This is a genomic window from Collinsella sp. TF05-9AC, from assembly GCF_003438495.1.
GTDB lineage: Bacteria > Actinomycetota > Coriobacteriia > Coriobacteriales > Coriobacteriaceae > Collinsella.
This window is the reverse complement of record NZ_QSSH01000010.1, coordinates 1-57671: the sequence shown is the minus strand read 5'-3', so window position 1 is coordinate 57671 and position 57671 is coordinate 1. Positions and strand designations below refer to the sequence as shown.

The 57671-nt window shown below is 58.9% G+C and carries 46 protein-coding genes, 1 tRNA gene and 2 pseudogenes (1 of these 49 running past the window's edge); 35 read left to right on the top strand and 14 right to left on the bottom strand.

The window, feature by feature from the left end:
* The 10 genes in view from DXC52_RS04545 to cobK are tightly spaced (each overlapping or abutting the next) and all read left to right on the top strand, a layout consistent with a single transcriptional unit that may run on beyond the window.
* Window positions 1-842 carry the 3' portion of a nicotinate-nucleotide--dimethylbenzimidazole phosphoribosyltransferase gene (locus DXC52_RS04545; RefSeq protein WP_117746321.1) on the top strand. 301 nt of this gene lie to the left of the window's left edge, so 842 of the gene's 1143 nt are visible here — the last part of the coding sequence; the start codon falls outside the window, past its left edge; it ends in the stop codon at window positions 840-842.
* A complete protein-coding gene (locus DXC52_RS04540; RefSeq protein WP_199409453.1) occupies window positions 839-1387 on the top strand; it encodes a bifunctional adenosylcobinamide kinase/adenosylcobinamide-phosphate guanylyltransferase in 549 nt (182 codons plus the stop codon). The genes DXC52_RS04545 and DXC52_RS04540 overlap by 4 nt, the downstream gene beginning before the upstream one ends.
* A complete protein-coding gene (locus DXC52_RS04535; protein WP_117746320.1) occupies window positions 1273-2151 on the top strand; it encodes an adenosylcobinamide-GDP ribazoletransferase in 879 nt (292 codons plus the stop codon). The genes DXC52_RS04540 and DXC52_RS04535 overlap by 115 nt, the downstream gene beginning before the upstream one ends.
* A complete protein-coding gene (locus DXC52_RS04530; protein WP_117746319.1) occupies window positions 2148-3149 on the top strand; it encodes a histidine phosphatase family protein in 1002 nt (333 codons plus the stop codon). Before DXC52_RS04535 ends, DXC52_RS04530 begins: the two co-directional genes overlap by 4 nt.
* Window positions 3149-4123 carry an adenosylcobinamide-phosphate synthase CbiB gene (cbiB, locus tag DXC52_RS04525; protein ID WP_117746318.1) on the top strand — a complete coding sequence of 325 codons (975 nt, stop codon included), beginning with the start codon at window positions 3149-3151 and terminating at the stop codon, window positions 4121-4123. The genes DXC52_RS04530 and cbiB overlap by 1 nt, the downstream gene beginning before the upstream one ends.
* Window positions 4120-5343: a histidinol-phosphate transaminase gene (locus DXC52_RS04520; RefSeq protein ID WP_158554590.1), complete on the top strand. Its 1224-nt coding sequence runs from the start codon at window positions 4120-4122 to the stop codon at window positions 5341-5343. The genes cbiB and DXC52_RS04520 overlap by 4 nt, the downstream gene beginning before the upstream one ends.
* The gene (locus DXC52_RS04515; protein WP_233504826.1) at window positions 5336-6835 is read left to right on the top strand and encodes a cobyric acid synthase; all 1500 of its coding nucleotides are present in this window, start codon (window positions 5336-5338) and stop codon (window positions 6833-6835) included. Before DXC52_RS04520 ends, DXC52_RS04515 begins: the two co-directional genes overlap by 8 nt.
* Window positions 6832-7347, top strand: a complete 516-nt coding sequence (locus tag DXC52_RS10100; RefSeq protein WP_199409452.1) for a cob(I)yrinic acid a,c-diamide adenosyltransferase — start codon at window positions 6832-6834, stop codon at window positions 7345-7347. The genes DXC52_RS04515 and DXC52_RS10100 overlap by 4 nt, the downstream gene beginning before the upstream one ends.
* Entirely contained in the window at window positions 7348-7989 is a 642-nt protein-coding gene (locus tag DXC52_RS10095; RefSeq protein WP_161115670.1) for a precorrin-8X methylmutase, read from the top strand.
* On the top strand, window positions 7986-8759 hold the full coding sequence (gene cobK, locus DXC52_RS04505) for a precorrin-6A reductase (RefSeq protein WP_117746315.1): 774 nt from the start codon (window positions 7986-7988) through the stop codon (window positions 8757-8759). Before DXC52_RS10095 ends, cobK begins: the two co-directional genes overlap by 4 nt.
* A gap of 211 nt (window positions 8760-8970) precedes the next feature.
* On the opposite strand, the gene DXC52_RS04500 is transcribed toward cobK, so the two are convergent.
* From DXC52_RS04500 to metK, 6 genes are all read right to left on the bottom strand, one after another.
* On the bottom strand, window positions 8971-10185 hold the full coding sequence (locus tag DXC52_RS04500) for an ABC transporter permease (protein WP_117746314.1): 1215 nt from the start codon (window positions 10183-10185) through the stop codon (window positions 8971-8973).
* Window positions 10182-10955: an ABC transporter ATP-binding protein gene (locus DXC52_RS04495; RefSeq protein ID WP_117746313.1), complete on the bottom strand. Its 774-nt coding sequence runs from the start codon at window positions 10953-10955 to the stop codon at window positions 10182-10184. The genes DXC52_RS04500 and DXC52_RS04495 overlap by 4 nt, the downstream gene beginning before the upstream one ends.
* Window positions 10955-12388 (bottom strand): efflux RND transporter periplasmic adaptor subunit, encoded by a 1434-nt coding sequence (locus tag DXC52_RS04490; protein ID WP_158554589.1) that lies wholly within the window; start codon window positions 12386-12388, stop codon window positions 10955-10957. Before DXC52_RS04490 ends, DXC52_RS04495 begins: the two co-directional genes overlap by 1 nt.
* Window positions 12389-12520: 132 nt before the next feature.
* On the bottom strand, window positions 12521-14254 hold the full coding sequence (locus tag DXC52_RS04485) for a L,D-transpeptidase (protein ID WP_158554588.1): 1734 nt from the start codon (window positions 14252-14254) through the stop codon (window positions 12521-12523).
* Between the two features lie 149 nt (window positions 14255-14403).
* Complete coding sequence (sdaAA, locus tag DXC52_RS04480) at window positions 14404-16011, bottom strand: L-serine ammonia-lyase, iron-sulfur-dependent, subunit alpha (RefSeq protein WP_117746310.1); 1608 nt, start codon at window positions 16009-16011, stop codon at window positions 14404-14406.
* Between the two features lie 343 nt (window positions 16012-16354).
* Window positions 16355-17635: a methionine adenosyltransferase gene (gene metK / locus DXC52_RS04475; protein ID WP_117746309.1), complete on the bottom strand. Its 1281-nt coding sequence runs from the start codon at window positions 17633-17635 to the stop codon at window positions 16355-16357.
* A gap of 283 nt (window positions 17636-17918) precedes the next feature.
* On the opposite strand from metK, the gene gltX reads away from it, so the two are divergent.
* From gltX to DXC52_RS04450, 5 genes are all read left to right on the top strand, one after another.
* Window positions 17919-19394, top strand: coding sequence for a glutamate--tRNA ligase (gltX, locus tag DXC52_RS04470; protein ID WP_117746308.1), 1476 nt, complete (start codon window positions 17919-17921; stop codon window positions 19392-19394).
* A gap of 89 nt (window positions 19395-19483) precedes the next feature.
* Window positions 19484-21937 carry a primosomal protein N' gene (gene priA, locus DXC52_RS04465; protein ID WP_233504818.1) on the top strand — a complete coding sequence of 818 codons (2454 nt, stop codon included), beginning with the start codon at window positions 19484-19486 and terminating at the stop codon, window positions 21935-21937.
* An 18-nt stretch (window positions 21938-21955) separates the two neighbouring features.
* Window positions 21956-22492 (top strand): peptide deformylase, encoded by a 537-nt coding sequence (gene def / locus DXC52_RS04460; RefSeq protein WP_117746306.1) that lies wholly within the window; start codon window positions 21956-21958, stop codon window positions 22490-22492.
* A 358-nt stretch (window positions 22493-22850) separates the two neighbouring features.
* Window positions 22851-23771 carry a methionyl-tRNA formyltransferase gene (gene fmt / locus DXC52_RS04455; protein ID WP_117746305.1) on the top strand — a complete coding sequence of 307 codons (921 nt, stop codon included), beginning with the start codon at window positions 22851-22853 and terminating at the stop codon, window positions 23769-23771.
* Window positions 23768-25168 (top strand): RsmB/NOP family class I SAM-dependent RNA methyltransferase, encoded by a 1401-nt coding sequence (locus DXC52_RS04450; RefSeq protein ID WP_117746304.1) that lies wholly within the window; start codon window positions 23768-23770, stop codon window positions 25166-25168. Before fmt ends, DXC52_RS04450 begins: the two co-directional genes overlap by 4 nt.
* Before the next feature lie 161 nt (window positions 25169-25329).
* On the opposite strand, the gene DXC52_RS04445 is transcribed toward DXC52_RS04450, so the two are convergent.
* The 7 genes from DXC52_RS04445 to glgB form a co-directional block, all read right to left on the bottom strand.
* Window positions 25330-25566, bottom strand: coding sequence for an FmdB family zinc ribbon protein (locus DXC52_RS04445; RefSeq protein WP_117746303.1), 237 nt, complete (start codon window positions 25564-25566; stop codon window positions 25330-25332).
* Between the two features lie 88 nt (window positions 25567-25654).
* Window positions 25655-28951 (bottom strand): 4-alpha-glucanotransferase, encoded by a 3297-nt coding sequence (locus DXC52_RS04440; protein WP_117746302.1) that lies wholly within the window; start codon window positions 28949-28951, stop codon window positions 25655-25657.
* Between the two features lie 217 nt (window positions 28952-29168).
* Window positions 29169-31424: a glycogen synthase GlgA gene (gene glgA / locus DXC52_RS04435; protein WP_117746301.1), complete on the bottom strand. Its 2256-nt coding sequence runs from the start codon at window positions 31422-31424 to the stop codon at window positions 29169-29171.
* A gap of 89 nt (window positions 31425-31513) precedes the next feature.
* Window positions 31514-32641, bottom strand: coding sequence for a glucose-1-phosphate adenylyltransferase subunit GlgD (gene glgD / locus DXC52_RS04430; RefSeq protein WP_117735092.1), 1128 nt, complete (start codon window positions 32639-32641; stop codon window positions 31514-31516).
* A 4-nt stretch (window positions 32642-32645) separates the two neighbouring features.
* Window positions 32646-33794: a glucose-1-phosphate adenylyltransferase gene (locus DXC52_RS04425; RefSeq protein ID WP_117746300.1), complete on the bottom strand. Its 1149-nt coding sequence runs from the start codon at window positions 33792-33794 to the stop codon at window positions 32646-32648.
* 107 nt (window positions 33795-33901) lie between these two features.
* Window positions 33902-36328 (bottom strand): glycogen/starch/alpha-glucan phosphorylase, encoded by a 2427-nt coding sequence (locus DXC52_RS04420; protein ID WP_117746299.1) that lies wholly within the window; start codon window positions 36326-36328, stop codon window positions 33902-33904.
* A 91-nt stretch (window positions 36329-36419) separates the two neighbouring features.
* Window positions 36420-38678, bottom strand: coding sequence for a 1,4-alpha-glucan branching protein GlgB (gene glgB, locus DXC52_RS04415; RefSeq protein ID WP_117746298.1), 2259 nt, complete (start codon window positions 38676-38678; stop codon window positions 36420-36422).
* 331 nt (window positions 38679-39009) lie between these two features.
* Here glgB and DXC52_RS04410 point away from each other — a divergent pair, with 331 nt between their 5' ends.
* The 19 genes and pseudogenes from DXC52_RS04410 to DXC52_RS04315 all read left to right on the top strand — a co-directional run bounded on the left by DXC52_RS04410 (window position 39010) and on the right by DXC52_RS04315 (window position 56564).
* Window positions 39010-39699 (top strand): HAD family phosphatase, encoded by a 690-nt coding sequence (locus DXC52_RS04410; protein WP_117746297.1) that lies wholly within the window; start codon window positions 39010-39012, stop codon window positions 39697-39699.
* Window positions 39700-39708: 9 nt separating this feature from the next.
* A complete protein-coding gene (locus tag DXC52_RS04405) occupies window positions 39709-40380 on the top strand; it encodes a thiamine diphosphokinase (RefSeq protein ID WP_117746296.1) in 672 nt (223 codons plus the stop codon).
* A gap of 111 nt (window positions 40381-40491) precedes the next feature.
* Window positions 40492-40567: transfer RNA gene (locus tag DXC52_RS04400), tRNA-Ala, on the top strand.
* Between the two features lie 769 nt (window positions 40568-41336).
* Window positions 41337-41888, top strand: a complete 552-nt coding sequence (gene loaP / locus DXC52_RS04395; protein WP_233504817.1) for an antiterminator LoaP — start codon at window positions 41337-41339, stop codon at window positions 41886-41888.
* Between the two features lie 66 nt (window positions 41889-41954).
* Window positions 41955-42704, top strand: coding sequence for a sugar transferase (locus DXC52_RS04390; protein WP_233504815.1), 750 nt, complete (start codon window positions 41955-41957; stop codon window positions 42702-42704).
* Window positions 42691-43497 (top strand): WecB/TagA/CpsF family glycosyltransferase, encoded by an 807-nt coding sequence (locus DXC52_RS04385; protein WP_117746294.1) that lies wholly within the window; start codon window positions 42691-42693, stop codon window positions 43495-43497. The genes DXC52_RS04390 and DXC52_RS04385 overlap by 14 nt, the downstream gene beginning before the upstream one ends.
* Window positions 43490-44590 carry a non-hydrolyzing UDP-N-acetylglucosamine 2-epimerase gene (wecB, locus tag DXC52_RS04380; protein ID WP_117746293.1) on the top strand — a complete coding sequence of 367 codons (1101 nt, stop codon included), beginning with the start codon at window positions 43490-43492 and terminating at the stop codon, window positions 44588-44590. Before DXC52_RS04385 ends, wecB begins: the two co-directional genes overlap by 8 nt.
* A 4-nt stretch (window positions 44591-44594) precedes the next feature.
* The gene (locus DXC52_RS04375; protein ID WP_117746332.1) at window positions 44595-45023 is read left to right on the top strand and encodes a serine O-acetyltransferase; all 429 of its coding nucleotides are present in this window, start codon (window positions 44595-44597) and stop codon (window positions 45021-45023) included.
* Between the two features lie 20 nt (window positions 45024-45043).
* The gene (locus DXC52_RS04370; protein ID WP_117746292.1) at window positions 45044-46090 is read left to right on the top strand and encodes a glycosyltransferase family A protein; all 1047 of its coding nucleotides are present in this window, start codon (window positions 45044-45046) and stop codon (window positions 46088-46090) included.
* On the top strand, window positions 46087-47343 hold the full coding sequence (locus DXC52_RS04365) for a hypothetical protein (RefSeq protein WP_117746291.1): 1257 nt from the start codon (window positions 46087-46089) through the stop codon (window positions 47341-47343). Before DXC52_RS04370 ends, DXC52_RS04365 begins: the two co-directional genes overlap by 4 nt.
* Window positions 47340-48563, top strand: a complete 1224-nt coding sequence (locus DXC52_RS04360; RefSeq protein ID WP_117746290.1) for an oligosaccharide flippase family protein — start codon at window positions 47340-47342, stop codon at window positions 48561-48563. The genes DXC52_RS04365 and DXC52_RS04360 overlap by 4 nt, the downstream gene beginning before the upstream one ends.
* A 13-nt stretch (window positions 48564-48576) precedes the next feature.
* Window positions 48577-49398, top strand: a pseudogene (locus tag DXC52_RS10245) (phosphorylcholine transferase LicD).
* 41 nt (window positions 49399-49439) lie between these two features.
* Window positions 49440-50546 carry an alanine--glyoxylate aminotransferase family protein gene (locus DXC52_RS04345; protein WP_117746287.1) on the top strand — a complete coding sequence of 369 codons (1107 nt, stop codon included), beginning with the start codon at window positions 49440-49442 and terminating at the stop codon, window positions 50544-50546.
* Window positions 50543-51925: a Gfo/Idh/MocA family oxidoreductase gene (locus tag DXC52_RS04340; RefSeq protein WP_117746286.1), complete on the top strand. Its 1383-nt coding sequence runs from the start codon at window positions 50543-50545 to the stop codon at window positions 51923-51925. The genes DXC52_RS04345 and DXC52_RS04340 overlap by 4 nt, the downstream gene beginning before the upstream one ends.
* Window positions 51922-53109 (top strand): ATP-grasp domain-containing protein, encoded by a 1188-nt coding sequence (locus DXC52_RS04335; protein ID WP_117746285.1) that lies wholly within the window; start codon window positions 51922-51924, stop codon window positions 53107-53109. The genes DXC52_RS04340 and DXC52_RS04335 overlap by 4 nt, the downstream gene beginning before the upstream one ends.
* Window positions 53110-53375: 266 nt before the next feature.
* On the top strand, window positions 53376-54017 hold the full coding sequence (locus tag DXC52_RS04330; protein ID WP_117746284.1) for a hypothetical protein: 642 nt from the start codon (window positions 53376-53378) through the stop codon (window positions 54015-54017).
* Window positions 54018-54200: 183 nt separating this feature from the next.
* On the top strand, window positions 54201-55520 hold the full coding sequence (locus tag DXC52_RS04325) for a hypothetical protein (protein ID WP_147330596.1): 1320 nt from the start codon (window positions 54201-54203) through the stop codon (window positions 55518-55520).
* Between the two features lie 38 nt (window positions 55521-55558).
* Window positions 55559-55789: a hypothetical protein gene (locus DXC52_RS04320; RefSeq protein WP_199409451.1), complete on the top strand. Its 231-nt coding sequence runs from the start codon at window positions 55559-55561 to the stop codon at window positions 55787-55789.
* 457 nt (window positions 55790-56246) lie between these two features.
* On the top strand, window positions 56247-56564 hold the full coding sequence (locus tag DXC52_RS04315; RefSeq protein ID WP_370446173.1) for a sugar nucleotide-binding protein: 318 nt from the start codon (window positions 56247-56249) through the stop codon (window positions 56562-56564).
* 234 nt (window positions 56565-56798) lie between these two features.
* On the opposite strand, the gene DXC52_RS04310 is transcribed toward DXC52_RS04315, so the two are convergent.
* Window positions 56799-57002 (bottom strand): hypothetical protein, encoded by a 204-nt coding sequence (locus DXC52_RS04310; protein ID WP_138340942.1) that lies wholly within the window; start codon window positions 57000-57002, stop codon window positions 56799-56801.
* Between the two features lie 457 nt (window positions 57003-57459).
* Between DXC52_RS04310 and DXC52_RS10240 the strand changes: the two are divergent.
* A pseudogene (locus DXC52_RS10240) lies at window positions 57460-57671 on the top strand (IS21 family transposase); the annotation flags it as partial.

The following is a 57671-nucleotide window of genomic DNA, read 5'->3' as shown; positions in this document are numbered from 1 at the left end:
CGCAAAGCGGGCAAGACGTGACGCGAGCCGTCGCGCGCAACATGTGCGAGGGGGCCACGAGCGCCTGCCGCATGGCGACGTTCGCGGGTGCCGAGGTCGTGCCCGTCGACGTGGGTATGGCCCGGGGCATAGAAGACGCGCGCATGGTGCGCGCGAACTTGCGACGGGGGAGCGGCAACATCGCGCACGGCTCCGCTATGTCTCGCGATGGGGCCGTGCGCGCGATCGAGGTCGGAATCGCCGTCGCGTACGGGCTCGCCCGCGCCGGCGTGCGCCTTCTCGCCGCGGGCGAGATGGGCATCGGCAACACGACCACCTCGGCGGCGGTGGCCGCAGTGCTCATCCGGGCGGACGCGCGGAGCCTCGTCGGGCGCGGCGCGGGGCTCTCGGACGCCTCGCTCGGGCGCAAGCGTGACGTGGTCGAGCGTGCTATCGACGCGAACTCGCCCGATCCCGCCGACCCGATTGACGTGCTCTCGAAGGTGGGCGGCTTCGACATCGCGGCGATGTGCGGCTTCTACCTGGGGGCCGCGGCCTCGAAGGCGCCGGCGCTCCTCGACGGGGTCATATCCTGCACGGCGGCCCTGTGCGCGGCGCGCCTGTGCCCCAATGTCTTGGGCTACCTCGTGGGCACCCACGCATCAAGTGAACCCGCAAGCCAGGAGCTTCTTCGCGAGCTCGGCATAAAGGCACCCCTCGACGCAGGCATGCACTTGGGCGAGGGCGCGGGCGCCATGGCGTATCTGCCCCTTCTGGATTCGGCGCTGCGCGTGTACCGGGATGGGAAGACGTTCACGGCGACTGGCATGGCTGCTTACGAGCATTTCGAGGCTGGGAAATGATGGTGACGTTCGTTATCGGCGCCGCAGCGAGTGGCAAGAGCGCCTATGCCGAGTCCCTGTGCCTCGGGCACGACGGCCCCCGCGTGTACCTGGCAACGATGGAGCCCTTCGGGGAAGAGGGCGCCCGCCGCATCGCGCGCCATCGGGCGCTGCGCGAGGGCAAGGGGTTTTCCACCCTCGAGCGCACGCGTGACGTGGGCGCCGCAGCGTCCGGGCTTCCGTGCGGCTGCACGCTTCTTTTGGAGGACGTGGGCAACCTGGTTGCGAACGAGCTCTTCGCGGAAGGCGGCTTGTCCCCACGTGACCCCGATGCTGCGGCGCGCGAGGTGCTCGGAGGCATCGAACGGCTCGCTCAGGCCGCTGCGCATACGGTGGTGGTCACCGTCGACGTGTTCGCCGATGGGATGCGCTACGATGAGGGGACCGAGGCATGGAGGCGCGCGCTCGCGCGCGTGAACGCGGGCGTGGCGGCGCTGGCCGACCGCGCAGTCGAAGTGGTATTCGGGATTCCCGTGTGGATGAAAGGCGAAGGACCTACAAGGTGAAGATAGCAGAGGCAATCGGCGCGGCGTTCGGAACGTTCTCGCGCATCCCCGTCCCGAAATCGGCCTGGACCGATTTCGGATCAACCCATGCGCTTGCCGCGTTTCCCCTGGTGGGCCTTGCGGAAGGCTTCCTCATGACGGCGTGGGGGTACGTGGCGAACCTGCTCGGCGTACCCGCGACCATCGTCGCGGCCGTGCTCGCGGCGCTGCCTGTGGCGGTGACGGGAGGCATCCACCTAGACGGGCTCTGCGACACCTCCGATGCGCTTGCAAGTTGGGCCCCGCGCGAGCGAAAGCTCGAGATCATGCACGACCCGCGGGCGGGCGCCTTCGGGGTCATCGGTGTTGTCGTGTACCTTATTCTGCAGTTTTCCCTGTTCACCGCGCTGCCGCTTACGGCGGGGGCGTTCCTCGCGCTTCTGTGCTCGCTCGTGTTCTCCCGTGCGCTTTCGGGGCTCGCCGTAGAATGCTGGCCTGCTGCGCGGGCGGACGGCATGGCCGCGGGACTCTCGCCTGCTAAGAAGCGCGCGGCGATCGTCGTGCCGCTTTGCGCTTTCGCTGCGGCTTCGGCTGCAGGGATGGTCGCGTGCGCTCAGGCCGTCGGCGCCCTTATGGCGGTGGCGGGGCTTTTGGCGCTCGCGTGGTACCGTCATGTTGCCCTGTCCCGCTTCGGCGGGGTGACGGGGGATTTGGCCGGATGGTTTCTGCAATGGGCCGAGCTCGCGATGCTTGCCATGCTGGTGGCGGGGGGTATGCTCCTATGATTCTCGTGGTAGGCGGCGCGCATTCGGGGAAGAGGACCTTCGTGCGCGAAAAGCTCGGGTTCGCGGCGGACGATTTCGTCGACGCGGCGCAGCTTGCGGAGGGCGGCGTGCCCGCGGCTTTTGCCGGCCGTGTCGCGTACCGTGCTGAGGAACTCGTACGCGCGCTCGACGCTGACCGGGCGCTCGAGCGGCTGATTGGCTTCGACGCAGTGATTCTGCCCTTGGTCGGCTCGGGGGTCGTCCCCATGCGTGCGGAAGACGCCCAATGGCGCGAGCGCGCGGGGCGCTTGGGATGCGCGCTTGCTGCGCGCGCCGACGTCGTCGTGCGCATGACGTGCGGGATTCCCCAGGTCATCAAAGGAAACCTTGCCGATGCGCCTCGAGGGACGCAGGACGCGGGCGCGCCTTTGGAAGTCGTCTTCGTGCGCCATGGTGCCACGGCGGGCACGGAAGACCATCGCTACAGCGGGGCGGGCACCGACGAGCCCCTGTCGAGCGCGGGGGAGCGCGCTTTGCGCGAGCTCGCGTTCGATCGTGACGTGTTCCGTGTTATCACGAGCGGCATGGCCCGCACCGACCAGACGGCACGCATCCTCTTCCCGAATGCGGAGCTTATGGCATGCCCCGGTCTGCGCGAGATGGATTTCGGTGACTTCGAGGGGCGAAGCGCCGCCGAGCTTAAAGAGGATGCGCGCTACCGCGCCTGGGTAGACTCCTGGTGCGAGATGCGCTGCCCGCATGGCGAGGGCAAGAGCGATTTCACCCGCCGCGTCGTCGCGGCGTTTCGGGAGGCGTGCGAATCGGAGCTCGCCCAGGGGAGTGGGCGCGCCGTCTTCGTCGTTCACGCGGGTACCGTGAAAGCGCTGCTTTCCGAGCTTGCTGTCCCGAAAATGGAATACTTCGACGTGCATACCGAGCCGGGCGGCGCATGGGCCGCCACCTGGGATGGGCGCTGCCTTCTCGACGTTCGCCCCGCTTCGGGGGGCGATGTCCTGTGATGACGATTCTTGCCGTCGCCGCCGGGTTCGCGGCCGACCTTGCCTTCGGCGACCCGCGCTGGCTTCCCCATCCCGTCGTCGCCATGGGGCGCGCGATCACGTGGGCCGAAGGCCGCCTGCGGGGCGCATTCCCGCAAACGTCCGCGGGCACGCGCGCCGCAGGGCTTGTGCTCGCCGTGGCGCTTCCGCTTGCGTGTGGGCTTTTGACCTGGGGAATCCTGCATCTTTGCGGCATGGTTCACCCCGGCTTGCGCTTCGTGGCCGAGGCATGGGCGAGCTATCAGATTCTCGCGACATGCGAGCTGCGCCGCCAGAGCCTGGCCGTGGCCCGCGCGTTCTCGAAGGGCGGCCTTGTCGCGGCGCGCGAAACCGTCGGGCTCATCGTGGGACGCGACACGTCTGTTCTCGACGAGCAGGGCGTCGCGCGCGCCGCTGTGGAAACGGTGGCGGAGAACGCGAGCGACGGCGTCATCGCGCCGCTTTTCTACCTTATGATCGGGGGTGCGCCCTTGGGTATGGCGTACAAGGCGGTGAACACGCTCGACAGCATGGTGGGCTACAAAAACGAGCGCTACATCGACTTCGGCTGCGCCTCGGCGCGCCTCGACGATGCGGTGAACTGGATTCCCTCGCGCTTATCGGCCCTGCTCATGATCGCCGTGTGCCCGATCGTCGGGCTCGACGCGCGCGGGGCGGCGCGCATCTGGCGCCGCGACAGGCGTCGCCATGCGAGCCCGAACGCGGCGCAGACCGAGTCGGCGTGCGCGGGCGCGCTCGGGCTGCGCCTGGCAGGACCCGCGGTGTATTTCGGCAAGCTCGTTGATAAACCGACGATAGGCGACGCGTCCCGTGAAATCGAGTGGGACGACATCGCCCGGGCGACGAGGCTCATGCTCGCCGCGTCCGTATGCGCGCTCGTCGTCTTCGGCGCCGCGCGCGCGGCGGTCGTGCTCGCCGTGGGGGCGATGGCATGAGGGAAGACCACGCCGCGCCCCGGGCTGCCGGGGGAATCCTGCGCGCCCGTACGCATGGGGGCAGCTCGCAATCGCTCGGCATCGCTTGCGAAGGGGGCGTCTCCGACCTCATTGACTTCTCGGTGAACGTGAATCCGGCAGGCCCCTCGCCGCGCGCCGTCGCCGCAGCTTGCAAGGCGCTTTCTCGAATCGACGCCTACCCCGATAGGGAAAGCCTCGCCCTCGTTCGCGCCCTAGCGCGCGCCCAGGGCATTCCCGAAGATACTATTGTTTGCGGCGCGGGCGCGTCCGACATCATCTGGCGGCTCGCCGCGGCGGTGCGCCCGAAACGCATCGTCGTGTGCGCGCCGACGTTCTCTGAATATGCGGAGGCGGCATCGTACTACGGCGCATGCGTGCAGGAGTTCCCGCTCTCCGAAGCGGATGACTTCGACGTGCCCGCCTCCTTCGCCCGCGCGATCGAGGGGCCGGGAGACGTGGCGTACCTCTGCAATCCGAACAACCCGACGGGGCGCCTCGTCGACCCCCGCGTGATCGACGAGGCGGCTTGCCGCTGCGAGCAGGTGGGCGCGCTGCTCGTCGTGGACGAGTGCTTCCTCGGATTTGCGCCCGACGCCCGCGAAAGGAGCGTGGCCGCACGCGCCGCGTGTTCGCACCATGTGGCCGTGCTCTCCGCGTTCACCAAGCTCTACGGAATGGCAGGGTTGCGGTTGGGGTATCTGATCAGCGGAAACGCCCAACTCATCGAGGGGATTTGCCGGGCGGGGCAGGCGTGGCCCGTCTCCTCGGTCGCCGAGGCCGCGGGCATCGCCGCCCTGGAAGACGTCGAATACGTCTCGCGCACGCGCGATGTATTGGCGGGCGAGCGATCGTGGCTTTCCCACGAGCTCTCCTCGCTCGGGCTTTCCGTCGTGCCGTCGGATGCGAACTTCCTTTTAGTCCGCACGCCGGCGAAAGACATCCCCGAGCGCCTGTATAAACAGGGGGTTTTGGTCCGCACGTGCGACTCGTTTTCGGTACTGTCCCGTTTCTGGTGCCGCGTCGCGGTGCGCACGCGCAAGGAGAACGCCCGGCTTGCGATGGCGTTCAGCCGCGCGCTTCGGGCGGAAGGCGCATCGGGCGAAGGCGAACCCGACGAACGGGGCGGCGCTTCTTGCAGCGACGCTATGGCGGGCGCGGATGGCCGAGGCTCGGCGAAGGAGGTCGATACCCGTGGGTAGGGCGAAGCCCATCATGATCCAGGGCACCATGTCGAACGCGGGGAAGAGCCTGCTTGCGGCGGGGCTGTGCCGTGTGCTTTCGCAGGACGGCCTGCGCGTGGCTCCCTTCAAGAGCCAGAACATGGCGCTCAACAGCGGTGTCACGGCCGATGGGCTCGAGATGGGGCGCGCCCAGATCATGCAGGCCAAGGCGTGCGGCATCGCGCCCGACGTGCGCATGAACCCCATCCTGCTCAAGCCCGAAAGCGACCACCGAAGCCAGCTCATCGTGGCCGGCAAGGCGCAGGGAGCCTTCGCTGCGAGGGACTACTTCGCGCGAAAGAAGGCGCTCATGCCGCAGATTTTGGAGGCGTTCGATTCGCTCGCGGAGGAAAACGACGTCATCGTCATCGAGGGCGCCGGCAGCCCCGTCGAAATCAACCTTGCCGAAAACGACATCGTCAACATGGGGCTCGCGCGCGCCGTGTCCTCCCCCGTGCTGCTCGCGGGCGACATCGACCCAGGTGGGGTGTTTGCCCAGCTCTACGGCACGGTCGCGCTCCTTGCGCCCGAGGACCGCACGCTTTTGCGGGGGCTTGTGGTGAACAAGTTCCGCGGCGATGTGGAAATCCTGCGCCCGGGTTTGGCCCCGCTCGAGAAGATGTGCGGGGTTCCCGTCGTGGGGGTCGTGCCGTATCTTACGCTCGACCTGGACGACGAGGACTCGCTCGCGCCGCGCCTATCTGCCCGCGAGGCGCGCGGCGTCATCGACGTCGCCGTCGTGCGCCTTCCGCATCTGTCGAACTTCACCGACTTCGACCCGCTTTCGCGCGTGCCCGGCGTGGGCGTGCGCTACGTTTCCTCGACGACCGATCTGGGCCGGCCCGACCTGGTGGTGCTCCCCGGCTCGAAGACCACGCTCGACGACGCGCGCTGGCTTGCGGCTAGCGGCATCGGAGCCTGTGTACGCGCGCTTTCGGGCGCGGGCACGCCGGTGCTCGGCATATGTGGAGGCTACCAGCTTTTGGGAGACGAGCTTTCCGACCCGCACGGCAGGGAAGGCGCTGGCACCGCGCGCGGGCTCGGGCTCATCCCTGCAAGTACGGTGTTCAAGGAGGAAAAGCGCCTCGCCCAGTCGGAGCTGCGCATCACGGGCGCCCAAGGCGCGTTCTCGGTGTGGAACGGCATGACGGCGCGCGGGTACGAGATTCACGACGGCGAAACGACCGTCTCTTGCGCCCCTGCGGGCACGATTGGCGGCAAACCAGAAGGCGCGGCCTGCGGAAACGTGTTCGGAACCTATCTCCACGGCCTGTTCGACGAACCGGGGGTGGCGCTCGTCCTCGCACGCTCGCTCGCGCGAATGCGCGGCCTGCCCGAGAGCGTCGTGGGTGCTGCGGGCGCGGCGTCCGCGGCCGATCACCGTGCGCGCGAGTTCGACCGCCTGGCCGACGTCGTGCGCGGGGCGCTCGACATGGAGTATGTCTACCGCATTATCGAGGAGGGCGTATGATCCACGTGTATCATGGCGACGGCAAAGGCAAGACCACGGCGGCGATGGGCCTCGCCCTTCGCATGCTCGCCGCAGGCCGCCGCGTCGTCGTCGTGCAGTTCCTGAAAGACGGCGAAAGCGGGGAGGTGCGCCTGCTCGCCGAGCATTTCGGCGTGCCCGTGTTCGCGGGGAAGGCGTCGGACAAGTTTACCTGGTCCATGACGTCGGAAGAACTTGCCGCGACGCGCGAGCTGCACGATGGGAACCTCGCTTCCGCGCTCGCCGAGCTCGAGGGCGCGCAGGAGGGGCTGCTCGTGCTCGACGAGGCGCTCGACGCGCTTTCGAAGGGGCTTGTCGACGAGGCGCTCGTGGACCGCGCGCTCGATATGTCCGCGCGCGGCGTCGAAGTAGCGCTCACCGGGCGCGCGCCTTCCCGCAAGATCGTGGAGAAGGCCGACTACATAACCGAGATGCGGTGCGAGAAACACCCCTACGAGCAGGGGATAGGTGCAAGGGAAGGAGTGGAGTACTAGATGGATTCCAAGGAGATGGCGCCCGGCGACATCGAGCGGCGCAGCTTCGAGATCATCACCGAAGAGCTCGGCGGCCGCACGTTCCCGCCGCTTGAAGAGCCCGTCGTGAAGCGCGTCATCCACACCACTGCCGACTTCTCGTACGCCGATTCCCTCGTATTCACCCATGACGCCGCGCACTGTGCTCTCGACGCGCTGCGCGCAGGGGCCACGGTGCTCACCGACACGAACATGGCGCTCGCAGGCATAAGCAAGCCTGCGCTCGCAAAGCTCGGCTGCAAGGCCGTGTGCTACATGGCCGACCCTAATGTCGCCGCGGCTGCGCGCGCCGCGGGCACGACTCGCGCCGTTGCGAGCATGGACAAAGCTTGCGGCATCGAGGGTCCGCTCATCGTGGCCGTCGGTAACGCCCCCACGGCACTTCTGCGCCTCGCCGAGCTCATGGACGCGGGGAAGATCGCGCCCGCGCTCGTCGTTGGGGTGCCGGTCGGGTTTGTGAACGTGGTCGAGGCGAAAGAGGAGCTACTCGCGCGACGCGTGCCGGCCATCGTCGCGAGGGGTCGCAAGGGCGGTTCGACCGTGGCGGCCGCCATTATGAACGCGCTGCTCTACCAGATCACGCGCCCAGGCGGCCCGAAGTGACGGCGCCCGCATCCGCGCCGGCGCTGCGCATCTTCGCCGGCACCACCGAGGGCCGCCTTCTGTGCGAATGGGCAAGCGGGGCGGGCATCCCCGCCCGTGCCTACGCGGCAACCGAGTACGGAGGCGAGCTTTTGGGCGAGCTTCCGGGCATCGAGGTGCATGCGAGCAGGCTCGACGAAGCCGACATGGAGCGCGAGCTTTCCGGCGCGCGCATCGTCGTCGACGCCACGCACCCCTTCGCTACGCTCGCAAGCGGCAACATCCGGGCCGCTTCGCTCGCCGTGGGTGCACGATGCCTGCGCCTTGCGCGCCCGGCCGAGGCGCTGCCCAAAGGCGTCGTGTCGGTCGCGTCGATCGCCTGCGCGGCGCGCTTTCTCTCCGAGAACCCGGGTCGCGCGCTTCTCACGACGGGGAGCAAGGAGCTTGCCCCCTACACGCGCGTCTTCGATTTCGCGGAGCGCTTCTTCGTGCGTGTGCTCCCGCTGCCCGGTGCTATAACGAAGTGCATCGACGCGGGGTTTTCGCCGTCGCACGTCATCGGCATGCAGGGGCCCTTCACCCGCGAGCTCAACGAGGCGATGCTTCGGCAGGTGGGCGCCCAGTGGCTTGTGACCAAGGACTCGGGAACCGTAGGCGGCACGGCCGAGAAGCTCGCCGCCGCGCGCGACGTGGGAGCGCGTTGCATCGTGGTCACCCGTCCCGCCGAGGGAAGCGGGGCCCTTTCGCTTCGGGAAGTGGAAGACGCGCTCTTACGGGAGTTCGCGCGCTAGGCGCTCGCCGCGCATGCGTGCCCTCCCGCCTGCGAGGAGGAGCGCCCCGAGCAAGCTCGAACCGTACAAGACCGTCATCCGTCAATAGCTCGAGGACGACGCCCGGAACTGGCGCAAGCAGCCCTTCAATAAGTTGCGGTGAAATAGTGTCTGTTTTTGCTGCTAGATAGCATATTCAGTCCCTAATTCACCGCAACTTGTTGGTGGTGGCTTACTGGTAGCGTAGGCACTCCACCGGGTCGAGCTTTGCTGCGCGGCGAGCGGGGTAGAAGCCAAAGATTACACCGATGCCGACGGAGACGGCGAAGGCCAGCAGCACCGTGGCGATTGAAAAGCTCGGTGTGATTTGCCCGCTGGCTCCGAGCTCGCCAAGAATCCCGGATCCGGAGGCAAACATCGCGAGGCCCCAGGCTAGCAGATAGCCTATCAGGACACCCAACAGTCCGCCGGTGACGCACAGCGCCGAAGACTCGGCCAAAAACTGCGCGGTGATATCGCGACGACTGGCGCCCAGAGCACGGCGAATACCGATCTCGCGGATGCGCTCAGTCACGTTGGTGAGCATCATATTCATAATGCCGATACCGCCGACAAGCAGCGAGATGCTGGCGACAGCGCCCATGATGAGCGAGAATGCGCCCATAAAGGAGTTGAGTGCATCGATGGCGCTTTTCATGGATGTCGCCGATACACTGTCGTACTCATCCTCCTCCTCGATGTCCTTCATCGCGCGCACCTTGGACTCGATGGTCTTACAAAGCTCATCCATGTCCGTGCCCTCGGCGGCAAGTGCCGTCACGCTGGGGAATGAAGGATTCTCGTCGCTAAACAGCCCGGAGATGGTTTCGCGTGGCATATACAGCGTGAGCGAGCCCATGGAGTCGCTGCCGCCATCAATCACGCCTACAATCTGCACCTCGCCGTTGGAAACCTTGATGGTTTTCCCCAGCGCATCCTGTTCGTTGCCGTAAAGCTGATCGGCGCCGTTGCGGCTGATGAGCGCCACGCGCGAGCCTGATTGGGACTCGGCCTGGGAATAGGTGCGCCCCGCAACGAGCTTGCTGGCCCCCACGGCGTCGAGCATGTCGCTATCGACACCTTGTGCCATGACGGTATAGCTTTTATCGCCGGTCTTGTACTCGGTATACGCGCTGTCGACAATGCCGATCTGCTCTATCTGCGGCACCAGTTTTTGAAGCTTCTCGATGTCCGACTCGGTGAGTTCTTGCGACGAATAGATTTGCACCATGCGTGCCGCATTGAGGCCCAGGCTGTTGACCAAGCTGTTTTGGATGCCGCCGATGAGCGAAGTCATGGCGATAACCGAGGCGATGCCGATGACAATGCCCAAGATGGTGAGCAGGCTGCGCCCCTTGTTGGCTTCGAGCGAGTGAAGTGCTTCCTGGATGAGATCGCGGGCGCTCATGCCATCTCTCCTTTCGGCGGGTTGGCGGAGGCGGAAATCATGGGCAGGCTATCTACGGCGCTGCGCAGGGTCCGCGGTGCATGTGGAATATACGCGCCGTCGTGAATGCGACCGTCGCGGATGGTCACGGCACGGTCGGCCTCGGCGGCGATGCCGGGGTCGTGTGTGATAAGCACGATGGTCTTGCCGCGCTTCTGGAGCTTATGGAAGGTCTCCATCACAAGCGCTCCGGTAGCGGAGTCCAGGTTTCCCGTCGGCTCGTCGGCCAGAATGATGGGCGGGTCATTGACGAGGGCGCGCGCGATTGCGACGCGCTGCATCTGGCCGCCCGAGAGCTCGGATATGCGGTGGTCCCAGTGGTCGACCGGTAGCGTGACGGCCTGCAGCGCGTGCACGGCGCGCATTTCGCGCTGGCTACGGGGCACATTGGTGTAGGCCAGCGGCAGCATGACGTTTTCGATAACCGACAGGCGCGGCAGCAGGTTGAAGCTCTGAAAGACAAAGCCAATGCTCAGGGCGCGGACTTCGGTCAGCTCGTCATCATCGAGCTCGGCCACGTTGAGCCCTTGCAGGTAGTAGTCGCCCGCCGTCGGCTTATCCAAGCAGCCGAGGATGTTCATGAGCGTCGACTTGCCCGAGCCCGAGGGGCCGGTAATGGCCACGAACTCACCGGGATTTACCGCCAGGCTCACGTTGTGCAGGATGTGGGCGCAACCTGCCTCGCTCACAAAGATGCGGTGCACGTTGCGGATGTCGATAACGGGACGCATTACATGTCCTCATCGGCAGACATACTGCCCGAATCCGCGCTGTAGCCGCCGTCAGCCGTTGCGTCCGCTCCGGTGTCCATGACGAGCGTATCGCCATCGCGCAGCTTGGTAACCGGCACGTTGGGGTTGATCTCGTTGCCCTGGTCGTCGCGCTTGACCTGTGTCTTGCCGACTACGGCTTCGTTGTCGTTTTGCGTCACGACGGCCACCTTCACGCGATGGGTTTGCTTGCCCTCGTCATCGGTTGCCACGTTGACGTAATAGTGTTCGCCGTCTTCGGTCATGAGCGCCATCGTCGGCACCATCACCACGTCGTCGAGCTGCTCGGTCACCACCGATACCTCGGCCGTCATGCCCGGCTTCAGGCGCGCGTCGGGCGCCTCGATGAGGATGTCGACGTTAAAGGTTACGCTGCCGCCGCCGTTGGCGGCATCGGAGTTTGCCACCGACGCGATAGCCGTGACGGTGCCCTGGCTCACGATATCGGGAAACGCGGGATACGTGACGTTGGCGCTCTGTCCAACGGCGATCTTGGCGATGTCCTTTTCGCCCACCTGCACGGTCACCTTCATCTTAGATAGGTCGGCGATCTGCATGCACTGCTTGCCGCCGCTCGTATCGCTTTCGCCCATGATCATGCCGCCTGTTACCGTGGCGCCCACCTTGGCGTTGAGCTCCACGATGCTACCCGAGCTCGGGGCCGTGACCGTGCGACTGGCGGCCTTGGCGTTCGCCTGATCGAGGTTTGCCTGGGCCGATGCGAGGCTGCGCTGCGCGGCCGATACGGCGTTCGTGTCCGCCGATGCGGCGGAGACGCCAGCCGCTGCGGAAGCTCCATCGGCGTCCGTCGTCGGGGTGGCCTGCGCGGCGGTTGCGGCTTTCTGCGCGTTGGCGAGGTCTTCCTGAGCGGCTGCAACTGCACGCTGCGCCTCGGCAACGTTGCGATCGAGCTCGTCGTTTTTAATGGTCATAAGCACGTCGCCCTCGTTGACGGATTGGCCTGCCTGCACGTTGATCGAATCGACCGTGCCGTCGACAGAAGGGGAGACCACTGAGGACGAAATGGGTTTGAGCTGGCCTTTCGCCTCGACCGTTGAGCTAAACGTGCCCTCGGTCACCATGTCGGTCACAGGCCCGCTAGCGCCTTGTGGCTGCGCATTGATAACCAGGGTTGCGACAATGGCAATGAGCGCGATGGCACCCACGACGCCGGCGGCAATACCGCGTCGAATCAGCTTTTTGCGTCGACGTTCGGCGCGTTTTGCCTTGAGCTTGGCGTAGGCCTCTTCATCGGAAATCTCGGCCGTATCGTTCGCGCGTCCGCTCTGCTTGTCGGCATGTACGTTTGTAATCAGAGGAATCGTTTCGGTGGCACCTTCGGGCGTGCGCTCGGTATCATCTGGGCCCGGGGCGATCGTGGGGACATTCGGCATAGCGTCTCCTTTATAGAAAGAATCTCGATAATTATAAGCGCCCACCGGTTGGGGCGGGCGCATAGAACGGTTTCTTTCGGAACTGTTAGATTGGTCGCAGCGGTTCCACGTTGTAGGAATGCGCGCGTTGCACTACGAGTGGACAACCACGCATAGGCCGACTTTGATGCAGTCGTGAAGTGCCTTGGCGTCGGCCAGGCGCAGGTTGATGCAACCGTGGCTGCCGCACCACTTGTACGACTCGGCATTATCGAAGCTCTTGTCGTTTTGCCAGGTGGCGTCGTGGAAGCCGATCATATTGCCCTCGAACGGCATCCAGTAGCTCACCGGGCTCTCGTATTTGGGCTTACCGGTCTCGGGGTCCTTGGCTCCGATCAGGGTGCTGCCGCCGTCGTTGCTGTTGATCTGCCACACGCCCTCGGGGGTGGCGTCTTCGCCCGGTTTGCCGGAAATAAAGTTGGCCTCCCAAACGATATTACCGTTCTCGTCATAGTAGCGCGCGTGCTGCTCGGATAGGTCGACGTCGATATACGCCTTCCAGTCGGGCTCTCCCTTTGCGGTAAAGGTGTCGGCCTTCTGGGAGTACTTGATCTCGATTTCGCCGGTCTGCTTGTTGTTAATGGCGTCCTCGACCTGCTTGGCGAGCGAGCTGCTGTCGATGGACCAACCAAAGTCACCGCCTTCGACGGCGCACTGCTTGCCATCGGCGCGCGTCCACCAGCGAGTGGAGCCCACGGTATTAAAGCCGTTAGCGAGCTCGGCTGCCCAGCTGCTGATCTGCGACGTATCGAGCGTGGGGTTGGCCGGATCGGCAAAGCTGATCCACTGCAATACGGAGCCGCCATCAACCTTGCCGGCATCCTCGCCGTTGAGCTTAAGGGTCACGTTGACGCCCAGGAAGTTGTTGGCGGCATCGCATGCGGCCTGAATCTGATCATCGGTCAGCGTTCCATTGAGCGGCTCATAGGCATCGTTGCCGAGCTTGGAAAGATCTACGGTCTCGGCCAGCGAGGCAAGCTCGAGCTCGACATACTTAATGACATGCTCGCGGTTGAGTTTTTCGTTGGAGCGCGGCTTCTCGACGGTAAACTTGCCGGCCTGCTCGTCATAGGAGCTATTAGCCTCGAACGTGCCCGAACGCCCCTCGTTAAACTCGTCGATGGCGGCGCCCAGATCCTTCTCAAACTTCTTTTGGTCAAAGGTATCGGAGAGCATGGACAGGTCGACGTCTTGATCAAGATCGACTTCGTTGGAGGTAGCGGTTGTTTTGGTCTTGCCGCTTAAGGATTCCACAAGGCGGACCGGCCAAATAAAGGCTTCGTTGTGGTTGATGATCTCTTTTGCGGCAGCTTCGCCATCGACGATGGGTTCATCGGACTCGGGCTGATAGGTCCAGCTAAAGTCATCGCCTGTCACGGCGAGCTTATAGTGCTTCCATGCCGAATTGACCTTGGTGGCGGCAGACGAAGCGTTGGAGAACGAGACGTCGACGCCGGCGATGGTGGTGTTGGGGTAGGCTACCTGCGAAAATGCTACGACGCCTACGATATAGACAATGACGATTAGACCCAGGACGACAAAGAGCGTCGTCTTTTTGCCCGACTTATTGTTGCCGGCGGACTTGCGCGCGGGGCCGCGATCGCCTCGAGCGTGCGTGGGGGGGTGCTTGGGCGCATTACCGTTTGCCTGGTGCTGCTGACGTTGTTGACGCTGCTGTCGCTGTTGGTTCGGGCGTTGGGAAGCGTTTGCCGCACCACGCTGCTGACCGTGGCTCGGCGCGATAGGACGCGGCGACTGAACGCCGCCGGTGTGCCTGCTCGGCTGCTGCGGATCGGGAATCAGTTGAGTTCGATCGTTTTGCGACATCGTATGCATATCCTTCGATTTTCGCCTTGCGGTTCATCGTGTTTTTACTGGGCTTGCATTATAGCGATTGCCCTACTGTTTGTGGTACGGAAACGGTGGCATTCAAAAGAGGTGGGACATTTGTCCCACCTTTGAGTCATTCTTTGCCGTTATCCGCACACACCGCATTTTGCACAGGCCGAAAGTGCGGCCGGAGCCTGCGCGATGCCGCCCTTTGCCGTCTCGCGCAGCGTGGCCGGCAACGCGTGGCCCACCGAGAGCATGACGTGTGCCATTTGGTCAAACGGCACCAGACTCTTAATGCCGGCGAGGGCGAGTTGTGCCGAGCTAAAGGCCGCTGCCACGCCGATGGCGTTGCGGTTTTGGCAGGGCACCTCCACGAGGCCGCCTACGGGGTCACAAACGAGGCCCAGCAGGTTACTCAGTGCGATGGAGCTGGCATCGAGCGCCTGCTCGGGCGTGCCGCCGAGCATCTGCACCAGCGCGGCGGCTGCCATGGCGGCGGCGCTTCCGACCTCGGCCTGACAGCCGCCCTCGGCGCCGGCAACGCAGGCGCTTGTGGTGAGGTTGAGGCCGATTGCGGCGGCGCAGTAGAGGGCATCCATGACCTGCTCGTCGTCGAGCTGCAGGCGATCGGCGAGTGCCAGCACGCAGCCGGGCACAACACCCGCGGAGCCTGCCGTGGGGGCGGCGACGATCACGCCCATGGTGGCGGAGCGTTCGAGCACGGCCATCGCGCGGGCCACGGCGTCGGTCTGGACGGCGCCCATCAGGCTTATGCTCAGATCGTTTCGGCTGGTGGCATCGACAAGCTTTGCCTCGCCGCCGATGAGGCCGCCGAGCGAGCGCTGTGGATTGGAAATGGGGGCTGTGGTCTCTTCGCGCATGACGTCGAGTACGCGGCGCATGGCGGCGACGGCGTGGGCCTCGCCGGTCAGACGCGCCTCACGAACGGCCATGACGGCGCCGATGCTGAGCCCCATTTCCTCGCACGCATCGAGCAGCTGCTCGCCGTCGTCGAAGATTTCCTTGGCCGAGACGCCGGGAGAGAGCGACGAGGCAGAACCGGGGAGCTCGATAAAGGTCGCGTAATCGACATTGTCGAGCTTGCGCAGCATGGGGACGACGGTGTCGTCGGGCGCGCCGTCGGTCTCAAAGACGGAGTAGGCCTGGCCGCCCACTTCGGTGCGGTAGGTGCGGCAGAAGGCGATGTTTACGTGGGCGTAGGCGAGCAGGTTGGTGAGCGCGGCGAGCACGCCGGGGACGTCCTTGTGCGCCACGAAGAGCGTGGAATACATGCCTGAGATGTCGACGCCGACGCCGTTAATGCGGCTGATGCGCATCTTGCCGCCGCCCAGGCTCTCGCCGCGGACCTGTGCCGTGGCGCCCGTGTCGTCGACCATTTCGATGTCGACGGTGTTGGGGTGGATGGAGGCGTCGTCGCCCTTGATGTCAAAGTGATATTCGAGGCCCTGCTCGCGTGCGAGGTCGAAGGCCTGCTTGATGTTCTCGTCATCGGTGTCGAGGCCCAGAATGCCCGCGACGAGAGCGCGGTCGGTGCCGTGGCCGCGGTAGGTGTGGGCGAAGGAGTTCCACAGGCCAAAGGTGACTTTGGTGATGCGGCCTTCCAGCAGGCTGGCGGCAACTTGTGCGCAGCGCAGGGCGCCGGCGGTGTGCGATGAGCTGGGGCCGACCATGACGGGGCCCAAGATCTCGAATGCCGAGGTCGTAGCTAGTGTTTGTGGCTTGCCTGCCATATGCGCTCCTGTTCTATCCCATCGTCCCGAGGGGCGGGGCATACTCTGTCCCGCCGTTCCGAGGGCTTTAGTATTTGGTCGCCTGCTCGGACAGTCCTGCTCGCACGGAGGCCACATTAAGTGGCCTCCGGCTCGTGCGGAACTCGCGATCGACCAAATACTAAAGCCCTCGGAACTTAGGATACATGGTTGGAGTCGCTCTGCTGCGAAATATATCGGCCTATGACCTATTCCATGTCCCAGGTCGGCTCATCTTCACCATCTTTAAATAAAAAAGAAGTACCGGTTGGAGCCGGTACTTCTTTTGGTGCGTTGTTTCTTGGCTGTAGCTTTTGCCGTTAGCTTACAGGCCGCAGGCTGCTTTGAGTTCTTCGACTCGGTCGGTCTTCTCCCAGGTGAAGTCGGCGTCTTCGCGGCCGAAGTGACCGTAGGCTGCCGTCTTTTCGTAGATGGGGCGGCGCAGGTCCAGGTCGCGGATGATTGCGCCCGGGCGCAGGTCGAAGGTCTTCTCTACGGCCTCAACGATCTTGTCCTCGGCGACCTTAGCGGTACCGAAGGTGTCGACCATGATTGAAAGGGGCTTGGAAACGCCAATGGCATAGGCAAGCTCGACCTCGCAACGGTCGGCCAGGCCGGCGGCGACCACGTTCTTGGCGACCCAGCGCGCGGCGTATGCGGCGGAGCGGTCAACCTTGGTGCAGTCCTTTCCGCTAAAGGCACCTCCGCCGTGACGGCCGTAGCCGCCGTAGGTGTCGACGATGATCTTGCGGCCGGTGAGGCCCGTGTCGCCCATGGGGCCGCCCACGACAAAGCGACCGGTGGGGTTCACGTAGATGTCCGCGTTGTCCCACGGCATGTTCTCGGCGGCCATGACCGGGGTGATGACGTGCTCGATGAGGTCGGCCTTGATCTTGCCCATGTCCTCGATCTCGGCGGCGTGCTGCGTGGAGATGACGATGGTCGTGACCTCGACGGGCTTGCCGTCTTCGTAGCGCACGGTGACCTGGGTCTTGCCGTCGGGACGCAGATAGGCGAGGGTACCGTCGTGACGCACGGCGGCCAGGCGCTCGGCTAGGCGGCTTGCCAGGTAGTGTGGCATGGGCATGAGGGTCTTGGTCTCGTTGGAGGCATAACCGAACATCATGCCCTGGTCGCCGGCACCGATCAGGTCGATCGGGTCGGTGGTAGCGCCGGTCTGGGTCCCGAAGGACTCGTCAACGCCCTGGGCGATATCGGGTGACTGTTCGTGGATGAGGCTCATAACGCCGCAGGTGTCGCAGTCAAAACCGAACTTGGCACGGTTGTAGCCAATGCGGCGGATAACACCGCGGGCGATTTCCTGTACGTCGACGTAGGCCTGGGTGCGAATCTCGCCGGCGACGATGACGGTGCCGGTGGTCACGAGGGTCTCGCAGGCGCAGCGGACGTTCTCCACGTTGGCAGGCACGCCGTTGGGGGCGATGTAACCCTGCTCCTGGAGCTCTATTTCTTTGGCGAGGATTGCGTCGAGGACGGCGTCGCTGATCTGGTCAGCGATCTTATCGGGATGACCTTCGGTCACCGACTCCGACGTAAAAACAAAGGACCCGTGTTGGGGCGGGATGGAACGAAGTTCTTCTGACATGATTGTCCTTTCAAAAACGTGTCCCGGCGACCGTTACCATTCCGCCGGGCTCTCTATGCAAGGGCACATCATAGCGCGTAAATCAAACATTCACACCCTTTCCGCACCTACTCATTGGGGACAGACTTAAATGACCAGCCTTACCTAAGTGCCGACAGGTTGCCCAAAGACTGGTCATTTAAGTCTGTCCCCAATGAGTAGGTCGGTGCCCTTTGTGCGGAGGTTGCTTTGATGCTTTATACTGGTGCGGTTAGACATCCATCCTGCAATCGAGGAGATTTCCATGGCATCAGACGTTCGCGTCCGCTTTGCACCCTCACCGACGGGCAAGCTGCACATCGGCGGCGCCCGCACCGCTATCTATAACTGGGCTTTCGCCCGTGCTAACGGCGGCACGTTCATCCTGCGCATCGACGACACCGACCCCACCCGCTCCACCGACGAGAACACGCAGATCATCCTGCGCGCCATGCGTTGGCTGGGCCTGGACTGGGACGAGGGTCCCGAGGTGGGCGGCGATTTTGGCCCCTACGCCCAGACTGAGCGCTTGGACCTGTACAAGCAGGCCGCCCAGAAGCTTTGGGACGAGGGCAAGGCCTATCCCTGCTTCTGCACCAAGGAGCAGCTCGACGCCGACCGCAAGGCCGCGCAGGAGCGCAAGGACCCCTTCCAGGGTTATCAGCGCCGTTGCCGCGATCTTGATCCCGAGGAGGCCCGCCGCCGCATCGAGGCCGGCGAGTCCTACGTCCTGCGCATCAAGGTGCCCGAGGACCGCGGCGATGTCGTCATCCACGACGCCGTTCACGGCGAGGTGACCTTCGACGCCAAGGAGCTCGACGACTTTGTCATCTTCCGCTCCGATGGCACGCCCACGTACAACTTCGCGACAGTCGTCGACGACGCCATGATGAAGATCACCCATGTCATCCGTGGCGACGACCATCTGTCCAACACCCCGCGTCAGGTCATGGTGTACGAGGCCCTCGGCGCTCCCGTGCCCACGTTCGCCCACATCTCCATGATCCTGGGCGCCGACGGCAAAAAGCTCTCCAAGCGCCACGGCGCCACCTCCGTGGAGGAGTACCGCGACGCCGGCTACCTGTCCGACGCCTTCGTCAACTACTTGGCGCTGCTCGGCTGGTCGCTCGACGGCGAGACCACGATCATCCCGCGCGATGTTCTGGCCAGCAAGTTCTCGCTCGACCGCATCTCCAAGAACCCTGCGACCTTCGATCCCAAAAAGCTCGATTGGGTTAACGCTGAGTACATCAACGGTATGTCCGACGCCCAGTTTGCCGATGAGATCATGGTCCCCGAGCTGCACGAGGCGGGTCTCATCGAGGGTAATGTCGAGTACGGCGAGGACTGGATCGACGCGCTTGCCGCTATCGTCAAGCCGCGCACCAAGATGCCGGCCGACGCCGTGACCGTCGCCGCTCCCATCTTCGCTACGGCCGAGACGCTCGAGTATGACGAGAAGTCCGTTAACAAGGGCCTGGCCAAGGAAGGCATGGGCGCCATTCTGGACGCCGCCAAGGCCGCGCTCGAGGGTGTTACCGAGTGGACGGCCGCGAACATCGACGCTGCGCTTGAGCCGCTGCCCGAGCAGATGGACCTTAAGAAGCGCGTGGTGTTCCAAGCTGTGCGCGTCGCCGTATGCGGCAACATGGTGAGCCCTCCGCTGGGTGAGACCATGGCGCTCGTCGGTCGCGACGACTGCCTGGCGCGCATCGATCGCGCCCGCACAATGGCGCTGTAATCGCTGCGCAAACGTATGTATCCGAGCCCCGTTCACTCAGAGCGGGGCTCTTGTTTCTGTAGACGTATGGGATGGGAGGTACAGGGGCCATGGTCGAACAACTGTCGCTGTTTGGTTCGCCGCAACCGGAGGAGGCTCCGGTGAAGTCTGTGCCTGCCGCTGCCTCGGCTCAGCCTAAGCCTGCACCCGAGCCCGTCACCGCCTATGCGAGCGTGGTCCTCGACATCCCGACGCGTGCGCTGTCTGAGCCGTTTGCTTATGGCATTCCCCGGTCCTTTGCCAACGAGGCGCAGATCGGATCCACGGTCCTGGTCCACTTTGGTAACCGTGCGGCCGCGGGCTATATTGTCGACATTGCGCCTGAGCTGGGCGACCTACAAGGCAACATCGCCCTCGACCCCGCACGCATCAAGCCCATCGAGGCTATCCTCAGCAAACCGCTCTTTACTGTCGAGGCTGCCCGTATCGCACGCTGGATGAGCCGCGAGTATGTCGCGACGCTTTCCGAGTGCCTGCGTTTGTTCTTGCCCCCGGGTGGAAGTCCGCGCGTGGTCAAGGGCGATGACGGCGTGTGGACGGTTGAGCGCCCCGCCGTCAAGCCTATCCAAAATCGCTGGGTCATGCTCACGCCCGAGGGTTTCGACTACACGCCGCCCAAGACCGCTGTTCGCCAGCGTCAGCTCATCGAGGCGCTCCAATGCGGCCCGGTCACGACGCGCGATCTCAACCTGCTCTATAACAGCATGTCGGCTACCATCAAGGCGCTCGAAAAGCGCGGCGTCGTGGTGGTGGAGGAGCGTCGCGCCTGGCGTGGCTGCAGCGAGCAGACCACGCTATCCTCGGCAAGCGGCAAGGCACCAGTCGCGCTCACGAACGGCCAGCAGCAGGCGCTCGCGCAGATTGAGCGCGCCCGTCTGGACGCTCATGGCGACGTGGTGCTGGTCGACGGCGTCACTGGCTCCGGCAAAACCGAGGTCTACCTCTCGGCGATTGAGCGCGTGCTGGCGGCCGGCCGTTCGGCCTGCGTGCTCGTTCCCGAGATCTCGCTGACGGCCCAGACCGTCGGCCGCTTTCGCTCGCGCTTTGGCGAGACGGTTGCCGTGTTCCATTCGCGCCTTTCGGCCGGCGAGCGTCTGGACCAGTGGGATATGGTCGCCAGCGGTGCGGCCCGCGTGGTTGTCGGCGCCCGCTCGGCGCTCTTTTGCCCGCTCAGCGACTTGGGCCTCATCATCATCGACGAGGAGCACGAGACCAGTTACAAGCAGGGTTCCAGCCCGCGCTACCATGCGCGTGAAGTGGCGGCCGAGATGGCGCGGCGCTACCGCTGCCCGCTCGTGTTGGGCTCCGCCACGCCCTCGGCCGAGGCCCTCGACCGCTGCCGCCGTGGCACGTATAACGGTGCCACCTGGACGCGCGTCGAGATGCCCGAGCGCCCGGGACACGCCGTGCTGCCGACAGTCCGCATTGCCGACCTGCGCCGCGAGTTCTCGCACGGCAGCCGCTCTATGTTCTCAAAACCCTTGATGGAAGGTCTGGAGCGTGTGGTCGAGCGCCGCGAGAAGGCCGTGCTTCTGCATAACCGCCGTGGCTTTGCGCCGTTCCTGATGTGCCGCGAGTGCGGCTGCGTGCCCACCTGCAACCACTGCTCCACCGCGCTTACGTATCACGAGCGCACGCACACGCTGCAGTGTCATACATGCGGTTCTTCTTGGCGCGTGCAGCCCTATCCGGCCCCCACGAGTCGCTGTCCCAAATGTGGCAGTCGCTACCTGGCAAAAATGGGCCTGGGCACGCAGCAGATCGAGGACGCACTGCACCAGATGTTGCCCGAGGACGTCGCCATTATTCGCATGGATGCCGATTCCACGCGCGGAAAGGACGCACACAAAAAGCTGCTCGAACAGTTCGATGCCGCCGATTGCGCGGTGCTGCTGGGCACTCAGATGATCGCCAAGGGCCTCGACTTTCCCGAGGTCACGCTCGTGGGCGTGGTCAATGCCGACTTCGCCCTCAAGCTGCCGGACTTCCGCGCAGGGGAGCGCGCCTACGATTTGCTGGAGCAGGTTGCGGGCCGTGCCGGTCGCGGCGATCGTCCCGGCGAGGTGATCATCCAGACCTACCTGCCCGATGACCCGGTAATTCGCGCCGTCGCTGAGCACGACCGTTCGATCTTTACCGACTACGACCTGGACCAGCGCCGCGACGCGCTGTACCCGCCGTTTGTTCGCTTGGTCAACATCTTGGTGTGGTCGGCGAACCGAGACGACGCGCAGGGCTACATCGGGCGCATTGCAAAGCTTCTTAAGCGCCGCTGGCATGCCGCCGCGCCCGACTTTTTGCGGGCGGGCAGCGCGGTGCCGCAGGTGCTGGGCCCGGCTTCGTGTGTAATCGAGAGAGCCAAGGACCGTTACCGCTTCCATCTGCTTGTGAAGTCGCCCGTGGGGTACCATGTCTCTGATGATATCGACGCCTGCCTCAAAGAGGTGGGCTCTGTGCGCGGCGTGAGCGTGAGCGTTGACGTCGACGCCTATGATTTGATGTAACAACTCGAAAGGATGGCCATGGAAGCCAACGGAATCGTACTGTCGCCCGACCCTCGTCTGCGCCAGGAGTGCGCCGTCATCGAGGAGATCACCCCGGCGATCGAGGCGCTTGCCGAGAAGATGAAGAAGATGATGTTTGAGAACGGCGGCTGCGGCCTGGCTGCCCCGCAGATCGGCGAGCTCATTCAGCTCGTCACCATCGACTGCGACTACAGCGACAAGAGCGACTATGACCCCTACGTGCTCATTAACCCCGTGATCGTGGAGCAGAGCGACCATCTGGTGCCGTTTAGCGAGGGCTGCCTTTCCATCCCTGGCATTAGCTGCGAGATTGAGCGTCCCGATCACGTTGTCGTCGAGGCGTACGACTTGGACGCCAACCTGATTCGCTACGAGGCCTCGGGCGACCTGTTCTGCGTGTGCTTGCAGCACGAGATCGATCACCTGCACGGCAATACCATGTTCGAGCGACTGAAGCCCATGCAGAGGCTCAAGGCAGTCAAGGAGTACCAGGACGCCCTGGCCCGCGGCGCTCGACCGGGCGAGACTGAGTAGATTGTTCGTCCCCTTCCGCCGCAGGGCTTAGGTTTTGCTCCATGCTCAAACAGTCCTGCTCGCACGAAGAGCACATTAAGTGCTCTTCGGCTCGTGCGGAACTGCGCGTGGAGCAATAACCTAAGCCCTGCGGCGGAAGGGGACTGCGTTTACGTGCTCGTCTCTCCCGGATGCCGTCGGGCCAGGGAGGGGCGTCTTTGCTGATAATTGCTTTGTTGGAGGGCTGCTTTTGACGCAGTCCTTTCTTTGTTTTTGGGTATATTTGAACGTGTTGAATTTATCTGGCGTCTTGGTTGGGACTTGGCCTGGCGCTGTTGTTTGTAGCCGTCTCGGTTCTTGTTGAGGGGAGACATTTTTTATGCGTATTGTGTTTATGGGTACGCCGGATTTTGCGGTGCCCTCTTTGGTTTCGCTTGTTGAGGCTGGGAACGAGATTGCGCTTGTTATTACTCGTCCTGATGCTGTTCGTGGGCGTGGTAAGAAGCTGGAGCCGTCTCCTGTTAAGGCCAAGGCGCTTGAGCTGGGGTTGCCGGTTGTTGAGGCTAATCGCATGACGCCTGAGGTCGTTGAGGCGCTTCAGGCTGCGCAGGCTGATATTTTCTGTGTGGCTGCCTATGGTTGCATTTTGCCTGATGAGGTGCTGCATATGGCGCCGCTTGGTATTGTGAATGTTCATGCGTCTTTGCTGCCTCGTTGGCGTGGCGCCGCTCCTATTCAGCGTGCGATTCTTGCTGGTGATGAGGTTTCTGGCGTTTCCATTATGCGCATTGGACATGGCGTGGATACTGGTGCTTATTGTGCTCAGGCTTCCACGTCGGTTGCCGGTAAGCATGCTGAGTCGCTGACCATGGAGCTTGGTAAGCTGGGCGGTAAACTGCTTGCCGATACGCTTCCTTCTCTTGCCGATGGCACCGCCGTGTGGACTGAGCAGGATGAGTCGCTCGTCACTCATGCTGCCAAGATTTCCAAGCTGGAGATGCGTCTGGATCCGCAGATGGCTGCGCTCGATTGCGTGCGCCATGTGCTGGCCTCGTCCGATACCGCGCCTGCTCGTTGCGTGATTGCCGGCAAGACCGCGCGCGTGCTCGATGCTGCGCCGGCTGATGTGTCGCTTGGCGAGGGTCAGGTTCTCATTAAGGCCAAGCGTGTTTACCTTGGTCTTTCCGATGGTGCGGTTGAACTGCTCGAGGTTAAGCCCGATGGCAAGCGTGCCATGGCCGCTTCTGCTTGGGCTGCTGGGCTGCAAGGCGCCGATCTTATCTGGGGTGTTTTGTCATGAGCAAGCTGTCTCCCGCGCGCAAACTTGCGCTCGATGTGCTAATGGAGGCCGATCGCCGCGGCATGTATGCGCGTGACGTGCTGTCCTCTCGCGCATCGGCCAAGGCTATTGACCAGCGCGATTCCGCTTTTGCCGCCCGCTTGGCGCTGGGTGTGGCTGCTACGCAGGGTATTTTGGACGAGCTGCTCGATCAGTTTCTCGATAAGCCTAAAAAGGTTGCGCCGCGTGTTCGCATGGCACTTCGTATCTCGGCCTTCGAGATGCTCTATCTGCATACGCCTGGCCGCGTTGCGGTGAGTCAGGGCGTTGAGCTGGTGCGCAGCGGAGCTAAGTCTGCCGCCGGTTTGGCCAATGCCGTGCTGCATAAGGTTGCGGACAATGTTGAGGACTTTGCCACTGCGTCCGATGTAGATGAGTCTGAGCGACGCCTGGTTCGTCTGTCGCGCCTGATGGGTCTTCCGCGTTGGCTGTGCGCTCGTATTATGGCGTCGTTTGACACGCCAGAGGGTTCGCTTAACTTTGCCGGCAATCTGGCCCCCGCGCCTCTGGCTCTGCATGAGAACGCCTTTGCGAACAAGCCCGATCCGTATATCTCGCAGCTTGTGGCACCCGTGTTCCCGGGTTGTCATGCCCCGGTTGATGCCCAGGTTACCGTTGCTTCGGGTGTGTTTGAGCGTGCTGCCGCGGTGGCATCTGATCTCAATGCGCAGCTTATCGCCACGGCAGCCACGCGCCCTGGAAGCTGCCTTGAGATTGGTGCCGGTCGTGGCACCAAGACGTATGTGATGATGTGTCAGGCCAAGCGTGCGGGCTATGAGCGTCAGTATACGGCGCTCGATCTGCATGATCGCAAGTGCGATCTGAATCTCGCTCGCCTGCATAAGGCCGGTATTCAGGGCGTTCGTACGGTTTCGGGTGATGCCTGCGAGCTTGATGAAGTACTGACGTCGTTTGATGCCATGCTTGGCAAGCCGGTTAAGTTCGATACGGTCTTTATCGATGCGCCGTGCTCTGGCACCGGCACCATGCGTCGTCATCCCGAGATCCCGTGGCGCCTAACTGAGAATGACGTTACGACCGAGTTGCCCAAACTGCAGTTGATGATGCTCAAGGAAGCAGCCGCACGCGTGGCTGCCGGCGGTGAACTTATCTATGCCACCTGCTCGGTATTTGATGAAGAGAACACGCAGGTCGTAGATGCCTTCCTGGCCTCTCCCGAGGGCGCCTGCTTTACCGTGGCGCCTCTCTCCGAGGCACAGATTCTGCAACTGCCTGATTTCGAGCAGGCCAAGAAGCTCGTTTTCGTACGCCAAAACGATCGAGGCCTCTTCCAAAGCGTCCCCGTAAACGCCGACTCCTACGACGGCCACTTCTGCGCCAGGCTGGTCCGCAACTAACTACTAAGTTGCGGTGAAATAGGGATTGAAAAGCCGCTTCTGCCCGCCAAACAGTCCTTATTTCACCGCAACTCACAAGGAAACCTGGGTAGCTTGATTAGCTACCCATAGAGCAAAGAAACAGCCCCGCGATCAACGCCGATCGCGGGGCTGTTTGGTTTCTAGTGGCTGTGCGGGCAGTTGGCGCAGCAGCCGCTTGTGGCGCTGGTGCTGGAGCCGCCGCTTCGCTGGTCGGTGTTGTAGAAACCGCTGCCCTCAAATTTAATGCCGCTGGCCGAGAACGTCTTGGCGGCCGGAGCGCCGCAGCTCGGGCACACGACCTTGGGGGTCTCGGACATAGGATGCTCAACCTCAAACACGTTGCCGCAGCTCGAGCACTTGTAATCGTAGCGCGCCATAATACTTCCTTTTCAGCACAAAGCGGGCAGATTACTCTGCCCGCAAAAATTCAAACGTCTGTAACTGTACCCTATATCGGGGGTTTTATCACGCTTCGCCCCAGAATCTATGGTTGTTGCGCAGGAGCTGTGCGGTTTTGTTCTCGGCGGCTGCAATGTCCGCCTCGTCAGCCTGCCAGGTCCAGTTGCCCGTGGCCACACCCGGCACGTTCATACGTGCGTCGTCACCAAGCCCCAGGATATCCTGCAGCGGCATCATCACCAGGGGAGCGTCGCTTGCCAGCGCGTCGCTCATCAACTTGGCTGCCACCTCAACACCGCTCGGCTCGTCGCCGCCCGCAAAGGAACGCGTGCACCAACCGGCCAACGTCGACGTATCGTGCGTCGAGGTGTACAGAATTTTGCCGGGCGTGGGATGCACGCCGCAACGAACGTCGTAGTCGCTAAACTCCAGCACGTCCATGCCGGGGAAACCGCAGGTCGAAGCCATGGCGCGAACACCGGGCGTCAAATAGCCCAGGTCCTCGGCGATAAAGTTGAGCGGACCCAGCTCGTCATACGCGGTCTGGAACAGGTCCTTGCCCGGTCCTGCCAGCCAACGCCCGTCGGCGCAAGCCTTGCCCGTGGGGATACTAAAGTAGCTGTGGAATCCCAGGAAGTGATCCAGGCGCACGCGATCGTAGAGCGAAAACGCGCGGCGCAGGCGATCCATCCACCAGCTATAGCCGTTCTGCTTCATGTGGTCCCAGCGGAACGTCGGGTTGCCCCACACCTGGCCCTCGGGTGCAAAGTTGTCGGGCGGCGCACCGGAAATCTCTATCGCCTTGCCGGTATCGGACAGCCAGAAGTTCTCGGGTTCGCTCCACGCGTCTGCCGAATCGTCGGACACGTACATTGGAATATCGCCGATAACCTCGATGCCCTTCTTGTGCGCATAGTTCATGAGCTCGCACCAAGCCAGGTCAAAGCGGTACTGCATGTACGCCTGCAGCTCGGCCTCGTCGTGGAAGCGCTTGTCATCGATCAGATACTCGTTGTAGCGCGCGACATCTGCCGGCCAATCATGGCGCGACTCGCCCTCAAAGTACTTCTTAACGGCCATGTAGACGCAGTATTTCTCGAGCCAATCGGCATTGCGATGTTTAAACGCGGTGTACAGCGGATCGGCATCCTCGCCGCCGCGGGCCTTCCAGGTTTTAAAGTCGGCGGCCAGCTCCTCGTGGCTCTCGGGTAGCAGGTCGATATTGCCTGCAAAGGCCGAAGGACCGGCGTAAGGGGAGCGGAAGAAGTCCGTGGGGTTTACGGGGAGAACCTGCCAGTAGCGCATGCCCATGGCGGCCAGATGGTCGATAAAGCGACGCGTGGGCGCGCCGATCGTACCGGGCATGCCGTCGTCGGTCGGCACCGATGTGATATGGCACACAACACCCGCACCGTAATCGAGCGGCTCCTGCAGGCGCTGCTCGGCATGGTGATAGATGATCGACGAGCCCAGCGGGTACAAGTCGAGCGTGACCGTGCCGTTGTGGATCTCGCATTCGTGGCCACTAATCACATCGCTCGCACATTCGCCGAGTGCCGGAATGGTCACACGATGCGAGTTGCGCAGGCTGCGGTTGATGACAACGGTCGCAGACTCGCCGTCCTTGCCCGTACGGTTGTAGGCCAGCACCTCGTCATTGAGTGCAAAGGCCTTGATCTCACCATCGATCATAAACGGCAGTGCGCGGCGCACAGCAGATGCGTTCTTGACGATCGCGAACGTATCGAAGTCGTGCAGGTCTTCCTTGGTCGGCATCGTGCGGCGATTACCCGGATCGGTCAGGCCCTCAAGGCCGTACTCGTCACCATAGTAAATCGAAGGCACACCGGGGAACGTCATCTGCATGAGCGTCGCGAGCCAAAAACGGCTCTTGGCCAGGCCCATCGCGTTCTCGTCCAGGCGCCATTTGCTGCGTTCGCTCTCGGGTAGCTGCGACTCGTCGGGGCCGCCGCCGAGCACCGAGATAATGCGCGGACGGTCGTGGCTCGAAAGCAGATTAAGTGCGCAAGACAGGGCCTCGCGCGGATAATTCTCGCGCAGGGTTTCGATATCCTCGGCTGCCTGGTAGGCGTTCTTGTAGCCCATCAAAAAGCCGATGACCATGTCGCGGAAAGGATAATCCATAGCCGAGTCAAGCTCGGATCCCTGCAGGTAACGACGCAGGTGGCCATAGCTGATCTTGTTGGAGGCATCTTCCCAGACCTCGCCGAGCAGCAGCGCGTCGGGCTTCTCGGCGAGCACGGCCTTTTTGATTTCGGTCAGGAAGTCATCGGAAAGCTCGTCGGCCACATCCAGGCGCCAGCCGTGAGCGCCGGCGCGCAGCCATTTTCGAATGACGCCGTCCTTGCCCAGGAGCCGCTCGCGCACCAGATCGGAGCTCTCATTGATGGCGGGCATATTGCCCACGCCCCACCAGCAGTCGTACGAGCCGTCCTCGTGGAAATAAAACGCATCGCGCCACGGCGAATCCTCGCTCTGCCACGCGCCCACGCCGGGGTAGTTGCCGTAGCGGTTGAAGTAGATCGAATCGTCGCCCGTGTGGTTGAACACACCGTCCAGAATGATGGAAATGCCGAGCTTCTCGGCCGCCTCGCACAGCTTGGTAAAGTCCTGCTCGGTGCCCAGAATCGGATCGATCTTGGTGTAATCGGCGGTGTCGTAGCGGTGGTTGCTCGCGGCTTCAAAAATGGGGTTGAGGTAGATGGCTGTAAAGCCCAGCTCGGCGATGCGAGGCAGGTCTTCCTGGATGCCCTTGAGCGAGCCGCCGTAGAAGTCCCAAGTCTTGATGGAGCCGTCCTCGGCGCGCTCGTACACAGGCGGCTCGTTCCAGTCCTCGACCATGCGGCGCTGAATGCCCTTACGCGGCTTTTCGACCTCGGCCAGCGTGCGCTCGTGCCAGTGCTCGTCGCGGGCATAACGATCGGGGAAGATCTGGTAGACCATACCGCGCTCGTACCACTCGGGTCGAACTTCGCGGTGCTTGTAGACGGTGACCTGGAATGACGGCACCTCGGCGTAATCGTAGGTTACGCCTTCGCCGCCGGTGCGGCCCTGTGGTGCGCCCAGGCGAACCTCGGGCTGGCCCTCGATATTGCAGATAAAGCTGTACCAGATAAGGCAGGGCTCGGCGCACTTGAGCTCGCCGGTAAAGATGCCGTCGCCTTCGTGCTCCATCGGGATCAGGGTCTCGCCGACGCCATCAACCCAGGTGCGCAGGGTAAGCGTTGCTTGGTTGGGGTCGGCATCCTCCAGAATCACTGAGAGTGCAACGGAAGTTCCAGTGGTCACAGCGCCAAAGGGGTTGCGAAACTGCGGCAGGCGGCTGTTGTGAATCAATCTCATAGTACGGTCCAGTTCTATACAATCATGGCCAGCGGGTCATGGGCTTAACGCACAGTACTTAAGTATATCGTTGTACTTTAGTTGTCTAAACCACAGCCGTTCACTATCGGCGAACGGTTGTCCTAGAAAATCGTTTTACCGCATCTATAGAAGAAGGGGGCGTCGCGTTAAACGACGCCCCCTTGTCTGGTGAGGTTTGGGTTTTGGATCGCCCGAATTAGCGACGCTTGCGGGTGGCCGTTGCCTTGCGGACGGAGGTCTTCTTGGACGGAGCCTTTTCCTCGGCCGGAGCAGCGGGGGAGACCGGAGTCACCTTGGCGGGCTCGGGCTTTGCCTCAACCTTGGCCTCGGCCTTCGGGGCGGCCTTGACCTCGGGCTTGGCTTCTGCCTTGAGGGCAGCGGCCTTGGTCGTGGTCTTCTTGGCCGTCGTCGTGGCGCGCTTGCGCGTGGTGGTCTTGGCAGCGGGCTTGGGCTCGGCGCCTGTCTCCTCAACCTTGGCAGTCGGCTTTGCAGCGGCCTTGGGGGCAGCCTTCGTTGCAGCGGCCTTGGTGGTCGTTGTCTTCGAAGCCGTGGTCTTCTTGGCAGCGGTGGTCTTAGCGGCGGTCGTCTTCTTGGCTGCGGTCTTAGCCGGAGCCTTGGCGGCCAGCTTAGCCTCGGTGGCAGGAGCCTCAGCCGTGGCCTCGGCCATTACCTCGTGAGCGACCTCAACTTCGGTGGCCTTCTTGGCGGCAGCGGTCGTGCGCTTGCGCGTTGTCGTAGCCTTGGCAGCGGTCGTCTTGGTGCCAGCAGTCTTGGTCGCCGAAGCGGTCTTGGTAGCAGCAGCCTTGGTCGTCGTAGCCTTCTTAGCCGTCGTCTTATGCGTCGTGGTCTTCTTGGCGGCAGGCTTGGCCTCAGCCTTGGGCTCCTCAACGGCAGCAGGCGCCTCAACAACTGGCTCGGCCTTGGGCTCCGGCTCGGCCGCAACCTCGGTCTCAGGCGCAGCAGCCTCAACCGCCGCCGGCCTCTCAATCTCCGGATGCATAAAGAAGTACAGGTCCAGATACTTATCGGCAGAGCGCGTCCAGCTAAAGTCCTGGCTCATAGCCTGCGTGACCAGCTGGTTCCAGGCGTCGCGGTTATCCCAGAACAGGCGGGCCGCGCGGAACACCGCGTCGCCCATCTCGTCGCCGTTAAAGTTGCTAAACGAGAAGCCCGTGCCCTCGCCGGTAAACTCGTTGTAAGGCTGCACGGTGTCCTTCAGGCCGCCGGTCTCGCGCACGATGGGCAGCGTGCCGTAGCGCATGGCGATGATCTGCGACAGGCCGCAGGGCTCAAACTTCGAAGGCATCAGGAACATGTCGGCGGCGGCATACATGCGCTGCGACAGCGCCGGATCGAACTCGATGCGTGCGGCCATGGTGCCGGGGTACTTGTCCTGGAAGTAGCGCAGGCCGTCCTCGTAGTCGCGGTCGCCGGTGCCCAGCACCGCCACCTGCACGCCGCCGGACAGGATGCGGTCGAGCGCGTACATGACCAGATCCATGCCCTTCTGGCGCGTCAGGCGCGTGACCATCACCATGAGCGGACGGTCGTCGCGAACCTCGAGGCCCAGTTCCTCCTGCAGCTTGGCCTTGCACACGGCCTTGCCGGAACGGTCCTCCATGGTGTAGTTGGCGGCAATTCGCTTGTCTGTTGCCGGGTCAAAGCCCGCAACGTCAATGCCGTTCAAAATGCCCTGCAGCGCGTAGGAACGCTCGCGCAGTACGCCGTCCAGGCCCTCGCCAAACTCGGGCGTCTGGATCTCGTTGGCATAGGTGGGGCTCACCGTGGTGATGGCGTCGGCATAGCGCAGGGCGCCCAGCATGTAGTTGATGCTGCAGGCGTCGCAACGCAGCTGCGAGGCAGCCGCCGGAATGTGCGCCACGCCCAGGATGTCCTCCATCACGGTGTCGCTAAACTGGCCCTGGAACGCCACGTTGTGGATCGAGAACACGGTCTTGACGCGGTCATACAGCGGCAGGCCCTGGTAGAACTCGCGCAAGAACACAGGCGCCAGTGCCGTCTGCCAGTCATTGCAGTGCAGGATGTCGCACTCAAAGCCGGCCGGCAGGTGCTGCAGGCTCTCGGTGATGGCCTTGGAGAAGAACGCAAAGCGCTCGCCGTCGTCAAAGAAGCCGTACGGATAGTCGCGCGCAAAGTAGCGCTCGTTGTCGATGAACATATAGGTGACGCCGTCGTGCTCGAGCTTCTCGAGTCCGCAGTACTCGTTGCGCCAGCCCAGGCTCACGTAAAAGTCGGCAAAGTGCTCCATCTGCGCCTTGTACTCATCTTTGATGGTGGCGTACTTGGGCACCATCACGATAACCTCGGCGCCGGCGCGCACAAGCGCCGCAGGCAGCGAGCCCGTCACGTCGCCCAGGCCACCGGTCTTCACAAACGGTGCGCACTCGGCCGAGGCAAACACGATCTGCATCTTTTTGCTGGAATCTGCCATATTGTCTCCCATGTTGCAATTCGAGAATAGCCGCCTGGCGCTAACCGGGCGGCTATTCACATGTTACGAGTGATGTTGCGGTGCCAACGTTAACGTACGATGGTGGTGTCGGAAGTTAACGGAGCCTTTCCTAGCACCAAGATGTTCTCGGGCGTACCGCGAAGCTCGGTGTTGGTGGGAACCACGTTGTTCTTGTCCAGGATAGCATTCTCAACACGGGCGCCGCTCTTGATGATGCAGCTCTGGTTGATGATCGAGTTGGTCACCGAGGCGCCCTCCTCGACCACGACGCCGCGCGACAGGATCGAGTTGCGCACGGTGCCCTTGATGATGCAGCCGGCCGAGATGATCGAGTTGCACGCGTGGCTGCCGGTCGCATAGCGCGAAGGCGGCACGTCGTGAGCCTTGGTCAGGATCGGGCGCTCGGGGTCAAAGAGCTGGTCGGCCACGGTCTGGTCGAGCAGGTCCATGCTGCGGCGATACAGCGACTTCTCGCTAAACACGCCCACGACCTCGCCCTTGTACTCGTAGCTGCACACGTCAATATTGCCAAAGTCGCCCTGGAGTGCCTCGAGCAGGTCCAGATAGTCGGCGGCCTGGTAGTGGTCGATAATCTCGAGCAGCGTCTCGCGGTTGACGATGCAGCAGTCCATAGAGGCGTTGTCACCGTACACGACGCCGGCGCTCACGCCCGTCAGGCGGCCGTTCTCGTTGATCTCGAGCTTGGTCTCGTCATCGACGTTGCGCGTGGCCTTGCAGTACACCACGGTCATCTGGGCGCCGGAGTTCTCATGTGCCTCGATGATGGTGTTGAGGTCCATGTTAAAGATGATGTTGGTGCCCATCATCACAACATAGGGTTTGTCCGAGCGCTGGAACAGCGTCTTGTTGGAGATGATGTCGCGCAGCAGGAAGCGCATGCCGCCCTTGGTGGTGCCATACGCGTTGCCGGGCACCATGAACAGGCCGCCCTTCTTGCGGTCCAGGCCCCAGTCCTTGCCCGAGCCCACGTGGTCGATCAGCGAGCGGTAGTTGCCCGGCATGACGACGCCGACGGTCTTAATGCCGGCATTCATCATGTTGGACAGCGGAAAGTCGATCAGGCGGTAGCGGCCCAAAAACGGGACGGACGCGATGGGACGGTCCTTGAGCAGCACGCTGCCGTAGGTCGAAGAGTAGTTAGCGGTGATGTAACCGATGGCCTTGCGATTGATCATCGGATCATTCCCCCTTCCCGATAACGACGTCATTTCCAACGACGGCCGTATCCTTGGTGGTATCGACAGAGCCGAGCTTCACGCCCTCTTCGACCGTGGAGTTCTCGCCCAAAATGGCGCGGCAGATGTGCGCACCGCTCTTAACGTGCGCGCCCGGCAGCAGCACGGAGTCCTCGACCACGGCGCGCTCCTCGATGATGACATCGGTCGAAAGGATCGAGTGGCGAGCGGTGCCGTAGATCTTGCAGCCGTTGGAGACCAGGCAGTCGTCCAGGCGACCGTCAGGGCCAATGTAGTGCGGCGGACGCGTGGTGATGTTGGACATGATGGGGAAGTGCTTGTCAAACAGATCGAACTCGGGGTTGTTGCCCAGCAGGTCCATCGAGGTCTCGTGGAAGCTGGCGATGGTGCCGACGTCCTTCCAGAAGCCGTGGAACTCATAGCTATACAGGCGCTTGTCCTCGCCGAGCAGCTTGGGGATGATGTCCTTGCCAAAGTCGTGGCTCGAACGCTGGTCCAGAGCGTCTTCCTCAAGCGCGTTGATCAGCACGTCGGCCGAGAAGATGTAGATGCCCATGGACGCGAGGTTCGAATCGGGCTTATCGGGTTTCTCGGTGAACTTGGTGATGCGGCCGTCCTCGGGGTCGGTGGTCAGGATGCCAAAGCGGCTGGCCTCCTCCCACGGCACGGGCATAACGCTCACCGTGAGGTCGGCGTTGTTCTCGATGTGCGTCTTGAGCATCTTGCGGTAATCCATGCGATACAGATGGTCGCCGGAAAGAATCAGGACGTACTTGGGGTCGTTGGCCTTGATGTAGTCGAGGTTTTGCGTAATGGCGTCGGCCGTGCCCGCATACCAGGCGCCGCCGGTCTGCGTCTCGTACGGCGGCAGGATCGACACGCCGCCGTCACGGCTGTCCAGATCCCAGGCCTCGCCGGATCCCACATAGGCATGCAGCAGGTAGGGGCGATACTGCGTCAGAACGCCCACCGTGTCGATGCCCGAGTTGGAGCAGTTGGACAGCGAAAAGTCGATAATGCGGAACTTGCCACCAAAGCTAACCGCCGGCTTAGCGATCTTTTGGGTAAGTGCCCCCAATCGGCTGCCCTGTCCTCCTGCGAGGAGCATCGCGATGCATTCTTTCTTACTCATCGATTTCTCCTTCTGTCATCGATGTTCCTAAACCCATTAGCGACGGGCGCGGCGCTCGGTCGCGCCCGTCGAGTAATGCCGTGCTGGCAAAGGGAACTCGCACGCCTTTACGCGTGCCAGATCTCGTCGCGGTACTCGCGAATGGTGCGGTCGCTCGAGAACCAGCCGCTCGAGGCGGTGTTGAGCAGTGCTTTGCGGTTCCAGGTCTCCTGGTCGCCGTAGCTGCCAGTAAGCTTCTCCCACGCATCCACATAGCTGCGGAAATCGGCCATGACCAGGTCGGGGTCGTTGTTGTTCATGAGCTCGTTGTAGATGCTCTCGAAGTTGCCCGAAAGCCCCGCAAAGGTGTTGTCCTTTAGCTCGTCCATCACGCGGCCCAGACGCTCGCGGTCGCCGTTGAGGGTATCCCACGCAAAGTAGCTGTTAGACGCCCAGAGCTGCTCGACCTCGGGAGCGGTCAGGCCAAAGATGGCCTCGTTCTCGCGGCCGGCCAGATCGGCGATCTCGATGTTGGCGCCGTCGAGGGTGCCTAGCGTAATGGCGCCGTTCATCATGAGCTTCATGTTGGACGTGCCCGAGGCCTCCTTACCGGCGGTCGAAATCTGCTCAGAGATCTCGGCGGCGGGGTAGATGAGCTGGGCGTTGCTCACGCGGAAGTTGGGGATAAAGCAGACCTTCATGACCTCGTTGACGCGGGCATCGTTGTTGATGACCTCGGCGACGGAGTTGATGAGGCGGATGGTCTCCTTGGCGAAGGTGTAGCTTGAGGCGGCCTTGCCGCTAAAGATGAAGGTCGTCGGCGTCACGTGGAAGTTGGGATCGGCGATGCGACGGTTGTAGATATCCATCACCTTCATGATGTTCATGAGCTGGCGCTTGTAGGCGTGGAAGCGCTTCACCTGAACATCGAAAACGGTGTTGGGGTCGATGACCAGACCGGTCTCGGCCTTAACGTAGGCGGCCAGACGCTCCTTGTTGGCGCGCTTGGAAGCACCCACGGCCTTCAGGAACTCGGTGTCGTCCTTAAACTCCTTGAGCTTCTCCAGCTCAAAGGCGTCCTTGAGCCAGCCATCGCCAATGGCCTCGGTGACGAGCTTGGCGTAGGTGGGGTTGGCTTCGGCAAAGAAGCGACGGTGCGAGATGCCGTTGGTCTTGTTGTTGAACTTCTCGGGCGTGAGGGCGTAGAAGTCCTTGAGCACGATGTTCTTGATGATGTCGGAGTGAATCTTGGCAACGCCGTTGACGCTGTGGCTGCAGATCACGGACAGGTTGGCCATGCGAATCTCGCCGTCCCACAGAATGGCGGTCTGGCGCAGACGCTCCTGCCAGCCCTCCTGCGTGGTGTCGAACGACTCGTGCCAACGACGGCTGATCTCGTCGATAATCTGGTACACGCGGGGGAGGAGCTTGGAGAACGTGCCGATGGGCCACTTCTCCAGAGCCTCGGGCAGGATGGTGTGGTTGGTGTAGCTCACGACCTGGGTCACGATGTTCCAGGCGTCGTCCCACTCGAGCTTCTTCTCGTCGATGAGGATGCGCATGAGCTCGGGACCGCACATGGCGGGGTGGGTATCGTTGGTATGGATGGCCACAAACTGCGGCAACAGCTCCCAGTTAGCGCCGTGCTCCTTCTCAAAGGTGTCGAGCAGGCTGTAGATGCCGGCCGAGACAAACAGGTACTCCTGCTTCAGGCGCAGCAGACGGCCGTGCTCGCCGGCGTCGTTGGGGTAGAGGATGGCGCTGATGGCCTCGGCCTCGGCGCGCTCGGCGTCGGCCAGAGCATAGTCGCCGCGGTTGAAGGCCTCAAGGTCAAAGTGCTCCTCGACCGGCTCGGCGGCCCAAACGCGCAGCTTGTTGACGGTCTCGCCGGCATAGCCCACAACGGGGATGTCATAAGGGACAGCCAGGATGTCCTGCGTGTCCACCGTGCGGTAGAACGTGCGGCCGTTCTCCTCAAAGCCCTCTACATGGCCACCAAACTTGATGGTCACGGCCTTGTCCTGGCGACGGACCTCCCAGGGATAGCCGTGGGTGAGCCACTCGTCGGTGGCCTCGACCTGGCTGCCGTTGACGATCTCCTGCTTAAACAGGCCGTAGCGGTAGCGCATACCGTTGCCGTAGCCGGCAATGCCCTCGGCTGCCATGGAATCCAGGAAGCACGCGGCCAGACGGCCCAGGCCACCGTTGCCCAGTGCCGGATCGGGCTCCTGGTTCTCGATGACGGACAGGTCAAAGCCCATGTCGTCGAGCGCCTCGGCGACCATATCGCGCACGCCAAAGTTGAGCAGGTAGTTGTCGAGCAGGCGGCCGATCAAAAACTCGATCGAGAAGTAGTACACGCGCTTTTTGCCCTCGGTGGTGGCGCGGGCGTCACTCTTGGTGGCAACGGTGCGCGCCTTCTCGGCCACGAGCTTGGCCAGGGCGTTAAAGCGGTCCAGGTCGCTGGCGGCCTCGACGCTCTTGCCGCTAATGCTCATGACGGCATCGCGATAGAGCTCGGTGAACTCCTGCTTGTTGTCGAAGATCTTATTCATACGTTCCTTTCCCCCGGGATATCTCCCGGAACGGTTATGACTTACATCCTACGCCCCAGAGGGGCGGGTAATTACAGTGGTAACGGCTTTGTTACGCGTCCTTAGCGGCCGACTTAGCGGCAGCTGACTTAGCCTTGGTAGCGATCTTTTTGACAGCCGGCTTCTTGGCAGCAGGCTTTGCTGCAGCCTTAGCTTTAGCCGTCGTAGCCTTCGCCTTGGCCGGAGCCTTCTTGGCGGCCGCAGGCTTAGGCTTCACCGAAGACGTGCGCTTACGCGTGGCCTTCTTGGGCTCCTCAACCACAGGCGGCTTATAGCTGCTGGGGCCACGGCGCTTAAGCACCACGCCTGCCAGGCCGGGCACCTTGATCTCGATGGAGTCCATCTGCCCGTTCCAGGGGTAGGGCTCGCTCGAGCAGGTGTAGGGCTCTTCGCCGGCGTATCCACTACCGCCAAACTCGGGACGGTCGGAATCGAAGATGACCTCCCAGTCACCCTCGCGCGGCACGCCCACGCGGAAGCTCTCGTAGCTCGCAGGGTCAAAGTTGATCAGGATCACCAGGTCGTCGTCGACGTCCTCGCCCTGGCGCACAAAGCTCACGATGGACTGCTTGGAGTTGTCCGCATCGATCCAGGTAAAGCCGTCGTCGGTGTAGCCGCGCTCGTACAGGGCGGGCTCAGCGGTGTAGAGGTGGTTGAGCGCCTTGATAAACGCCTGGTGATGCTTGTGGGTCTCGTACTCCTCGGTCAGGAACCACTGGATGGACTCGTAGTAGCGCCACTCGATAAACTGGCCGATCTCGTTGCCCATAAAGTTGAGCTTGGCACCGGGGTGCGTCATCTGATAGAAGGCCAGCGTGCGCAGGCCGGCAAACTGGCGCCACCAGTCGCCCGGCATTCGGCCGATGAGCGAGCACTTGCCGTGCACGACCTCGTCGTGGCTCAGCGGGCAAATGAAGTTCTCGGTAAAGGCGTACATGATGGAGAACGTGAGCAGGCCATGGTTGCCGGGGCGCCACGGAAAATCGGTCTGCATGTAGTGCAGCGTGTCGTTCATCCAGCCCATATCCCACTTGTAGTGGAATCCCAGGCCGCCGTCCTGCGGCGGATAGGTCACGAGCGGCCACGCGGTGGACTCCTCGGCCATCATCATCACGTCGGGGTAGTGAGCCTCCACGGCACAGTTGACCTGGCGAATAAACGCGCTGGCGTCCAGGTCCTCCTCGGTACCGTACTTGTTGAACTTCTTTTGGCCGGGATCGTCGATGCCAAAATTGAGGTACAGCATGCTGGACACGCCGTCCATGCGAATGCCGTCCACGTGGAAGTTCTCGAGCCAGTACAGCACGTTGGAGACCAGGAACGAACGGACCTCGCCGCGGGCGAAGTCGAACTTATGCGTGCCCCAGTTGGGGTGGATCTCGTGCTCAAACAGCATGTGGCCGTTAAAGGTGGCAAGGCCGTGGGCGTCGGCACAAAAACCGCCAGGCACCCAGTCCATGATCACGCCAATGCCCGCCTTATGGCATGCGTCGACAAAGTGCATGAGCTGCTGCGGGTTGCCGTAGCGCGACGTGGCGGCATAGTAGCCGGTCGTCTGGTAGCCCCAGGAGCCATCGAAGGGATGCTCCATGAGCGGCATGACCTCGATGTGCGTATAGCCCATGTCGCGCACGTAATCCACGAGCTCTACCGACAGATCGTCGTAGGTGTAGAACTCGCCGCGCTGCGCGGGGAAGGGATCCATGGGGCCGGGGTAGTTGCCGTACTCGTCCGGATCGCCCTGGGGTGCGTCGCCGTGGCGCTTCCAAGAGCCAATGTGCACCTCGTAGATGTTGAGGGGCTGCGACATGTGGTTATGGCCGGCGCGGCGCTTGAGCCACGCGGCGTCGTTCCACTTGTAGCCGTCCAGGGTCCACAGCACGCTGGCCGTACCCGGAGGGCACTCGGCCTTAAAGGCGTACGGATCGGCCTTATAGAGCTTTTCGCCCTCGTTGGTCTCGATGAGGTATTTATAGAGCTGGCCCTGCTCGGCGCCAGGAATAAAACCTTCCCAAATAGCGCTCGTATGCACGGGCACCAGCGGGTTGGCTTCCTCATCCCAGCCGTTAAATTCGCCAATGACATGGACGCTCTTTACGTCAGGCGCCCAAACGCAAAAGCGCCAGCCGCGCGTGCGCTGCTGCGTGTCGGGATGCGCGCCCATCTTTTCCCAGCTGCGCTCCCACATTCCAATGCCAAACAGATAAACATCGTCCTTGGTGAGCTCCGGCGCGTGCGGGGCGGCTTTACGGGTAACAGGCTTTTTGGTTGCTGGCTTTAGCTTTGTATCGCTCACGTTTGATCCCATCATGACGCGGCAGCGTGTTGCCTTGGTGACTACATGCGAAAGGTCCAAGGCTGCACGAATCGAAGGGACGGCGAAGTTTCTGTGATTCGTTCCACCTCGCGTGCTCGGTGGAACTTTCGGCAGAAACTACGATAACACCTGTGCGTTAGTTTTATGAACGAAAGTGGATTTGCGGGGGCGTTTAATCGGTAAGCGCCATGTTTATACCACTGGCAGAATTACCGTGGTAAAACTCTTGACAGTTTTACCAATTAAGGTTTCAAAATCGTTAGACTGACGTTTGGTAAAACGTTTTTAGCAGTTTGTTTACCATTTGACATCGAAAGGTACGCTTATGTCCCATACCGCCGCTCCCAAGGTTGCTTTTATTTTCGATTGCGACGGCACGCTGGTAAATAGCACCCCCGTTTGGGCTTATGCCCAGCCCGAGTTATTGCACCGGCACGGTGTCGACGTGACGGTCGACGATTTTGCCCAGTTTGAGCACCTGTCGCTGGAGGATGAGTGCCAGGCTTACCACGACACGTGGGGCATTGGCGCGAATGGCGAGGAGCTGTATCGCGAGCTGGGCGAGATTTTGATCGATGGGTACTCCAAGGTGCCGCCGCGCGAGGGCCTGATTGCATTTTTGAAGCAGGCGCAGGAGGCCGGTATTGCCATGTGCGTTGCCACGTCCACGCCGGCCGAGTTGGTGCAGTCCGCCCTTGCTGGCGCCGGGCTCGATGCCTACATGGAGTTTATTACCACTACGGGCGAGGCGGGCCGCTCCAAGCAGTTCCCCGACGTGTACGAGCTGGCGCTGCGTCGCCTGGAGGAGCGCCATGGGCACAAGTCTGAGCGCGCGTGGGTGTTTGAGGATGCGGTCTTTGGCCTTAAGAGCTCTGGCACCGCCGGCTTTAAGCGCGTAGGTATTTATGACCCGCACGGCCGCATGGAGCGCGACGAGGTTCGCGACAACTGCGACATCTTTATCGATAGCTATGAGGACCTGGATTTGGCCCGCGTGCTTTCGTTTGAGGGATAGGCGAGGGCTGTGGCTTGCAAGATATTAGTGGTCTGCGGCTCACCCGTGGTGACGAGTGCGGATCTGTTGCGTAGGCTAGCAGGGGAGTGCAACCGTGTTGTCGCCGTGGACCGCGGACTCGACGCGCTGCTGGGTGCGGGACTGGGCTGCGACGTTTATGTGGGGGATGCCGACACGGTGAGCGATGTGGGTCGTGCATTGGTTGATGCCGCTGAAGCCTTTGAGGTAGAACGCCACGACCCCTACAAGGACTATACCGATCTGGCATTGGCGCTCGATTCGGTCCGCCGCCGCTGGCCAGGTGCCGAAGTGGTTGCGACCTGCGCCACCGGCGGCCGCCCGGATATGGCGCTTTCCGTACTAGGTCTGCTCGCAGGCTACGATGACGCCCCAGTCTGGATCGAAGAAGATAAAGTGACGGCCAGAATCCTTCACCAGGACGAGACCTGGATCATCGAAAACGCCGAGGGCAAAACCTTCTCCATCATCGCCATCGCCCCTAACACCAAGGTAAGCGAACACGGCCTAGTATGGGAACTAGACCACAGCCCGCTGGGTTTGTTGGCCGATACCGGCATTAGCAACATAGTAAGATCCACCGCAAAGATCGAAGTCCACACCGGTACTGCAATAGCGTATTTACTGCATCAGGGTTTTATCGGGACGGTGGATAAAAATTAGCGCTCGTAGAGTGATTATTTTTGCCCCGTCCCAGGAAAACCCGTAAGAAAAAGTTTCAACAAAAACCTCTTGCATCAATCAAAACATTCCCCTATAGTATCTCTTCGTCATGGGGGCGTAGCTCAGCTGGGAGAGCGCTTGACTGGCAGTCAAGAGGTCAGGGGTTCGATTCCCCTCGTCTCCACCATCGTGAATGAAAAGGCCTTCGGGATTCCGAAGGCCTTTTTCATGCCAAAACACCACGCGCTACAAACCCCACCTACGCCAACAAAAAGTTGCACAATTTATTTCCCATCTCTGTACATACTTTGTTAGTCAAGCGCAATTACCAGTGCAGCTCGCTGCTCCATTTAGGCTTCAGGAACGTCTCCAATCACCGCCAATACCTCAATAACCTGCATCAATGTGAACAACATCCCAAAACAACCCCCTTAAGCACGTCAAATGAACGATATGTTGTCCAACGCAGCCTAAATCAGTTTCACTAACAGCTTGTGCTAGGATAACTAACGTTACATGGGTTCAACTGTGCTCACGGCTCCAGCAAGTCACAAAGCGCAGGGTCGATCAGCATCCGGCCGTAACGGCGGTGCCAGAAACACCACGAACTCCAATAAAGAAGTCATGCAGCTCTTTTAATTTGCGTTGATTTATTTATGAGATGCAAATTCTGGTAGTTCGTATGCCAAAACGTAGCAGTCCTGCAGCTGTTTGCGTGCGGTCCAGTTTTGTACCCGCTTGACTGGCCCGCACGCAGTCAGCTGGGGACGCGGTCATTTTGCGATACACGTCCGCGTCTCTAGCAACTGCACTTATACATACCGTTCACGGTGGGGCAGAGCCACGTGCTTGTCTAACTGGGCTCAGGGTTTGAATATGGAGCGCCTTCGCGCACAAGCGCCCTGGCGAAGCCATACACAAACCTCGTGAGCCACACGTAAGACAGCAAGGGGGTGGTGCTCGTGTGGTATGTGATCCAGGTCATTAACGGTCGCGAAGACGTAATGCGCGAGCGCATCGAGCGCATGGTGCCGGCGAGCGCCATGCAGGAGCTCTTTTATCCCCAATTTCAAACCGAGATTAAAGTTCACGGCGAATGGGTCAATACGACCAAGCCGCTCTTTCCCGGTTATCTTATCTGCGACACGGCAGATCCTCGTAACGTGCAACAGTATCTGCTACGCATGGACGACTTTGCCCGGGTGCTTTCCCAGGACGGTCAGTTTGTGCCGCTAGCAAAAGAAGAGGTTCAGCTTATTGGCGGATTTACACATAGGGGAGACCGCGTAGTACCCATGAGCGAGGCCCTAAAAGAAGGCGATCAGGTCGTAGTTACGGCTGGTCCGCTGCTGGGACACGAAGGCCTTATCAAAACCATTAACAGACGCAAGAGCACTGCTTATTTGGAGCTCAACCTGTGCGGCCGACGCGTAACTACGCGCGTTGGCCTTGCCGTGCTTTCGGCCGAGCAGCGCGTAATGCGAAACCTTAAAAAGGCGATCGCCTAGCTGCAGACGGTCGCTACTCAGAACAGGAAGGATCCCCGACCCGGGGACGAAGTGTTGGAAGAGAACGTGTCGGATAAAACAGAATATGCAAGGGATGCGCCCGCAGGAGCGGCACTGATTGCTCAGGCCATGGACCGGCGCGAGGGCGCCGACCGCTACAGGTCCATGCAAACCATTATGGACTGGGATCGCTCGCGCTTGGCCTACCGCACCGTCAAGCGCGCCTTTGACATCGTGTTCAGCGGCTGCGTGCTGTCCGTCATCGCCGTACCCAGCCTTGTCCTCGCCGCGACCATCCGTCTGGAGAGCGAGGGCAACCCCTTCTACAGCCAGATTCGCGTGGGTCAGACCCACCGCGACGGAAGTCTGTCCACCTTCCGCATGTGGAAGTTCCGCTCCATGTACAAGGACGCCGACGAGCGCCTGGCGGATCTCAAGGAGCAAAACGAGATCGCCGGCGCCATGTTCAAGATGAGGGAGGACCCCCGCGTCACAAAGATCGGCAGGTTCATACGCAAACACTCCATCGACGAGTTCCCCCAGTTCTTGAACGTGTTCCTGGGCCAGATGTCCGTGGTTGGTCCCAGGCCACCGCTGCCGAATGAGGTCGCGCAGTACACGGAGTACGACCTGCGGCGTTTGGCCGTCAAACCAGGCATCACCGGCTGGTGGCAGGTTACAGAGCGTAACTCGACGGGATTCGACGGCATGGTTCGTCGCGACCTGGAATATATCGCCAAACGTGGCGTTTTCTTCGATTTAAAAATAATCCTATTAACAGTGATTGAGGTTGTCAGCGGAAATGGCGCTTGCTAAAGAGACAAGAGGGAAATACGAAGGCACCAGTTCAACGGTTGATCTTCCCGGGCGAGTCGAAGTCCTGGGCGCCCCCGTCGACCCCTGGACGATGGGACAGACCGTCGAGGCGACCGATGCTCTCATCAAAGAGGGGCGCTTCGCCCACCTGATCGGCGTGAACGCCGACAAGTTGCTGCAGATGCGCGACGATCCCGAGATGGACGCGTGCGTGCGCCGCTGCGAGATCGTGAACGCAGATGGCGCTTCCATGGTCATGGCCGCCAAGAAACTGGGCGTGGACCTTCCGGGGCGCGTGGCCGGCATCGACCTCATGTGGGAGCTGTGCGGGCTGGCCGAGCGCGAGGGGCACAGTGTCTACCTGCTGGGCGCAAAGGCCGAAGTGGTCGCAAAGACCGCCGAGGTACTGTCTGAGAGGTATCCCAATATGGTCCTTGCGGGTTACCGTGACGGCTACTTCGGCGATGACGAGTTCGATGCCGTGGTCGCCGAGGTTGAGCGGGCCGAGCCCGACATCGTGTTCGTGGGCATCACCTCGCCCAAGAAGGAACGCCTGATCGAGCGTTTCCGCGAGCTGGGCGCCAAGGGCGCTTTCGTGGGCGTGGGGGGTTCGTTCGACGTGGTCTCCGGCAACATCCCGCGCGCCCCGATGTGGATGCAGCGCGCGAACCTGGAGTGGCTCTTCCGCATGATGCAGGAGCCCAAGCGCCTGATGAAGCGCTACGTGGTCGGCAACACCCGTTTCTACATGCTTCTCCGCAAGGAGTCAAAGAGGAGCAAGGCCAATGACTAAGAAGAAAGTAATGCTCGTTTTCGGCACCCGCCCGGAGGCAATCAAGATGTGCCCGCTCGTCAACGAGCTGAAGACACGCACGGATGAGTTCGAGACAGTCGTCACCGTGACGGGCCAGCACCGCGAGATGCTCGACCAGGTGCTGCGCGTCTTCGGCGTGACTCCCGACCACGACCTGGCGATCATGAAGCCCGGCCAGACGCTGTTCGACGTTACGTGCGACGTTCTGCTCAAGCTCAGGGCCGTCCTCGAGGACGAGAGGCCCGACGTCGTCCTGGTCCACGGAGACACCTCGACCAGCTTCGCCGCGGCGCTCGCGTGCTTCTACCTTCAGGTCCCCGTGGGCCACGTCGAGGCGGGGCTGCGCACGCACGACATCTACAGTCCCTGGCCCGAGGAGTTCAACCGCCAGGCGGTCGATATCGTGAGCGAGTACTACTTCGCCCCCACTGAGGCCAGCAAGCAGAACCTGCTCGACGAGGGCAAGCCGGAGTCAAAGATCTGGGTCACCGGCAATACCGGCATCGACGCCCTGCGCACCACCGTGCGCGAGGGGTACTCCCATCCCGAGCTCGAGTGGGCTGAGGGCTCCCGCCTCATCCTCATCACGGCCCACCGCCGCGAGAACCTGGGCGAGCCCATGCACCGCATGTTTCGCGCCATCCGCCGCGTGATGGAGGATCACCCCGACACCAAGGCGATCTACCCCATCCATATGAACCCGCTCGTCCGAAAGGCGGCGCACGAGGAGCTCGACGGCTTCGACAGGCTCCACATCATCGACCCTCTCGAGGTTCTTGACTTCCACAACTTCATGGCCGGCAGCCACCTCATCCTCACCGACTCGGGTGGCATCCAGGAGGAGGCGCCGAGCCTGGGAAAGCCGGTCCTCGTCATGCGAGACACCACCGAGCGTCCCGAGGGCGTAGAAGCCGGCACTCTGAAACTCGTGGGCACCGAGGAGGACGTCATCTACCGCGAGTTCAACCGTTTGCTCAGCGATCAGGCCGAGTATGAGGCAATGAGCCATGCTTCGAACCCCTACGGGGATGGGCATGCGAGCGAGCAAATTGTGGATGTGCTGGCAGGTTAGCAACATGAATGAATGCTTCAAACTATATAAAGCTGCCCACGCCTGCACCAAGGGCCCGAAGTTCGTCCGTCCGTTGGCGGGAGTTTTCAGACATCTGTCGCAGTTTCTCTTTGCTTGCCATATCGGAAGCCAAGCCGAGATAGGCGATGGTTGCTTGTTCCAGCACAACGGTGTGGGATGCGTCATCTCCGAGAAAGCCGTGATTGGAAAGAACTGCGAGTTCTATCAGCATGTTACTGTTGGAACGCTCCGGGGGGGGGTTCCTATCATTGAGGATGACGTCTCAATCGGCGCCAACGCGGTATTGCTTGGAAATATCGTAATCCACAAAGGAGCGAAGATTGGCGCAGGAGCCGTCGTTCTTTGTGATGTTCCTGAAAGTGCTACTGCCGTTGGCGTACCTGCAAGAATCATCATGACTAGTGAAATGTGATTAATTTTAAGGAATTATATATGGCTTGTTGCGAAGAAATAGAAGTAGTTTCTACTGATCTTGTCTCAATCGTATTGCCCGTTTTTAATACTGCGGATTATCTTTCGACTTGCATAGAAAGTCTATTATGCCAGACCTATCCGAACATCGAAATTGTGATTGTTGACGATGGGTCAAGTGATGGTTCTTCTGATATTTGCGATCATTACTCAATTAGTAATGAAAATATCAGTGTCTATCACATTGAGAATCACGGCCTCTCATATGCAAGAAACCTTGGGATTTGTGCCTCAAAGGGGTCGTATATAACTTTTATCGATAGCGATGATGTTGTTCCGGCTTACTACATTGACTATCTAATGAAAGGATTGGCAAACGGGTCGGCCGACTTATCATGCGTTCAACTGCAGGAGATTGAAAACCAAAGCGCTATCAGCTCATTACCATGTGAATTAGATTTACCTGCATTTGAAATTGTGAATACCAAAACAGCTTTGTCGAAACTACTTCGTAACGTAGATATCTGCGAGTCTGCGTGTGGAAAAGTTGCAAAAGCTTCTTTTTGGAAGCAACATAAGTTTCCCGTTGGGCGGGTTTACGAGGATTTAGCAACTTGCGCAGGGATTATCAATGACGCTGATTCCATTGCGTTTTCCCCTGGGAAGATTTATGGCCAAGTTTATCGCGTTGGATCTCTTTCTAGAAAAGGCAAAATTAGTAATAAGCAATATTCCGATTGGAGTTATGCACTGAATCGTTCGATGAATACTATTAAAAATAGTAAACATTATGACGAGCTCGAAGATGAAATTGAATGCTTCATGATGTTAAACAGTGTTCGATTGATTCGTCTCTTTAACGATATTAATAAACCTGACGAGAATAGTCTCTCTATCAGGAACGAAGCCAGGGACTATGTCACTCTTCATTTGAGGACAATCAGAAAAAATGCCTTGGCTTCTCGCTCCTTACTTTTAAAGTCTTATATGAGTTCAAAAGCACCCTGGGCATATTCCGTAGCATTTTCAGCATATCAGCGCGTTAAGTTGATGAGGCGTAAGAAATGACGCGTCTCAATTACGAACATAACGGGTCGAAAAAAACAGACAGCAAGATGAGCTTGCTTTCATATAGGGTTAGTGACTTTATACTATTCAACATTTTCTTTCTGCTTGCCTTTCAGAATGCATTTCAAAAGCTCTTTGGAGGGGCATTTGCATATATCGACGAGTTTTCAGCCCTTCTTCTTTGTTGCTGGGCGGTCTTCAGTATGCATGGACACAAAACTCGTTATTGTATGATTTCACGCTATTTGCTGTTGATTAACAGCCTTCTTCTTCTGTTGGGATTGTGCGGTAACTTATTGTATAAGTTACAGCCTGCTTATCAGGCGATTGCAATCGATGCCTTTGCCTGTTCGAAGTTCATTATTTCTTTGATTTCTTCCGTAGTGATTCTGCAAAAGCGATCAGTGATTGAACTTGCATCTAGCTTTGCAAAATTAATCCTCCCATTACTACTAATCTTATATTTTCTTAATCAATTTATTGATCTTGGCCTGTCATCTGGCGAGCGATTAGGATATTCATTCTTATTCGGCCATCCGACGAATTTTGCCGCAACTGTTGTTTGTCTGATTAGCATTCTTCTACTTGATGTTAAATCCAATAGGTTATTTATCGTCTGTGGACTGCTTGTTCTCTGCGCTACGGGACGCTTCAAGGCCATCGGGTTTGCTTTCATCATTGCTGCTGCAGTTTTCTTGTATTCGAATAAGAAAAAGATTCCCCTCTCTTTCATTCTTCTAGCGGGATGTGGAGCATTGTTTCTTGTTTACGATCAGATATCGCTTTATTTTTTTGACTCCACTACGGCACGAAGCGTTCTTCTGTCAACGTCCTTTGACGTTGCAAACATGCATTGGCCACTAGGCAGCGGTCTTGCTACTTACGGTTCTAATGCATCTGCTGATTATTATTCGTCATTCTATTATTCCTTAGGGTTCCCAAGCGTTTATGGCCTTGGTCCCATGAATCACGATTATTTAGTTGACAGTTTTTGGCCTGCTGTTATTGGCCAATGTGGCTATATTGGCCTGTTGCTGGTTGCCATCATATTTGTACTTCTATTTTCAATGTCCCGCAAAGCCGTAGATCATGGTGTCCCTCTCTGGGCTAGCTTTGCGATTCCCATCTACCTTCTAATAGCAAGCACATCTGAGGCAAGTATTTTTTCTTCATATTCAGTTTTACTTGCTATGACTTTTGCGATGTTGACTGCAGACTCAAACCCATTTCATGTGGGGGAATCAGATGAATAAAAAACACGGTATTTTTTTTTAAGAATACTGCCTGGCAATATGGCCTTCAAATAATCAAATACTTGTTTCCCTTAATTACACTGCCTTACTTGACACGCGTGCTGGAACCCGAAGGTTATGCATTCTATGCTTACGTGATATCTTTCATGTCCTTCGCGCAGGTTTTTGTTGATTTTGGATTTAACCTTTCGGGTACCAAGCGAATCGCGAAGGCACGATCAATAAAAGAGGAAAACCACGTTATAGGAGCAGTAACCGAAGCGAGACTCCTTCTTTGCATCGTTGCAGGCGTGGCTGTAATGGTTACTGCATCTTTCCTGCCGCTTACACAAAATAGGTTGCCCTATGTCTTTCTGGCATTCACAGCGGTATGCGGAAAGGGGCTAGTTCCCGATTTCCTTTTTCAGGGGCATGAGAATATGGGGCCGATCACCACACGTTTCTTTGCCTCGAAAAGCATATCGACTATCTTTACGTTCGTACTTGTACATTCAATTAACGACATCATGTGGGTGCCAGTGCTCGATATAGTCTCGAACGGCGTTGCACTTGCATGGTCGTTTGCGGCCGCGAAGCGGAGCTTTGGCACTACCATCGAGCTCGCGCCGCTAAGCGAATCACTTGCTGAACTTAGAACTTCGGGTTTATATTGCTTTTCGAACATGGCCGCAAGCGTTTTCTCGGGTTTTACGACGCTGCTTATCGGCGCAGTCGTGACCGATGCGGCCCAGGTCGCCTATTGGTCTTTGTCTATGACGGCAGTCACCGCGGTTCAGGCGCTCTATGAGCCTATCATCAACAGCCTATACCCTCATATGGTAAATACAGGAGACTATTGCTTTGCCCGAAAACTAAGTATTTTGGCATTGCCAGCCGTCTTAATCGGCACAGTTGCTTTCTGTTTACTTTCTAAATCTGTCATGCTTGTTTTAGGCGGCGAACAATACCTAGAAGGCTCTTGGGTGCTCGTGTGGGCGAGTCCGTTACTTGTATTTAGCTTCTTTGGCATGCTATTTGGCTGGCCAGTCCTCGGGGCAGTAGGTAAAGTCGCTGAGGTCACAAAGTCCACCGTAATAAGTGCCTTATTCTGCATCGTTACGCTTCTGATTGCCTCGTTTACTGGTATGACGGACCTCCATGTGATTTGCGCCATTCGATGTGCCACGGAGGCTTTACTGTGCGGAATTAGGTTTTATCACGCACTTCCCGTGCTGCATTAAAAGGAGTCCTGCAATGGATAAGTTAATGGATGAAGAGCGGACATATCTAACGCTTGACGAGGTTCATGAAGAGCTACTGAATTTGCTTCTGCGTTTTGATGCTTTTTGCAAGGAACATAATCTTCGTTATTCGCTAGATTCGGGAACGCTTTTGGGGGCAGTTCGTCATAAGGGTTTTATTCCATGGGACGACGATATTGATTTGAATATGCCTAGGCCTGATTACGATAGATTGTTAAAAATTGCAAATTATCTGCCAACTGATTTGTGCGTTATAAACGCCTCCAATAGCAACTTTACTTGAGGGTTTACGAAGCTATGCACTTCTAATATTCGAGCTCAGGAGCCTTCTTATGACGGGGTAATGGAAGAAATGCTTTGGATCGATATCGTCCCAACTGATGGCGTCCCTGAAAACTCAGAACTATTTAGAAAGTCAAAAAAACGCATTCAGAGAGCATTGAAGCGCAACGAGTGGGCAAATATAAACCTCAATTACGAACGAGGGGCGCGTAAAGTAATCAAGACAATTTTTGGCTGGCTCTTCAGGTTCCAAAATCCTAAAAGTCGTTTATTAAAGCTCATTGATGAGACCATTGCATGTCCTGGATATGAGTCTGCCAAGCGGGTTGGATGCTTTTTTGGCGCAGAAAATGGACTTTGGACACTACCTAAAAGCGCATATGAAAAGACCGTATATCTGGAATTTGAGGGGCATATGCTGCCTTGTATGAGTTGCTGGGACGAATTTCTTACTGACCTCTACGGGGACTATATGAAACTTCCTTCCGAGAACGATAGGCAAACTCACTGTCTTAAGGCGTGGCGCGCCTGAGCTCCGAAGTCCAGTTTTTTGACCCATGAAAGGATTATTCTATGATTAACTTCGCGGTAGGTCCTGTACCCTCTTCCGAAAACGTAAGAGCAATTGGTTCCCTAGATACTCCTTATTTCCGCACGCCGGAATTTTCACATACCATGCTCGAAAACGAGCGGCTTCTTTGCAACCTAGCCCACGCACCCGAGGGGTCACGTGCGATTTTCCCAACTTGCTCGGGCACCGGGGCGATGGAAGCCGCTATTATGGGGCTTCTTGATCCCATCAACGACAAGGCAATTGTTGTTGATGGCGGCAGTTTCGGTCACAGGTTCCGTTCTATGCTTGAGCTGCACGGCATTGACAACGTCCCAATCGAGCTTGTACCTGGCACTCCGCTTACCGAAGCTGACCTCGAAGCTATCAACGTTGGGGACTGTACCGCTTTCCTTGTAAATCTGGGCGAGACCTCACAAGGTGTGCTCTATGACGCTAGCCTCATAGGGCGATTTTGTCGTGAACACGATCTGTTTCTAATCGTAGACGGCATCAGCTCTTTCTTGGCCGATCCATTCGACATGGAAAGCATGGGGGCTGATGTGCTTATTACCGATGCCCAAAAAGCCTTAGCCTGTCCTCCGGGCGTGGCGCCTATGGTCCTCTCACCTGATGCTGTTAAAAGAGCGAATTCTCTTACGCAGCCGTGCATGTATTTAAATCTTTATGACATGCTAAAGAATCAAGAGCGTGGGCAGACTCCGTTCACCCCTGCAGTGACAACGCTATTGCAAATTCACGAGAGGCTAGCCGCCCTAGATGCCGCCGGTGGCGCTAAAGCTGAAGTTGCTCGATGTGCCGACGTGGCCAATGACTTCCGCAATAGGATCTTCTCGGCCGGTCTACCTTTTCAAATGCGCCTAGCTTCTCCCTCAAATGCCGTGACCTATATCGAAAGCCCTTACGTGAGTGCCAAGGCACTGTTCGCCTTGCTTAAAGATGAGTACGGCATCTGGCTGTGTCCCAACGGCGGGGAAAAGGGTGATACCTCGTTCAGAGTAGGGCACATCGGCAATCATCCGCTCTCTGATAATGTGCTTTTAGTTGCAGCACTCGTCGATGCTTGCGGACGTTTGGAGCCTAAGCATGACAAGGAAGCCAATAAATGATGAAGGTCATCACCTATGGTACCTACGACCATCTCCATCGTGGACATGTGCGTCTACTGGAGCGCGCAAAGGCTTTGGGCGACTACCTAATCGTAGGTGTCACTTCTGATGATTTCGACAAGCAGCGTGGCAAGATTAACGTGCAGCAGCCTCTCGAGGAGCGCATTGCTGCAGTAAGAGCCACGGGTATTGCCGACAAGATAATTGTCGAAGAGTATGAGGGTCAAAAAATTGATGATATCAAGCGCTATGGCGTGGATATTTTCACTGTAGGCTCTGACTGGGTAGGGCATTTCGATTATCTAAACGAGTACTGTAAGGTTGAATACCTTGAACGTACCTGCGGTGTATCATCCACAGAAATTCGCAGCACTAAAAAACAGCGTTGCGGCTTGGTTGGATATACTGACTACATGAACCGCGTGTATGCAGAATGCGGTTTAGTTAACGGCCTTGAGGTCGTTGCGATATGCACGAAAGATAGAAGCTCGCTAAGCAAGAACTCGTTAAGCGCTCCGCTGATTACAGATAATTTCAACGAATTGCTAGACGCCGTGGATTTGGTCTATATCCACTCGCATCCAGATTGCCATTATGAACAAGTAAAGAAGGCGCTTGAGGCAGGCAAGCATGTTATGTGTGAAGCTCCGCTCGCCAAAAGCGCAGCAGAATGCGATGAGCTATTTTCCTTAGCTGACGAGCGGGACTTAGTGCTAATGGACTCCCTCCGAACCGCGTATTCAACGGCATACGCACGAATGTTATTGCTTGTAGCGGGCGGTCGTATCGGCGACGTCGTATCCGTTGATGCAACTTGTACTAACCTCAATACGAACCGTCCGCCGTATTCATTGAGCCATGAAACTGCCTGGAGCAGCATGGCCGCATGGGGACCCACAGCACTGCTGCCGATATTTCAAATATTGGGTTCTAGCCCCGAGTCTGTGCAGTTTTCCTCCTTATGTGATCTGAAAGATAAAGCCTTCGACAATTTCTCCAGAATCAGTGTTGAGTTCCAAGGGGCCGTTGGTAGTGCAAAAGTAGGTGCAGGTGCAAAGTCCGAAGGAAGCCTTGTAGTCTCTGGAACCAAAGGCTATGTATACGTACCTGCTCCTTGGTGGAAAACGGACTACTTTGAAATTCGCTACGAAAATTCATCTGACAACCGTCGATATTTCTACCAATTGGATGGAGAGGGAATTCGATTTGAATGGGTTTCGTTCCTAAGGATGATTGAGGCGGTGAGCGAAGGGACTGATGGTGAAGAGGCACTTCGTCGTGAAGGTGGTATTGAAAGAGATATAACACGTGCAATCTGTGAAGTGATCGGTTCCTTTGAGCGAGGCGATCACGTTAGATACATGGAGGTTCATAAATGAAGAAGATTCTTCTATTAGGCGGTCCCGTTTTCCAAAAACCTGTAATTCAGCGCGCCAAGTCTATGGGACTTTACGTTGGCGTGGCTGACATCAGTCAGGATGCTCCCGCAGCATCACTCGCTGATGAGTTTTTTCAGGGTTCCATCAGAGATTATGATGCCATGCTCGCGATTGCTCGTGAGTTTAAACCGGATGCCATTGCCAGCGGAGCATGCGATACCTCGGTTGTCACGGTTGCTCGTCTTTGTGAGGAGCTAGGGCTGCCAGGCAATTCAGTAGATGCCGCTCTTAATTCAACCGACAAATTTAGGATGATAAATTGCTTTGCTCAAGAGGGGGTTCCTCATCCTGCCTTCGCCGTAGCCAAGGTGAGTGAGCTAGATACTTTTGTTCCCCCTTTCTCCTATCCCGTCATAACAAAACCTACTGACAGCGCTGGAGGCAGGGGAGTGAATCTGGTTTCATCACTGGAGAAGCTCCCCGCAGCACTTCAGGCTGCATCCAAAGCGGGCATCTCGGGCGATGTGCTTGTAGAAGAATGTATGACCGGCCCTGAAGTTAGCGTGGAAATTATCGTATCTGGCGGTGTCCCTCATGTTCTGCAGGTTACCGATAAGTTAACGTCCGGTGCTCCAAATTTCTATGAAATTGGTCATGTTCAACCTACAAGTTTAAGCTGCAAACAGCGTCGGGCAATTTCGAATGTTGCTTCATCAGCCGTACTAGCCGTTGGTCTCAAAAATAGCGCCGCGCATGCAGAAGTGATGCTAACTTCCGAAGGTCCTAAAATGGTTGAGCTTGGAGCTCGACTTGGTGGCGATTGGATCACCTCACATCTTATCTGGAACTCTGTATCGGGTATCGACATGGTTGAGACCATGATTAAGCTGGCATTGGGAGAAGAGTTCAGTGAGCTTAGCTACAGTGATAGCGGTAAATTCGTAGCTACTAAATTCCTTCCTGCTCGCGAGGGCTTACTTCAGGAATTAAACGGCATTGAAGCTGCAAGAGATTCAGAAGGCGTTATTCATGTTGAAGTTCACGGTATCGTTGGAAAACGGTACGGAAAAGCAGTAGATGATTCTGCTCGCTTTGCTTCCGTTGTTGCCAGCGGCAACACGAAAGAAGAAGCGTTAACCAACTGCGACCGCGCTCTTAGGCTAATTGAAATTCAAATGGGATAAGAACTATTCGCTAGCTCTATATACTGACTTTTTTAAGGCCGGACTGCTTTGTTTACTAGTAACAAAGCAGTCCGGCCTTATTTGTATAGGCTTCTAATCCGAGAGTGCTTTGCTGCTTTTGTAGCAAGCAATCTATTCACCCGTTTATTGCTCCTTGTTGGAGAAACTTTCGCATAGTCCCACTATATGAATACTGAATCAGAGAATCCTGAATTCAGAGCGATAATTGTAGTATTGCCAATTGATTTTTAATGGCTGAGGAGACAATGGGTCTAATAAATCTACCTGAGTACATCTCAGCGATTGTTGCAATCATCGCGTTGCTCATTTCTTGTTACCAAGCTCGTCTCAGCAATAAACAGTCTCTATTCAATCGACGTTTAAATATATGGATAACCGTCGATAAACTCATGAGTGTTTACGTCAAAAACACGAAGAACTTGGAACATGACGACGAACCGCAAATGGCTATCGACCTGCTATTTGTTTGGCTAACTAATACCACGTACCTGCAATCAATTTCAGCCTCAATAAATCATGTGCTAGATGCCGACCCTCAACATAATTTGCATTTAAAGCTTGATGAAATGAAATCGCTCGCCATGGAGGCAAGATTTTGCTTCAAAGGAAAGAGTGGAGACGCAATAGCCGAATTCATAGAAGCTTATCAATCCCTTTTGTTTTCAATGTATCAGTATCAAATTATGGTTAAAAGGATGCATCAGAATGCAGAGAAATATCAATGGACGCTTGAACAGGCTTCTGAAAAGTTACATGAGCCCAGTCAACGGAAAGATCTCTTTGAAAAAGAATGCGCCCTTGCCGCTTCATACAAGACTCTATGTCAGCAAAACAAGCGAGGTGCAATTCAGCGGCAAATAGAACTAGCAGGTTCTATATGGCGCTGAGTGAAATGTTGGGCTTTGAAGGCGGTCTAGGCCATGCCAAACTCAATTGCATTAGCTCATTGAGAAAAAACTCCTCGGCTCTAATGTACCGTAAGACTCGCCGGCTTTCACTGCTGCCTGTTTGAGAACGCGACCAATTAGAATAGAACCCAGTGCCGGAATAAGACTCGAAAGCTGGTTCAGGTGAACTTTAAAGACGAATACATAAATAGTCAGATGTTCAGCTGGAGACATCATCCATCGCGTTATGTGACAAGGGAGGATGAGCTCGCTTACAGTCGTCTTTATGGCTACGTAGAACAATTGGCGGATTCCGTTAGCGGTTTAGTCTCTACGCCATCTTTCAACCAGTTTTTACTTGAATCCTGTCAGCTCTTGGCTAACTCGCTAGATTTAATTCATCAGGGTTACTTCGACGCTGCTTTTTATTCAGTCAGACAAGCTGGAGAGGTCATCCTTATTGGAACGTTGTTTTCGAATCTGGACGAATCTGAGCGCGTTGCTGAATATGAGAATTGGGCCTCACTTGACTGGTTTCCCTCATTTAGCAAACTGTCCAAAATGTTGTACTCAAAAGATACCGAGTACAGAGAACTTCTTGAGCAAATGCCAGAAATAGATGAGCTGATCAGCAAGCTCAATAAGAAGGCGAATAAGTATATCCACAAACAAGGCCACGAATCCTTTTACACCAAGCCCAACGAAATGACTTCAGACAGTTCAAAGTCTATTCGCGAAGATTTCACCGTATATTTCACAGCCACTGTAAACATATGTGCGATCTTTCGGCTTGCCGTCGATCCTTTCCCCATATTGCTGAGCGACACCGAATGCGAATACAGATTCCCCGATTGTATGACACTCGAATTCAGTCAGAGCTTTATTGAAAATTGTTTGGGAAGCGATTTTGTTGAGCATTACATCAAGACGGATTATTACTGCAATTGGGTGAATGCGATTAGATCAACATTTCCTCAGTTGAAAGAGGCAACATATAATGTCTCAAACCTGCACTATATTGATTTGTCTAACATCGAAGACATTCTTGATGAAATAGACAAGCTCACTTTATATGAGGCGACTGCTGTTTTATTCACGGCACTATTCTCAGAAAAAATAATTGCCGTTCATATAACCGGCATGCTTGATGCGTTTAGCAATTCGGCAAGACCATCAAGCGGTCTGTACCTTTCAGATATGAGTGACTACGCGGGACAACTTGGCGGAGTCAACGTTCCGCTCGCGGAGATCTGTCGTCTCGCTAGTCTTGATACGTCGCATGAGTTTTCTCCCGTTAGTTCATTCATTACTTCGTTTACTATTGCGTTTGATTTTGTTTGCGTTGAGACCGATAAGCTTCTTGATGACAATGAAGTTGAGCTAGGTCGAAAAGCGACAGAAGAGCTTGGCCAACTTTGGAAGAAAATAAAAACGGGCCAATGTGCCATTTCTGAATTAAAGGAAACAGCACTGTTCAAGAGGATTAAACAGAACATGAAATAGTACGTTGTTGCGTCCACGACGGCAAAACTAGAACAGTCATGAGCGCATGCTCCATCCAGGACGTCATGATGTGTGTGAAGGCCAGGGGCGTGCCCGTGGTGGTCTACGAGCCCACGCTGGACGCGCCGGAGTTCTTCGGCTCCGAGGTGACCCACGACCTGGAGGCCTTCAAGGCCGGCTGCGACGTGATCGTGACCAACCGCTGGAGCGACGAGCTCGCGGACGTGGCGGACAAGGTGTACACGAGGGATCTGTTTAAGCGGGACTAGGGGAGAGGGACGGCCTGCGACTCTAATCATACGGATTTTACTGATCGTCAAGGAAGAGGGTATATTAGCCCCATCAACCATTTAATATGCTTCGACCCGTAAAGCACAGAGACCTTAAATGCATATGGAGTTCATGCACGTGAGACAATTGTTTCAGCCAAAGAAAGCAAGCTATAAAAATAGAATTTATGACCTGTTTTAGATAGTGGGCCTCTCTGATGAGAAGCAATCGATTGGCTTGGGTGTATTTAAATCAAACTACATGATGCTGATTTGCGGTTACGATGCTTCGAAAAATCATTTTGGAAAATTGGATAAGGACAAGTTGGCTGCATCTGATTTCATTTATTGGATTGATTGAAGGTTGAACCAGTTGCGTCTTCTTCGCTGTGCTCACGGTCTTCTGTCCGTCTCGGCTGCATGGTGAGGCTCGACGGTGTAGAAGCGCGCGAACGAGATCCTGACCTTCACGCGCGACATGGCCGCGGCCATCTTCCACGTGCTGGACGCGAAGGCCCCCTACGGCACCTACGGCTGCACCGGCTCGGGCGCCGTGAAGAGCTGGTCCGACATCGCCCGCGCCGTCTTCGATGCCGCCAACGGCAACGGCGGGAAGGTCGTGCCGGTGTCGACCGCCGACTACTACGCCAGCGCCGCCGGTCCCATCGCCCCGCGTCCGGGCCACTCCGCGCTCGACCTGTCCAAGCTGGAGTCCGCCGGCTTCCACATGCCCGACTGGGAGGAAGAGCTGGGGGAGTACCTCAAGATGCTCTAGGCGCTCTTAAATATGCCAGGCACAAGAAAAGCCGCCGTTCCTTAACGGCGGCTTTTCTTGTGCCTGGCGTAAAGTCCTGCGTCGACAAGCGCGGCGTCGGTCGCCAAGCTTATTGGGAGTCTTGCAGATCACTACGGGCGGCAGTGTCCCGAATGTTGGTGTAGGGCTCGGTTCCCCGGGTAGCCGCAGGCTGCCTGGGGAACCGAGAATCACCTGGAATGCCGTCAATCAAGTTCATGTCACGCCGTCTTCCTGCAAAGAACAAAGAATCGGGTTGTCGGCCACGACAGGCGCGATGATCCCGACCGCGTGCTCCGCGGCGATGCCCTCGCAGACGGGCGCGGGCGCGTTGGCCTCGGCGCCTTCCACGGCCCTGCCGATGGAATCGTCGTCGAACCGGCGGCGGCAGGCCCACTCCTCGTCCGTCTCGGCGTACACGGCGCCCATCATCCAGATGGGCGGCTTCCCGCCAAGGAACGCCTGCGTCGCGCGGCTGCGGCGCTTGAGCCCGCGGTTGGCGCGCTCCTGCAGGTTCGAGCGGAAGGAGGTGGTGCGAAGGGCAAGACGTGAAATGGGCGTTGGGCATTGCGGTCACGACGCTCGCGCTCGTGGCGTTCCTGCCGCTCGTGCCGGTCGTCCTGGTGCTGGGGCTGTTGAGGACTAGTGGCGCGTCCGAGACAGAAGTCACCTCTGGAGGGGCCGTCCGTTTATTGTCCGGACGAGCTGAGATGCTTTTATCACAATAAGCACAGATGGGATGTTAGCGCCGGGCGATTTTAGCCGCTAATAGTCAAACGATTTTGACCAATCCCGGTCACCGAATAATGGCCACCGTGCCTCCCCGCCGCCACTACGCTGGTGGTGCCAACACGCCGGCGTCAGGAGGACCATTGAGGTGAACGAGAGACACGATGACCTACAGGAGATTATAGACGCGGCGCTCCGGGAGATGGCCGCGGAGGAGGGCGGCGGGTTCGACCCGCAGGCATGCAACCTCGCTGAGTTCTGCAGGAGGACGGGGCTCACCCGCTCCCGCGCGAGGACGGTCAGGGCCCACGGGTTCAGGGCCCTGCCCCACGGGAACAGCGGGAGGAGGGCCGCGCCGGG

What these genes read in the sequence shown, in the direction of transcription:
- DXC52_RS04410 (WP_117746297.1), top strand. Translation starts at nt 39,010, where the DNA reads ATGTCCCATACCGCCGCTCCCAAGGTTGCTTTTATTTTCGATTGCGAC.
- DXC52_RS04425 (WP_117746300.1), bottom strand. Translation starts at nt 33,794, where the DNA reads ATGAGTAAGAAAGAATGCATCGCGATGCTCCTCGCAGGAGGACAGGGC.
- DXC52_RS04540 (WP_199409453.1), top strand. Translation starts at nt 839, where the DNA reads ATGATGGTGACGTTCGTTATCGGCGCCGCAGCGAGTGGCAAGAGCGCC.
- DXC52_RS04440 (WP_117746302.1), bottom strand. Translation starts at nt 28,951, where the DNA reads ATGAGATTGATTCACAACAGCCGCCTGCCGCAGTTTCGCAACCCCTTT.
- def (WP_117746306.1), top strand. Translation starts at nt 21,956, where the DNA reads ATGGAAGCCAACGGAATCGTACTGTCGCCCGACCCTCGTCTGCGCCAG.
- DXC52_RS04520 (WP_158554590.1), top strand. Translation starts at nt 4,120, where the DNA reads ATGAGGGAAGACCACGCCGCGCCCCGGGCTGCCGGGGGAATCCTGCGC.
- DXC52_RS04450 (WP_117746304.1), top strand. Translation starts at nt 23,768, where the DNA reads ATGAGCAAGCTGTCTCCCGCGCGCAAACTTGCGCTCGATGTGCTAATG.
- DXC52_RS04495 (WP_117746313.1), bottom strand. Translation starts at nt 10,955, where the DNA reads ATGCGTCCCGTTATCGACATCCGCAACGTGCACCGCATCTTTGTGAGC.
- glgB (WP_117746298.1), bottom strand. Translation starts at nt 38,678, where the DNA reads ATGATGGGATCAAACGTGAGCGATACAAAGCTAAAGCCAGCAACCAAA.
- wecB (WP_117746293.1), top strand. Translation starts at nt 43,490, where the DNA reads ATGACTAAGAAGAAAGTAATGCTCGTTTTCGGCACCCGCCCGGAGGCA.
- fmt (WP_117746305.1), top strand. Translation starts at nt 22,851, where the DNA reads ATGCGTATTGTGTTTATGGGTACGCCGGATTTTGCGGTGCCCTCTTTG.
- DXC52_RS04335 (WP_117746285.1), top strand. Translation starts at nt 51,922, where the DNA reads ATGAAGAAGATTCTTCTATTAGGCGGTCCCGTTTTCCAAAAACCTGTA.
- DXC52_RS04420 (WP_117746299.1), bottom strand. Translation starts at nt 36,328, where the DNA reads ATGAATAAGATCTTCGACAACAAGCAGGAGTTCACCGAGCTCTATCGC.
- DXC52_RS10100 (WP_199409452.1), top strand. Translation starts at nt 6,832, where the DNA reads ATGATCCACGTGTATCATGGCGACGGCAAAGGCAAGACCACGGCGGCG.
- DXC52_RS04370 (WP_117746292.1), top strand. Translation starts at nt 45,044, where the DNA reads ATGGCTTGTTGCGAAGAAATAGAAGTAGTTTCTACTGATCTTGTCTCA.
- DXC52_RS04340 (WP_117746286.1), top strand. Translation starts at nt 50,543, where the DNA reads ATGATGAAGGTCATCACCTATGGTACCTACGACCATCTCCATCGTGGA.
- DXC52_RS04485 (WP_158554588.1), bottom strand. Translation starts at nt 14,254, where the DNA reads ATGTCGCAAAACGATCGAACTCAACTGATTCCCGATCCGCAGCAGCCG.
- DXC52_RS04385 (WP_117746294.1), top strand. Translation starts at nt 42,691, where the DNA reads ATGGCGCTTGCTAAAGAGACAAGAGGGAAATACGAAGGCACCAGTTCA.
- glgD (WP_117735092.1), bottom strand. Translation starts at nt 32,641, where the DNA reads ATGATCAATCGCAAGGCCATCGGTTACATCACCGCTAACTACTCTTCG.
- glgA (WP_117746301.1), bottom strand. Translation starts at nt 31,424, where the DNA reads ATGGCAGATTCCAGCAAAAAGATGCAGATCGTGTTTGCCTCGGCCGAG.
- DXC52_RS04375 (WP_117746332.1), top strand. Translation starts at nt 44,595, where the DNA reads ATGAATGAATGCTTCAAACTATATAAAGCTGCCCACGCCTGCACCAAG.
- DXC52_RS04530 (WP_117746319.1), top strand. Translation starts at nt 2,148, where the DNA reads ATGATTCTCGTGGTAGGCGGCGCGCATTCGGGGAAGAGGACCTTCGTG.
- DXC52_RS04320 (WP_199409451.1), top strand. Translation starts at nt 55,559, where the DNA reads ATGAGCGCATGCTCCATCCAGGACGTCATGATGTGTGTGAAGGCCAGG.
- sdaAA (WP_117746310.1), bottom strand. Translation starts at nt 16,011, where the DNA reads ATGGCAGGCAAGCCACAAACACTAGCTACGACCTCGGCATTCGAGATC.
- DXC52_RS04490 (WP_158554589.1), bottom strand. Translation starts at nt 12,388, where the DNA reads ATGCCGAATGTCCCCACGATCGCCCCGGGCCCAGATGATACCGAGCGC.
- cbiB (WP_117746318.1), top strand. Translation starts at nt 3,149, where the DNA reads ATGACGATTCTTGCCGTCGCCGCCGGGTTCGCGGCCGACCTTGCCTTC.
- DXC52_RS04445 (WP_117746303.1), bottom strand. Translation starts at nt 25,566, where the DNA reads ATGGCGCGCTACGATTACAAGTGCTCGAGCTGCGGCAACGTGTTTGAG.
- metK (WP_117746309.1), bottom strand. Translation starts at nt 17,635, where the DNA reads ATGTCAGAAGAACTTCGTTCCATCCCGCCCCAACACGGGTCCTTTGTT.
- priA (WP_233504818.1), top strand. Translation starts at nt 19,484, where the DNA reads ATGGTCGAACAACTGTCGCTGTTTGGTTCGCCGCAACCGGAGGAGGCT.
- DXC52_RS04330 (WP_117746284.1), top strand. Translation starts at nt 53,376, where the DNA reads ATGGGTCTAATAAATCTACCTGAGTACATCTCAGCGATTGTTGCAATC.
- gltX (WP_117746308.1), top strand. Translation starts at nt 17,919, where the DNA reads ATGGCATCAGACGTTCGCGTCCGCTTTGCACCCTCACCGACGGGCAAG.
- DXC52_RS04535 (WP_117746320.1), top strand. Translation starts at nt 1,273, where the DNA reads ATGGAGGCGCGCGCTCGCGCGCGTGAACGCGGGCGTGGCGGCGCTGGC.
- DXC52_RS04345 (WP_117746287.1), top strand. Translation starts at nt 49,440, where the DNA reads ATGATTAACTTCGCGGTAGGTCCTGTACCCTCTTCCGAAAACGTAAGA.
- DXC52_RS04500 (WP_117746314.1), bottom strand. Translation starts at nt 10,185, where the DNA reads ATGAGCGCCCGCGATCTCATCCAGGAAGCACTTCACTCGCTCGAAGCC.
- DXC52_RS04365 (WP_117746291.1), top strand. Translation starts at nt 46,087, where the DNA reads ATGACGCGTCTCAATTACGAACATAACGGGTCGAAAAAAACAGACAGC.
- DXC52_RS10095 (WP_161115670.1), top strand. Translation starts at nt 7,348, where the DNA reads ATGGATTCCAAGGAGATGGCGCCCGGCGACATCGAGCGGCGCAGCTTC.